Below are 57,671 nucleotides of genomic sequence, written 5' to 3'. Positions count from 1 at the left end.
CCAGAAAAGGCCAGTCAGTATCGCCCTGCTGATGCTCCAGATAAAAAGGGGCACGCCATACCTTCCATACTACGCCCCGCAATGCAATTACCCACTCCCATTGTATTGCAAGAACAAGTTTCTTTGGTCCACGGACCTGAGCGAATAGTTTCTGGGTGGTGGGATGGTGATGAGATCATGCGTGATTACTACATTGCACACACCAAGCAAGGCCGCTGGTTATGGATATTTCGCGATCAGCACAAGCACTGGTTTCTTCATGGCTATTTTTGTTAAATCGACAGTTATTTTTGTTGGATCATTATGAGTTACGCGGAACTATTTTGTCAGTCTAACTTCTCTTTTTTGACTGGGGCTTCTCATGCAGAAGAGCTGGTACTCCAAGCTGCTTTCTATCGCTATCAAGCTCTAGCTATAACGGATGAATGCTCAGTCGCGGGCGTTGTCAAAGCCCATGCAACCATCGAACAACATAAACTCGATATCAAACAAATCGTTGGAAGTATGTTTTGGTTAAATGATGAATGCCAAATCGTACTGCTTTGCCCTTGTCGCAAGGCTTATGCCGAGTTGTGTCGTATCATCACAAACGCAAGGAGACGCAGTGAAAAAGGCAACTATCAACTGTTCGAATGGGATTTGATGTCGGTTCGACATTGTTTGGTATTGTGGCTGCCCACACATCAAGAGAGTGATCACTATTGGGGGCGCTGGCTCAATCAACACCACGCTAATCGTTTGTGGGTAGCGATTCAGCGCCATTTGAGTAACAACGATACTGAATACATTGCGCACTGCGAGCAGTTAGCACATGAATTTCAATTACCTATAACTGCCTGCGGAGGCGTTCTCATGCATGATGTTGAACGCTTGCCATTACAGCATGTACTTACTGCTATAAAGCATGGGTGTAGCGTCGATAAACTCGGTTTTGATCGTATTTCGAATACTGAGCGAGCACTTCGTCCTTTTAAAAAGTTGATTCGGATTTACAAACCAGAATGGCTGGAAGAAAGCACTTACATCGCCGATTTATGCGAGTTTAAGCTCTCCGATTTAAAATACGAATATCCTACCGAGCTGATCCCAGATGGTTACACACCCGACTCTTACTTACGTATGTTGGTCGAACGCGGTAAAAAGCTGCGTTTTCCTGAAGGCGTGCCAGCAGAAGTCAATCAAACCATCGAGAATGAACTGGCGCTTATTCAAGAGCTAAAATACCACTACTACTTCCTTACTATTCACGACATTGTAATGTTCGCGAAACAGCAAGGCATTCTTTACCAAGGGCGAGGTTCCGCTGCAAACTCTGTGGTGTGTTATTGCCTGGAAATTACCGCCGTCGATCCTCGACAAATCGCTGTCTTATTCGAACGATTTATCAGTAAAGAACGTAAGGAACCGCCGGATATTGATGTGGACTTTGAACACGAGCGCCGTGAAGAAGTTATCCAGTATATTTACAAAAAATATGGCCGTGAGCGTGCAGCACTTGCTGCAACAGTGATCAGCTATCGCTTTAAAAGTGCCGTGCGTGAAGTCGGTAAAGCACTAGGGATTGAAGAGACCCAATTGGATTTTTTCATTAAGAACGTTAATCGCCGAGATCGCAGCCAAGGCTGGCAAGCTCAAATTATTGAACTGGGCTTACAACCAGAATCTCTCAAAGGGCAGCAGTTCATCCAATTGGTCAACGAGATCATTGGCTTCCCACGCCATTTATCTCAGCACGTAGGTGGCTTTGTAATTTCATCTGGACCTTTATATGAGTTGGTACCTGTTGAAAATGCCTCGATGGAAGATCGCACTATCATTCAATGGGATAAAGACGATTTAGAAAGCTTGAAGCTACTAAAAGTCGATGTGCTCGCACTCGGCATGTTAAACGCCATCAAAAAGTGCTTTCAACTGGTCGAGAAACATCACCAGCGATCCCTCTCTATTTCCGAGATCACTCGCCGACAAGATGATCCACACGTGTACCGCATGATCCAAAAAGCCGACACGATAGGCGTATTCCAAATTGAATCTCGTGCACAAATGAGCATGCTTCCTCGCCTAAAGCCTGCTTGTTATTACGACTTAGTGATTCAAATTGCAATTGTTCGTCCAGGCCCTATTCAGGGTGATATGGTGCATCCTTTTTTAAAACGACGAGATCACAAAGAGCCAGTCAGTTATCCATCGGAAGAAGTAAAAAGCGTTCTGGAGCGGACTATGGGCGTCCCTATTTTCCAAGAGCAAGTCATCAAGCTAGCCATGGTAGCCGCAGGGTTTAGCGGCGGCGAGGCCGATCAACTCCGTCGAGCGATGGCATCATGGAAAAAGAATGGCGATCTCGCTAAATTCAGACCAAAACTGATCAATGGTATGCAAGAGAGAGGCTATGACTTAGCGTTTGCTGAGCGCATTTTCGATCAGATTTGCGGCTTTGGTGAGTACGGCTTCCCTGAAAGTCATTCAGCGTCTTTCGCAGTGCTGGCATATTGTTCTGCATGGTTAAAATATTATTACCCAGCCGAATTTTACACTGCATTGTTGAACAGCCAACCAATGGGATTTTATAGCCCATCGCAATTAGTACAAGATGCTCGCCGACATGGCATCGAAGTATTGCCGGTGTGCGTCAATCATTCAAAATATCAGCATCATCTCGTCTCACGTCCGAATGGCAGGCTCGGCGTGCAACTTGGTTTTCGCTTGGTGAAAGGCTTTAACGCAGAAAGCGCACAAAGGCTTATTGAGCGCAAACCACTTAATGGTTACCGAACGATTCAAGAAGTAAAGCAGATATTAAGAAGCCGAAGTGACATTGAATTATTGGCTTCAGCCAATGCATTTCAGGCCTTATCGGGGAATCGTTATAACGCTCGCTGGGCAGCAATGGATTCCTTATCTGACCTACCATTGTTTCACAAGGTCGAAGAACCCAATGTTAGCTACCAGACTCAACCCTCTGAATATGAAAATTTAATTGAGGATTACGCAAGCACGGGACTATCTCTTAGCCGCCATCCAATTAAATTATTAGAAGAAACGGGCAAACTCCCTCACTTTACTCGCATGATGCAACTGGCAGAGAAGCCGCATAAGTCACTGGTCACAGTGGTAGGCGTGGTAACAGGAAGACAATCTCCAGGCACCGCCGCTGGCGTGACATTTTTTACGTTAGAAGATGACACGGGCAACATTAATGTGGTCGTTTGGCAAGCGACAGCACGAGCCCAAAAGCAAGCGTATTTAGGCGCTAAAGTATTAATGGTGAAAGGCATTCTTGAAAGAGAGGGAGAAGTCACGCACGTTATTGCTGGCAAGTTGATTGATTGCACGCACTACTTGAACAATCTACAAAGTAAATCTCGGGATTTCCATTAGTACAGAGGAATTAAGGAGAGAGATGTTAAAAATCAGAGAGAGGTGCGCTCCCTCTGATTTCACTAGATCTAATCATGCACTTTTAGAAAGCATCTGGCGTAATCGGTCTTGAGCAACTTCAACCAGCAGATCCGGTTGGAATTTAGATATAAAGCGATCACAGCCTACTTTTTGTACCATGGCTTCATTAAAACTACCGCTCAGAGAAGTGTTCAATGTGATAAACAACTTAGACATACGTGGATCTTGGCGCACTTCATGGGTCAGTTTATAACCATCCATTTCAGGCATTTCAGCATCCGTAATCATCATCAACAGCTCTTTTTCTACATCTTTACCTTCATCACACCAACGTTTTAAAACCGTTAACGCTTCCAGCCCGTCACGACACTCGATGATATTCATACCTAATTGAGAAAGCGTATCGCGAACTTGATTACGAGCTGTAGAGGAATCATCCACAATCAGAACATTACGCCCGACCATTGCTTGGGCCAGTTCTTGATCGAGAATGTCCTCCGAAATAGTCACGTCGTAATGCACGATCTCTGCTAAAACTTTTTCAACGTCAATAATTTCGACAATTTGAGAGGCATCCCCCTCTTTGATTTGCGTGATAGCCGTGAGGTAATTCGAGCGACCAGACGTGGAAGGAGGCGGCTGAATTTCAGTCCATGCCGTATTAATAATGTTTTTAACCGGACCGACTAAGAAGCCCTGCACCGTGCGGTTGTACTCTGTCACGATCAAATTTTCTTCTTCCGCTTCACCACGTAAAGCAGGAAAACCAATTGCGCCTCGTAAATCAATCACTGGTACCGCTTCACCTCGTAGAGAAGCAACCCCACGAATATTGTAGTGCGACCCAGGGAGCTTGGTTAACGGTGGAAGCTTGATGACCTCTTTCACTTTGAACACATTAATCGCAAATAATTGGCGACTATTTAAAGTGAACAGCAGAAGCTCTAGTCGATTTTCACCAACCAAGTTTGTACGCTGGTCAACCGTATTTAACACTCCGGACATACTACTACCTAAATTATGGATAATTCTTATTTTACTCGAAATCAGTACAGACACAGCAAGGTTATATAACCAAATAACCTTAAAATATTTGGCTTTTCGAGCACAGCTTTAAAGTACAACAGTTTTAGCGTATTACTTCTCTTTGCATCAGACGCAAAGTCACGCAGCACATTGAAAGCCATTTTGTTTATTTACTTGAGCTTTTTAGGAAATTACATGAATGGCGCAGATATAGCAATGCAACATAACTCAAATTCCCTTTCTAGTAATAGGCGATCAAAAAGGGTGAGCCGTTAAGTCTCACCCTAAATCACCTACAAATGCAGTCTCAACAGCCAGGCACATCATCATGTTAAAAAGTACTTAACCTTCCACAACCTTCATCAATAGTTGACCATCGTACAACGCTTGCTTAATCAACGCGGCACCAGGCATTGTGGCTTGCTTATAGAAACGAGACTCCACCAGCTCAAGATCTTGGTGATAAACAGGTAAACTCTGCTCTTCGATACAGCGACGAACCGCAGGATAAAGCACATCTTTTGCTTGGTTAATCACACCACCGATCAAGATTTTCTCAGGGTTAAATAAGTTGATCACAATAGCAATTGCAGAGCCTAAGTAGCGTCCAAGTTTTTCAATCACATCGACGGCCAAAGGATCACCGTTTGCAGCGGCTTCACAAATGCTCTCAATACTCATTTCTTCTTGTTTAGCAAGAATAGAGTCTTCGCCATCAGCGATTCGTCTTACGACTTCTTCACGAATTGCTTGAGAACTGGCAACGGTTTCCAAACAGCCAATATTGCCGCAATGACAACGTTTTCCATTTGGGTCAATTTGAATATGCCCGAGTTCACCAATGTTACCGTGACGGCCTTGCAAAACGCGCCCATCCAGAATGATGCCCGCACCTAAACCGTGGTGGATAGAGATAAGAACGGAGTTGTCATTATCTTGAGAATGACCAAAAAGCTTTTCTGCTAATGCCCAAGCTCGCGTGTCATTGGCAATGAAAACTGGCAAGCCTGTTGCTTTGTATATCTCTGGTCCAAGAGCAAGATTTTCGACATTGTAATGAGGCATCTGCAAAACGACACCTTGCTCTGAGTTCACGAGACCAGGCAGCGTAAGGGCAATACTGGTAACCCGATCAAGTTGATCCGCGTAAGTCTGAAAGAATTCATCAATTTCGTAAAGCAGGCGCTCAAGCACATCGTCTTGATCAAGCTCGTGTATCTCGATTTTAGTATCGATCAGTACATCACCGCCTAACTCATGCAAAGCAATGGTTAAATAACCTCGCCCCAAACGCATTGACAAAAATTGCCAGCCTTCATTATTGACCTGCAAACCGACAGCAGGTCGACCACGACTCGTCGCTTCTTGTACTGTCGTTTCATGAATCAAGTGCGCTTCAATTAATTCTCGAGTGATTTTGGTGATACTAGCAGGAGCAAGCTCACTCTGCTTGGACAAATCAATTCGAGAAATAGGACCTTTTAGGTCAATTAGTTTATATACACGACCAGCATTGACCTGTTTGATATGATCAATATGGCCCGGTTGAGCCATGTACATCTTGCACTCCGAAATTCTATAACGGGACAATTTTTTTACTTTGCGAACTAATTGTGAAGTGAATTAATAAATCCCCGTGACAAGCATCACGTATAAACCTGTTTGTTTGTGTATTCAATCAAATAACGAAGAATCTACTCCTGTTAAATTGTTTGAAAAATAACTTATTTTTATTCACTAAATTATGAAGTAGTGCCTTTAAAGCAGCGCATTTTTATCAATAAGGCCATTGCCTGTCGAATATCTGTCTGTTTTACCGGGGTTACTCTTAATATAAACATTCTGTGCATATACTTATATTCAAGTAGCTTTAAGGTGTGGGCTCAGCAACGAGGCTAACCTTGAGAGCGATTGCGTAAAGTAAGGATAGAGTTCAAGTTACCTTTACACACACATTCATCGGAGAATCTATGACTTCCAAATTAAGACGAACAAAAATTGTCACTACGCTGGGTCCTTCAACGGATAAGGACAATATACTTGAGGAGATCATCAAAGCCGGTGCAAACGTTGTCCGTATGAATTTTTCACATGGAACCAGTGAAGACCACATTCAACGTGCGAACAAAGTCCGTACCATTGCAGCAAGACTTGGGCGTCAGGTTGCAATTCTTGGTGACTTACAAGGCCCTAAAATCCGTGTATCAACGTTTAAAGACGGCCAAGTCATTTTGAATGTGGGCGATAAATTCACATTAGATAGTGATTTACCAAAAGGTGAAGGCAATCAAGAATCTGTAGGGTTAGATTATAAAGAACTGCCGCAAGATGTTTCACCAAATGACATTTTATTACTCGATGATGGACGCGTTCAGCTGCAAGTTACTACAGTAGAGGGTAATAAAGTTCATACCCGTGTGATTGTCGGTGGTCCACTGTCCAACAATAAAGGGATCAACAAAAAAGGCGGCGGATTGTCAGCGGATGCGCTCACAGAGAAAGATAAAGCCGACATTCTTACCGCCGCAGCAATTCAAGTAGACTACCTTGCTATTTCATTCCCGCGTAACGGCGAAGACATGCATTACGCTCGACGCTTAGCCAGAGATGCAGGCCTTGAAGCCATGTTAGTGGCTAAAGTCGAACGAGCAGAAACCGTCGCGACCAATGAGTCTATTGACGACATTATTCTCGCATCCGATGTAGTGATGGTTGCACGTGGTGACCTTGGTGTAGAAATCGGTGACCCTGAGCTCATAGGTGTCCAGAAAAAACTGATTCGCCGCGCACGCAGTTTAAACCGTATCGTGATTACTGCGACACAAATGATGGAGTCCATGATTACTAGCCCAATGCCAACGCGTGCTGAAGTGATGGATGTGGCCAATGCGGTTCTAGACGGCACTGACGCGGTGATGCTGTCTGGAGAGACTGCTGCAGGTAAATATCCTGTAGAAACGGTCAAATCCATGGCCGAAGTATGTGTGGGGGCAGAAAAAATGTCGGAGGCAAGTCTATCTACTTATCGCTTAGATAGAACCTTCGAAACCGCTGAAGAAACCATCGCAATGGCAACCATGTACTCTGCGAATCACATGGAAGGAATTAAAGCGATGATCTCATTAACTGAGTCCGGCAGGACTGCGTTGATGATGTCTCGCTTAAGCTCTGGCTTGCCAATATTTGCCTTATCACGGAATGAATCGACACTAAATCGAGCAGCATTATACCGAGGCGTGACACCTGTATATTTCGAGTCAAAAAGTGATGCGGGTTTACCAACGGCTCAAGCAGCTATTACTAGCCTTAAAGAGCAAGGGTTCTTGCACAAAGGTGATTTAGTCATTATTACTCAAGGCGATGTAATGGATGTTGTTGGCTCAACCAACTGCATGCGCATTCTACAAGCGTAGTCGTTATACCTAACTGGAGTTAACCACAAGAACCCGCAAATAAGGCTCCGAAAATGGAGCCTTATTTATATGCTTTGTATATTGCGCACATCGTGAACGTAAGAAGGTTTATGCACTCTCTCTACCATCAATTTCAACATCCAGCTGGTCATAGAGTTGAACTAGGTTAAACCCAGCTTGAAGCCCAAGTTGATAGTCATGCTCTAGTGACTCTTGGTCACTTAACAAAGAAGAAGAACGAAGTCCCTCTTTAGGCGCAACTTGTAAAATAAAAGTGTCGTCAGGTGGAGCAGATATAAAGGCCTGAGTGAGCTCAAATGTTTGATAATGAATCATCAGCATGTCGGCTAAACCTGAATCAAAATTCTCACCAATCAGATGACTTAAACGATACAAGTTATCGGCACCGAACAACCAACGACCTCCATTTAACAGCATTTTCCCTGCAAGCTTCGATTGATGTGCTGCATTAATTTTTTGTTGGAAGAACGACGCCCAATCCAGCTTCCACTGATTCACTTTTTGCTGCCATGATTGCTGTACTGAGTTGATAGACTCTCGATACCATTCGACAGGCACATCCCCCACTTCACTTTGGGCTCTCGCTTCAATCTCTGAAAACGGCTCTGTGCGAATGACAATAATGTTGCGAGCATTCTGACGCCACGCTTCTTGAACAGGGATAGAGGCAGACACGCCGCCATCAACAAACTTATTGCCATTTACGTCGACAGGTCCGTGGTACAACTTGGGAATCGCACATGTCGCTAGCATAGTGTTAAACCACGAGTCATCCAAGATTGGTAGATATTGATCTGATAGCGTCTCTATATTCGTTACCGCAGCAAACGCTCCTCGTTTTCCCAATGCACTACGACCTAAATCAAGGTCAAGCTTGTATGGGAAATCTTGAATCCGTTCTAATGCCCACTCTAAACCTAAGTACTGCTGCTTTCGGATATAGCGAAACAGATTAAAAAATTCAGGAGACGTTGTCAGCTCGGTAATAAAAGCTTTGCCCATGCCATGTTGACGACACAAGTAAGAACATAAGTTAAGTGCTCCGGCAGAGGTGCCATAGAACTCATCGAAAGGATCGAAGTTGGAAAGTAAAAAGGCGTCTAAAACGCCAGCGGTAAAAATCCCTCTCTGCCCTCCACCTTGCGTGACTAAAGCAGTTTTACCATGCCTAAAGTGCTCATAAACTTTTACATCAAGCTCTGCATGGCTTTCTGTGATTATACCGCTGTTACGTATCATAGGCTCACGCCATTTTGTTAAATCGTTTGGTAAAAGTGGTTATCTTAAGCTGTTGTAATAGCAATGATGCCAAATGACAAAAGCACTGCAAAAACAGTCACCACAATGATTAATGCGGATTTTAGATCGTGTTCCATAAACACCTCCTTAATATGTAACAAATTAATAACACCGGTGTGAAATATGTTCAAGACTTGCTTAATTTAGTCGCGCAATTTTGACTAACCCATCACAATTAGCTTAGTCATAATAAGGAGATAGGGCATGAACCAAAAACTCAGCTGGCTAGTAGGAATCATGATGATGAGTACTGCTATCAATGCACAAGCGAATATCATCGTTACGCCATACATAGGCTATACAGGAGGCGGCCAAGTAGAGGATGAAAGTGGTAATACATACGATCTCGACCCCGCAGTGAATTACGCTCTTTCAGTCGAGACTCCCTTAGAAAAAGGAAGGATCGGATTGTTTTACTCCAATCAATCGACGGAACTTGAAAAGCTGTCCAACTCGGCAGATATCCATTATCTGCACTTCCAAAGCAGCATGTACTATCCTGTCGCAGAAAATTGGCAAACCTATATCGGTGTAGGTTTGGGCGCTTCTTACGCCGATGTGGATTGGGTAGACAAAAAATACGGATTTTCGGCTAGCGCTTTTGCAGGGCTGGAATATGAATTTTCAAAGAACTTTGCATTAACAGCCCAACTGAGGTGGTTAGGAACGGTCGTTGATAACGATACATCTGGCGCCTGTACTCTACCTAATGACGGCTCAAACTGTATCATTAAGTTCGATACTGATTGGATGAACCAATTCCAATCAAATGTCGGTTTTAGTTTCCGCTTCTAATTTTTATGCATGTTCCTTTGTAGGACTCGTCACAAAGAACGCTGAACGAGTCCTGCACAGAGCCGATAAAGGATATCGTCTAAACACCATTGTTTGGCAAAGTAACGAAGCATCATCTAAATAGGTGCACAAAAGATAGCCGTACGCCCTAATTCATCAAAATAGTCTTAAACACCAAAGCAATTATTAGATTCCAGTCATTTATTCCAGACAAACAACCAACCACCCACACAAAACCACAATCAAACCCAAATTTAACAAGATTAAAACCAGACAACGCATATGAATTAACATTTAGATTCTATTGCGCTAAGTATTATTAGAAGTTAGTCTGATCAGTGAAAACAGATAAATATTTCAGTTTTATCAAACACACATCAAAATTTTAAGATTAATAATCTACTTTCTCTTACAGTATCCAGAATATAGCTCTATAAAATTATAAGAAGTTAGAATTAAGGATAGAAAAGCTGATGGATAACAGCGGTCCTTTCTTCCAACTGTTTGCGCAATTATTACTGTGTTACGTAGAGAGCTTCATTCCTCAGGGAGTCTTATAGGAGTCAAATATGAAGCGAGAACAATGGGGATCCCGGGCGGGATTCATCTTAGCAGCAGTTGGGTCTGCTATCGGTTTGGGAAACATTTGGCGTTTCCCATACATGGCCTATGAAAACGGTGGCGGCGCATTTTTTATTCCTTACATTTTTGCCATGATCACTGCCGGTATTCCATTTATGATCCTTGAGTTCAGTATGGGACAAAAATACCGAGGCTCAGCACCAAAAACACTTGCGAAAATTCATTCTAAGTTTGAATGGCTTGGCTGGTTCCAAGTTGGTGTGGCTGCAGTTATTGCCGTTTACTATGTGGCTGTTATCGGTTGGTCGATTTCTTACTTTGGGTTGTCGTTCACTCAAGGTTGGGGAACCGATACCAACGCATTTTTCTTTAGTGAATACCTAAAGCTAGGTGACAACTCACCAACAGACTTAGGTAGTATTCAATGGAAGATTGCTTTATCCATGGTAATTGCTTGGGCAATTACTTACACCGCCATTGCCAAAGGCGTGAAATCAGGAATTGAACGAGCATCTAAAATTATGATGCCAATCCTATTCTTGATGGTGATTTTCTTAATCGGACGTATGATTTTCTTGCCAGGAGCTCTAGATGGCGTGAACTACATGTTCGAACCCGATTTCAGCAAAATTTGGGATGTGAAAGTATGGGCAGCGGCATATGGTCAGATCTTCTTTACGCTAAGTATCGGCTTCGCCATCATGCTAGCTTACTCTAGCTACCTACCAGAAAAGTCGGACATAACGAATAACGCGTTTATGACCGTGTTGATCAACTGTGGCTTCTCGATCCTAGCCGGCATCATGATCTTCTCAGTATTGGGTTACATGGCTCAAGAGCAAGGTAAGCCGTTAACAGAGGTGGTATCTGCAGGCGTTGGCTTGGCTTTTGTTACTTTACCTGCGGCAATTAACCTACTACCTGCCCCATATATTCTTGGTCCACTTTTCTTCTTTGCACTGGTGGTTGCTGGTCTAAGTTCGCATATTTCAATTATGGAAGCCGTAACTTCAGCCATTATCGACAAGCTGAAGTGGAGCCGTAAAAAAGCTGCAAATGTTGTGATTGGTATTGGCTTCGTTGTCTCTATGGCGTTTGCTACCAATGGCGGTCTGCTGCTACTCGATCTAGTAGACCACTTTGCGAACAACGTTGGCATCATGGTTGGTGGTCTGGTTGAGATTGTCTTGATGGCGTGGCTATTGAAGCGCGTGCCAGAAGTACGTAATTACGTTAACGAGCGCTCTGATTTCTCTGTTGGTCAATGGTTCGAGATCTGCTTACGCTTCGTTACACCAATCATGCTCGCCATTATCTTAGCGACCAAGCTATACGCCCTAATTACTGAAGGCTACGGTGGCTATGATCTAACTTTAGGCTGGGCACTTATCGCCGCACTCTTTATCTTTGGTCTAGTGATCAACGCAGTGAACCGCAAGGAGACAGCAAAATGACAATCAGCGCAATTATTATGATGGTTATTGGTTTAGGTATCACTTGGGGCGGCGCTGCCGTTTGCATCAAGCGAGCCATGGATAAACAATAGAACGTTAAGTTCCATATAAAAAAACGCCGGTAGTTACCGGCGTTTTTTTATACATACATTAGTTCAATTCTAGAAACTGTACTTGATGCCAACGGCGCCGCCAAGTTGCAAGTCAGCACCTTTGTAAAGATCTAGCTCTGGGTGTATTTGGCCATAAAGGTCCCAGCCGCGTGATAAATCCCAGTTCACACCAAGTGGTACTCTCACACCAAACTCGTCATCCCATTCATACCAGCCACCAACGCCGACATACCAAGTCACAGGCATGTTTTGATCGAATGTTCCACGCTTAGCGATGTAATCAAACGCCATACCATCGTTTCCGATAATGCCACGATATTTGTTATCTAACTCTACAACAACACTTAATTGTTGATCGACAGCCATACCAACTGATAGATCCGTTGGTTCGCTTGCCGCCATTGCCGTACTAGAAACTAGTCCCAAAACTAAAATGAATTTGTTCTTCATACACGTTATCAATTATTCAAAAAAACATTATTCGCTATTCAAACATAATGGCATATCAATATGTCAACGATGGGTAAGCTCGATGTATGAAAAAGCTGACAAAAGTAAAGATGAGTTTAGGATCACACTAAAAAAGGAACTGTCAGTTAATAAAATAGGAACTAAAAAAGGAGGCCGAAGCCTCCTTTTATGCATTACTATGAATGACTGCGATTAACCGTGGTTACGAATCCACTCATCCATTTCAGTTTTTAGGTTATCAGACTTAGTACCGAAGATAGCCTGTACACCACCAGCTACAACTACAACACCAGCAGCGCCTAGTTGTTTTAGCTTGTCTTGGTCAACAGCTGCTGTATCTGCAACTGCTACACGTAGACGTGTGATACATGCATCTAGACCAGTAATGTTAGCTTTACCGCCAAACGCTGCAACCAGTTCACCGCCCATATCAGAGCCAGAAGTTACAGCTGCACTTTCCGTTTCATCTTCACGGCCAGGTGTTTTTAGGTCAAGCGCTGTGATTACACCACGGAACACTACGTAGTAAATTACTGCGTAAACTAGACCAACGGCAATCATTAGCACCATCTTCTGAGCGTTACCAGATAGAACTAGGAAGTCGATCAGACCGTGAGAGAAAGAAGTACCGTGTACAAAGCCTAGAGTGTTCGAAACGATGTATGCAGAACCAGCTAGTAGAGCGTGGATACCGTATAGTAGTGGAGCAACGAATAGGAATGAGAATTCGATTGGCTCAGTAATACCAGTTAGGAATGAAGTCAGTGCAGCTGACGCCATGATACCCATTACTTTTGCACGGTTTTCTGGTTTAGCACAATGAGCAATTGCGATTGCTGCAGCTGGTAGACCGAACATCTTGAACATGTAACCACCCGCTAGCTGACCGAAGCCATTACCAGCAGCACGAGATGCTTCATCAGCAACTAGGTAACAAGTTAGTACACCATTTTGAGCTTCACCGGCAGCGTTAACACAAGAACCTGCTTCGAAGAAGAACGGTACGTTCCATACGTGGTGTAGACCGAATGGGATTAGAGAACGCTCAACAACACCGTAGATACCGAATGCTAGCTGTGGGTTTTGGTGTGCAGCCCAATCAGAGAATGCAGAAATTGCACCGCCAATTGGTGGCCAGATAACAGAAAGGATAACACCTAGGATGATCGCAGCAAAACCAGTGATGATTGGCACTGCGCGCTTACCAGCGAAGAAGCCAAGGTACTCTGGAAGTTGGATTTTGAAGAAACGGTTGAATGCCCAAGCAGCCACACCACCGACAAGGATACCACCTAGTACACCTGTATCGATTTTCTCAACACCCATAACGCCCGCCATTACACCTAGCGTTGCCGTCATGATGCCGTAACCAACGATAGCTGCAAGACCTGCAACACCGTCGTTGTTAGTGAAGCCTAGAGCTACACCTACTGCAAATAGAAGTGCCATTTGGCCGAATACTGAACCACCAGCTTGTTCCATAAGATTAGAAACAATCTCTGGAATAAAGCTTAGATGGGCAGCACCCACACCTAATAAAATACCTGCAACTGGTAAAACTGATACTGGAAGCATCAGAGCCTTACCAACTTTTTGCAGGTTAGCAAAAAGGTTCTTAAACATGTTTATGCTCCTGATAAATTTATAAGTATTATTTGGGCACTAACGGCACACCCCCGTAGCCTAAAGGTTAGCACCCAATGAAAATGTAACCACAACTGCATTATATTTTCCGGCTCTAAATATATATTGATGACCCTCAAACTTTCCACACAGTTACGAAATTTAGTTTCAAAACAAGTCTTGGATCACACCCAAAAACAGCCGATGAAAAGGTTTGCATTGTACTTATATTACTGTTTTATAAAGAATTAATTATTTATATAATTAATTTTAAGGCGTAAATAAAATACGCCTCAATGTTATTTTTAGTAACAAAATTACATTTGTGATTTTTGAATGTTATTAAATCAACATTTTTAGTAAACATTAAACTCGTGAGCGTATCTGTTGTTTTTATCAACAAAAAAGGAGCCTAAGCTCCTTTTTTATGCTCTTATTATTTTTTTATCGCAAAAAAAGATTTCGGAAGTTTTCGGTGGTTTTTTGTGCCACTTCAGAAAGAGAGCACGATTTGAGTTGCGCAATATAAGAAGCGACTTCGACAACGTAAGCGGGTTGATTCTCTTTGCCACGATGAGGGACAGGAGCCAAGTAAGGAGAATCTGTCTCAATAAGAAGCTTCTCTAAAGGTAGAGTCTTCACCACTTCTTTTAACTCTGTAGCTTGACGGAAAGTAACAATCCCCGAGATAGAAATATAAAACCCCAGCTCCAGTGCAGCTTCAGCAAATGGAAGATCTTCTGTAAAACAGTGGATAACACCACCACATTTCTCTGCCCCACCCTTACGCAAAATATCTAGAGTATCCGCACGTGCGTTTCTGGTATGGATAATTAAAGGTTTGTTGAGCTCCACTGCAAGATCAACGTGTTGCTCAAAGCGCTCTTTCTGTAACGCGGCCGTTTCGGGCTTGTAATGATAATCTAAACCCGTTTCGCCAATAGCGACGACTTTTGCATTCGACGCATGGTGGCGCAATACGTCCATCGAAAAGTCGCTTTCAACATCAAGTGGGTGCACACCGCACGAAGCATAAACATTGTCATAAGGCTCGATCATTTCCATCATTTTCGGGAAAGAATCCAGCGTTACTCCAACAGAAAGTAGCTCAGTTACGTTTGCTTGTTTAGCTTTGTTAATAACGTCTTCCACATTGATGTGGAGATCGTCGTAATTCAATTTGTCTAAATGACAATGAGAATCTACGAACATAATGCCTCTCGTGATTCAATTAACCAATTCATTGATAGTAGCTCAAGGTTCAGGCCAGGAAAGGCTTGCACCTGAGCTTTCAGGTTCATCAGCGCCTTCGCTGATGAGTACAAACCGTTATAGTTGTCCGGTTGAAACTTTGTCGCGCCCGGAAGCATTTGAGCTTCTGATACACCAAACTGCGCTTTCTGAGCATCTGTCAGTAAATACCATGCCCAGTCTAGTGATTGCTCTGAGTGTTTAGCGATTAAAGAAGCACACTCAGAAACGTCTGAAACAGGCGAAGACATTGCCTTAATAAAACTGCGTTCAAAAGCCAAGTAAGCTTCGAGCTCACCATTATTTAACGCATCCAATGTTTTTATTGGAGAGCCCATATTCAGTTTTAAGGCATAAGCAGGAACTTGCTTCGCCCCTTGTTCGTGCATCCATTGCATCGCTTGTTCCGCTGACGGAGGCGCAACAACCCAGTGTTGGCAACGGCTACGAATCGTTGGGAGCAGACGCTCCTGATTGTGGGTAACGAGCAAAAACAAGCACTTTGCCCCAGGCTCTTCTAGCGTCTTTAACAGCGCATTCGATGCCGACTCGTTCATAGAGTCCGCCGGTTCTATTACAAATAGGCGGTAACCATTAAGCTGAGATGATTCCTGAGCAAGACGGTTACAAGCGCGAATTTGGTCCACCGTTATCGCCTTTCCTTCTTTCTCTGGCTTGATCCAGTGTAAATCAGGGTGGTTTTGAGATTGATTTAGCTTGCAGCTATGACAAAAACCGCATGCTTCACTCGCGTAATTTTGGCAAAGAAGTGCTTGGCTAAAAAACTCGATAAGTTTTTCGATGCCCAAGCCCTGCTCGCTTTGTAATAAAAGCGCACCTGGTATTCTGTCCGACTCTAACCCTACTTTGAGGTTATCCCATATTGGCTGTAGCCATGGATAATCATTTAACATGAGTCACCTAAATTTACGTTTCACTTATTGACGAGCTAGCCACTCGTTTAGAGCGTCCCGAATATCACGCGACACGCCTTCAATCGTCTGTTCTGCGTTAATGATAACGATGGAAGGATCGGCATGAGCAATCTCCAAATAACGCTCGCGTGTACGCTCGAAGAAACTAATATCCATCTTCTCTATACGATCTAACTCACCACGCCCACGTGCACGCTCAAGCCCAACACGAGGGTCAATATCCATATAGAGAGTGAGAGCAGGTTTAAAATCACCAAGCGTTGTATCCCGGAGATTTTTCATTAACGATGCGTCAATCTGACGGCCACCACCTTGATAAGCTTGCGACGACATATCGTGTCGGTCACCAACCACCCACTGACCGTTTTCCAAAGCTGGTTTGATCACGTTCTCAACCAACTGAACACGTGCAGCGTACAGAAGAAGCAACTCCGTCATGTCCTTAAGTTCTTCGCCTTCGTGCTCTTCTTTCACCAGAGCGCGCATTTTTTCTGCTAGCGGTGTGCCTCCTGGCTCACGGGTATTTACGATATCCTCAATACCGGCCGCTTTTAGCGTATCTAAAACGGTTTTAATCGCAGTGCTTTTACCCGCGCCTTCTAGGCCTTCAACGACAATAAAGTTTGCTTTCATCATTTGTTCTTTCTTAGTTCTCTTAAATAGGCACGAACAGCACGGTTGTGCTCAGCAAGGGATTTCGAGAATACATGTCCGCCCTTTCCACTTGCTACAAAATATAAATAGTTGCTGCTTTCTGGATTCAAAGCCGCTTCAATGGAAGCTTCACCAGCCATCGCAATCGGTGTTGGTGGCAAACCATTGATGGTATAGGTGTTATATGGTGTCGGCGTACGCAAATCTTTCTTACGAATGTTGCCATCGTAGGCGTCACCCATACCATAAATAACTGTCGGATCAGTTTGTAACCGCATACGTTTGTTCAATCGGTTGATAAACACAGAAGCGACGCGCTCACGCTCAGAATCAATAGCCGTCTCTTTCTCGATGATAGACGCGAGAATCAAGGCTTCATATTTATCCTGTAATGGCAGCTTTTCTTGACGAGCTTCCCAGCTAGCGTCCAGTATTTTATTGAGTTTTCGATGCGCTCGTTTTAATAACTGGCTTTCACTCGCACCCGCTGTGTAATGGTAGGTTTCTGCTAAAAACAACCCTTCTAGCTTTTCTCTCTCAATTCCGAGCTTCGCAGCCATTTCTTTTTCTGAAAGATCGGTTAAATCATGCTTTAAATAAGGAGCACTTTTTAGTTGATCTACCCATTCAGAAAAGCGGCTGCCTTCAACAAAAGTGATCGCAAACTGGTATTCTTTTCCAGTATTCAGATGCTCCAATGTTTGCGAAAGCGACATACCAGGCTCTAGTTGGTAAGTACCCGCTCGCACTTGCAACAATTCTGGGTATAAGTGAGGAATTAAACGGATGTACTCCGATGTTTCAATCACCTCATCTTCAACTAAAGCGCGCATGACATGATGAAAGCTTGTACCACTTTCTACAGTAAACAGCTGAGGTTGTTCCAATAGAATAGGCTTTTCAACGTATTGTTTAGCCTGTGAAATTATATAAAAAACAGCTGCTGCGCCTATCACTGCGATCAGCACAACAAAAGCCAACAGTTTTTTAATCACGTAGTTAAATTCCCTTGCAGTCGTTGAGTCAATTTTCCTATCGGAAATATAGTCTTAGAGTTCGATGTCACTATGCTGCGAATAGGTGCGACACCTAATATTGAGTTACACATGAAAGCCTCGTCTGCACTCAGCAAATCTGGAAGTATAAAACGCCCCTCGATGACTTCAATATGACTTACTTTAAGTAACTCAAGCACCTTACGACGCATTACGCCCGTAACGCCTGATAAGGTCAGCTCCGGCGTAAATACTTTATTACCTTTAACCCAAAAAAGGTTGGCCATTGTAGTTTCAATGACATGGTTTTGCACATTTAACGTTATTGCATCTGCAAACTCTGTATTGTCGATTTCAGCCTTGGCGAGAATCTGCTCTAAACGGTTGTTGTGCTTATGTCCAGCAAGTAAAGGTTGAATCCCTAGACGAGTATTACAAACGCCCAAGTCCACACCTTGTTCTTGCCAAGATGAATAATGAGAAGGAAACGCAAAATTGGAAATTGTCACGATAGGGCCTTCAATCCCATTAGGGCTATACCCTCGCCCGCCAATACCGCGGCTAACGTGAATCTTCACCCCCGCTCGTGCGTCAGATAATACCGCTTTGCTTGCCCAATCATGCACAACTTTCCAGTCAGGTGAAGAGATCTTCAAAGCGTCAAGGCAAGCACTCATGCGCTCAGTATGTTCTTGCCAGTAAACCAACTCTCCATTTTGGGTCAGGATGGTGGTAAAGCCTCCATCACCGTATTGGAATGAGCGATCACCTAGCTCTACATGCGTTTGCGGAACTCCATTTACCCAAAACATTCACGTACCTTCAAATTAGCAGACAACAAATAAAACAAAACGGCTCAATGCTAAGCATCGAGCCGTTAGAATACAAGTTTCGCTTATCTAAATTAGGTTAGATAGCGTTACTCAGCGAACTTCTTAAAGATCAAAGAACCGTTTGTACCACCAAAGCCAAACGAGTTACAGATAGCGTACTCCATACCTTCAACTTTGCGCGCTGTATGCGGCACAAGGTCGATGTCTAGACCTTCTTCTGGATCATCAAGGTTAATGGTTGGCGGAACAATTTGGTCAACCAAAGACATAACCGTGATAATTGCTTCAACAGAGCCAGCAGCACCTAATAGGTGACCCGTCATCGACTTAGTTGAAGACACAAGAACTTGCTTCGCACCTTCTTCACCAAGAGCACGTTTCACGCCTTTGATTTCTGCAACATCACCAGCTGGAGTAGAAGTACCGTGAGCATTCACATAACCTACTTGAGTACCTGTGATGTTAGCATCACGCATCGCCGCTTCCATCGCAAGTGCACCACCAGAGCCGTCTTCGCTTGGAGATGTCATGTGGTAAGCATCACCAGACATACCAAAACCAACCAGTTCTGCGTAAATCTTCGCGCCACGTGCTTTCGCGTGTTCGTACTCTTCAAGCACCATCATGCCAGCACCATCACCTAGAACAAAACCATCACGGCCTTTATCCCATGGGCGAGACGCTTTTTGAGGCTCGTCATTACGAGTAGATAGCGCTTTAGCTGCACCGAAGCCAGCCATGCCAAGAGGCGTAGAAGCTTTTTCTGCACCACCAGCAACCATCGCATCTGCATCGCCGTAGGCAATCATACGTGCTGCATGGCCGATATTATGCAGGCCAGTAGTACATGCGGTAGAAATCGCGATATTTGGACCACGAAGACCACGCATGATAGATAGGTTACCTGCAACCATGTTTACAATGGTCGAAGGAACAAAAAATGGGCTAACTTTGCGAGGGCCTTTGTCTACTAATGCAGTATGGCCAGTTTCGATAAGGTCAAGACCGCCAATGCCTGAGCCGATAGCAACACCAACTCGAGCCGCATTTTCTTCGGTAATTTGTAAGCCAGAGTTATCAAGAGCTTGAATACCCGCTGCAATGCCGTACTGGATGAAAAGGTCCATCTTACGAGCATCTTTTTTAGACATGTACTCTGTGCAATCGAAATCTTTAACAAGACCTGCAAAACGAGTTGAGAAGTTCGTAGTATCAAAGTGCTCGATATTTACGATACCACTTTGACCTTCTAGCAGGGCTTTCCAAGATGATTCTACTGTGTTGCCTACCGGTGACAACATACCCATGCCAGTGACAACTACACGACGCTTGGACACGATATAATTCTCCGGGAATTGAATATTTCTATGAGAGGATAGAAGAAGTTAGAAAGAACACAGGCGGTCTAGGAGACCGCCTGGGAGAGCTAATTACTGAGCGCTGTTTACGTAGTCGATTGCAGCTTGAACAGTAGTGATCTTCTCAGCTTCTTCGTCAGGAATCTCAGTGTCGAATTCCTCTTCTAGAGCCATAACTAGTTCTACAGTGTCTAGAGAATCAGCACCTAGATCATCAACGAAAGAAGCTTCGTTTTTAACTTCTGCTTCGTCTACACCTAGCTGTTCAATAATGATTTTCTTTACGCGTTCTTCGATGTTGCTCATTTTTCTTTTCCTTTACAGATTTCGCCTAATGCGATGATTCCGTAGTTTATTCGAACTATTGAAAGTTGCAAGGGGGTCCTTGCTGGTCAAACCACAAAATTAGCGAATTTAACCGAATTTCAATACATTTTTGACTTAAATCATGCACAAATCTTGCGCATAAGCATGACAAGTTCATGACAGTTAACTGCAACTATAGGCTATTTTTCACAATGTAAAATAGCTTATTTTGCATAAACTGTCGCATTAAACCATGTACATACCACCATTTACATGCAAAGTTTCACCAGTAATGTACGCTGCTTCAGGAGAAGCAAGGAAAACTACTGCTGATGCAATTTCACGTGGGTCACCTAAACGACCTGCTGGCACGTTCGACAAAGTTGCCGCACGTTGGTCATCATTTAGTGCCTTAGTCATGTCAGTTTCGATGAAACCAGGAGCAACAGTATTCACTGTTACACCACGAGACGCAACTTCACGAGCCATTGATTTAGTAAAACCAATCACGCCCGCTTTCGCTGCTGCGTAGTTAGTTTGACCTGCGTTACCCATGGTACCAACAACAGAGCCTACGTTGATGATACGACCCGCACGTTTTTTCATCATGCCGCGTAAAACCGCTTTAGACATGCGGTAGATAGGCGTTAGGTTGGTATCGATGATGTCGTTCCACTCATCATCTTTCATACGCATCAATAGGTTGTCACGAGTAATACCAGCGTTATTCACCAGAATATCGATCACACCAAATTCTTCGTTGATCGTTTTTAGTGTCGCTTCGATAGACTCGACATCGGTCACGTTAAGAGCTAGACCTTTACCGTTATCACCAAGATACTCGCTGATAGCAGCCGCACCACTTTCAGAAGTAGCAGTACCGATAACCGTAGCACCTCGCTCGACAAGAAGTTCCGCGATCGCGCGGCCAATACCACGGCTTGCGCCGGTAACTAGCGCGATCTTACCTTCTAGATTCATCATGTTGTGTTTCCTTTTCTTATCGCAAATTTATCGCTTGATGGATTACTTCGCAGCGTCTAGCGATGCGATATCATTCACTGCTGCTGCAGTTAGCGTTTTCACGATACGTTTTGTTAGACCTGTTAAAACTTTACCAGGGCCAAGCTCAAGAAGATTTTCTACGCCTTGTTCGTGCATCAGTTCAACTGTTTCAGTCCAACGAACTGGGCTATGTAGCTGACGAACAAGCGCATCTTTGATTTTTGCAGGATCTGTCTCAGCAACCACATCAACGTTGTTGATAACTGGCAGCTGTGGTGAGTTAAATTCGATAGACTCAAGAGCTACAGCAAGTTTTTCCGCTGCTGGCTTCATAAGTGCACAGTGTGAAGGTACTGAAACAGGAAGAGGAAGCGCACGCTTCGCACCGGCTTCTTTACATAGCGCACCAGCTCGCTCTACTGCGTCTTTGCTACCAGCGATAACGACTTGACCAGGCGAGTTAAAGTTTACTGGAGAGACCACTTCGCCTTGCGCTGCGTCTTCACACGCTTTTGCAATCGCATCATCAGCCAAACCGATAATCGCGTACATTGCGCCAGTACCAGCTGGTACTGCTTCTTGCATAAGTTGACCACGTAATTCAACCAGCTTGATGGCTTCTTTAAAGTCAATAACACCCGCACATACAAGTGCTGAATACTCACCTAGGCTGTGACCGGCTAGGTTTGCTGGTTGCTCTAAGCCAAGTTCCTGCCATACACGCCAGATTGCAACAGATGAAGCTAGCAAAGCTGGTTGAGTACGGAAAGTCTCGTTTAAATCTTCTGCAGGTCCATTTTGAACAAGCGCCCATAGATCGTAACCTAGTGCGTCAGATGCTTCTGCAAATGTTTGTTTTACTACGTCATATTGTTCGCCTAGTTCTGCAAGCATACCTACAGCTTGAGAACCTTGACCTGGAAATACGATAGCAAACTTGCTCATGTTGTTTTCCTTTAAGCAAAGTAAAAAGAAATAAGATGCACCAAGTGCACCTTAAATTTTGAATTCTTGTGAAACTTAGAACTTCACAAGGGCCGAGCCCCAAGTGAATCCGCCGCCAAACGCTTCAAGAAGCAGAGTTTGACCGCGTTTAATACGACCATCACGTACCGCTTCATCTAGTGCTGTTGGCACCGTCGCAGCTGATGTGTTGCCGTGTTTATCAAGTGTAATCACGACTTGGTCTAGTGACATCGAAAGTTTCTTCGCTGTCGCTGAAATAATGCGGTAGTTCGCTTGGTGCGGCACTAGCCAGTCTAGTTCAGACTTATGCATGTTGTTGGCTTCAAGCGTATCTTTTACTAGTTTCGATAGCTGAGTGACAGCGACTTTGAATACTTCGTTCCCAGCCATATGAAGCCATTTATCCGCATCTTGCCCCCGCACAGGTACAGGTAGGCTTAGAAGCTCTCCGAATTGACCATCCGAGTATATGTGGGTAGAGATAATGCCAGGCTCTTGGCTAGCGCCTACGACAACGGCTCCGGCACCATCACCAAATAGAATAATGGTTGAACGGTCTGTCGGATCACACGTTTTAGACAAAGCATCTGAACCAATCACAAGTACGTTTTTGCACATACCAGATTTGATATGTTGGTCTGCAACAGATAATGCGTACACAAAACCAGAACAAGCAGCGGCTAAGTCAAAAGCTGGACAACCTTTAATGCCAAGCTTTGCCTGCACCTGACACGCAGATGAAGGGAAAGTATGGCTACTGCTCGTTGTGGCTACGATAATCAGGTCGATATCGTTTTTATCAATACCCGCCATATCGATAGCGTTTTCAGCTGCGTAGAATGCCATGTCTGCTACAGTTTCGTTTTCTGCAGCAATTCGACGCTCTTTAATACCCGTGCGAGCAACGATCCACTCATCACTTGTATCTACCATTTTCTCTAGATCTGCGTTTGTACGCACCTGAGATGGCAGGTAGCTGCCAGTACCTAAAATTTTGCTATACATGAAGACTAATAATGCCTCTCGAGTAAAACCGCTTCCAAACGATCGCTAATACGGCTTGGTACTTGTCGTTTGACCTCGTGTACTGCCTCGCCAAGTGCATTGACAATCGCAGATACATCCGCACTTCCATGGCTTTTTATGACAATGCCGCGCAATCCTAGCAAACTTGCGCCGTTATACTGGTCGGGGTTCAGTGTTTTTAGTTCATTAAACAGCCTAGAAAACAACTTTCTAGCTATCCAACCCTTTATCGTTGATGCCATTATGCTGGTTTTAATTTTTTCGATAAAAAGTTGAGCTGTTCCCTCACTGGCTTTTAAGCATACGTTGCCGACAAATCCATCACAAACAATGACGTCAGCAACATCATGCAAAATTTGATTACCTTCAATATAACCGACAAAGTTAATCGCATCGGTCTGAGAAAGCATTTCTGCGCAACGTTTGACTAAATCGTTACCTTTAATCTCTTCTGCGCCAATATTGAGTACAGCAACGCGAGGAGGACGACCCAAGTGTTCTTCAGCTAATGCACTGCCCATTACAGCAAATTGGAACAAGCTATCAGCATCGCACGATACATTCGCCCCCAGATCTAGCATCCAAGTGCGCTTTCCGGTAATCGTCGGTAAAGCGGAAACTAAAGCAGGACGTTCAATGCCAGGAAGTAACTTAAGAATGAAACGCGATAGTGCCATTAATGCACCGGTGTTGCCACCACTAACACAAGCATCCGCTTTCTGCTCAGAAACCAAATCGATAGCCATACGCATAGAACTATTTTGGCTATTACGTAACGCCAATGAAGGTTTTTCTGAGTTCGAGATAACTTTCTCGCTGTGAAGAATAGTCAAGCGGGAACTGGTCGAGGTACCGAGTTGAGATAATTGAGACGTGATCAGAGATTGATCACCAATAAGAATCACTTTTAGCTCTGGGAAATGAGACAGTGCCTGCACGGCGGCAGGCACTGTTACGCGTGGACCGAAATCCCCGCCCATTGCATCAAGTGCAACGGTAATACTTTGCAAAGGTTCAACCTTACTTGTTGATAACCTTTTGACCACGGTAGTAACCTTCAGCAGTTACATTGTGGCGTAGGTGAGTTTCACCAGAAGTCGCGTCTACAGATAGAGCAGCTGTAGTTAGCGCATCGTGTGAACGACGCATACCGCGCTTAGAACGAGTTTTACGGTTTTTCTGTACGGCCATTGACCCTACTCCTATACTATTGGGTTAAAAACCTGAAGAAGAATCGGCTACCACACCTATTACTTTTTCAGACTTTTCAAAACGTCGAATGGATTCGGTTTTTCTTCCTCAATTTCTTCAGGAATCTCACCAAAAACCATGTTATTTGAATCAACGCTACAATCCGCTTCATCGTGCATCGCAATTTGAGGTAATGCTAAGATGAACTCGTCTTCAACAAGTTGTATGAGGTCTAATTCACCATATTCATTTAGATCTACCAAATCATAAATTTCTGGTGCTTCCTGTTCTGTTTTCTCACCGTAGTAAGGAGTAGAAAGGAATTCAACTTCGCACTCATGTGCGAATACCTCATTACAACGCTGACACTCTAAATCGACTTCGATGTTAGCTTTACCAGAGATAACAACGAGTCGCTGTTCATCCATCCCAAATGACAATGAGACTTCTGCGTCGCGTTTTACGCCTTCAGTTGTTTCCACTAAGCGCTTGAAAAGACTAGCTTGGATGATGCCATCGTAATCCAATCGTTTCTGTGCAGCTTTAGCTGGGTCAACCGTTCGCGGTATTTTTACCTTTTGCATAGGGCGCGAATATTATCTTCCAAATCAAAATTAGTCAAAGAAAAAGGCAAAAAAGTTGTACTTTTTTACGCTTAACATACAGAGCATTAGCCAGAATCATTTTTGATCGATTATCCTATTGGAAATGCTCCCACGAATTGTAATTCAAAATGAAAAATTACCAACTGGTTTTAGCCTCAACTTCCCCTTTTCGTAAACAACTGCTTGAAAAGCTCTCACTACCATTCGTTTGTTTACCACCTGATTGCGATGAAACACCTTTTGACCAAGAAACGCCAACTGAACTTGTGCAGAGACTGGCCCAAGAAAAAGCAATATCTTGCCAGACGGATAAAGCAAGTTTAGTTATCGGCAGTGACCAAGTTTGTGTCATTAATGGTGAAATCGTTGGCAAGCCTTTAAATAGAGATAACGCGATAAATCAACTTTTGGCTCAAAGTGGAAAAGTCATCACTTTCTATACTGGTCTTGCGGTACATAACACCGTCACAAACCATACAGAAGTCGGCTTTGATTCTTTCGAGGTGCACTTTAGAGATTTAACGCTTGAACAAATCGAACGCTACGTCGACAGGGAAGAACCTTTTTACTGCGCAGGCAGCTTTAAAAGCGAAGGCATGGGAATTTGTTTGTTTACGAAATTAGTTGGTAAAGACCCGAACACACTTGTCGGACTACCATTGATTGATTTGATTGATATGTTGCATGTTCAAGGACTCGATGTCCTTTAACCCAAATACGATAAAAGGGAGCCACAGGCTCCCTTTTGCATCCGCGAGGAAAACATGGTTACGCGTTTCTTAAACCCGCCAACACTTTTTCTAGTTTCGGTTCCATCGGTGCGTTGATTTCCATCCACTCATCATTTGATGGGTGTTGGAACTTGATGTTTGCCGCGTGTAGGAACAAACGATCTAAACCAACTTGACCTGTATAAGCATCAAAGCGACGATCACCGTAGCGATCATCCCAAGCGATTGGGTGACCAGTGTATTGCGTATGAACTCGGATTTGGTGAGTTCGACCAGTAATCGGACTCGCCTGAATCAATGTAGCTTGTTCGAACTTTTCCAAAATCTTAAAACGCGTTTCTGACGGCTTACCATTAGGGTTAACACGAACAATACTGTTCACTTCGTTTTTGAGCAGTGGCGCGTTCACAACCTTACAACTGCTTTTCCATTGCCCCATGACAAGAGCTAAGTAAAACTTCTTTACTGTCTTTTCACGAAACTGGGCTTGCAAGTGACGAAGTGCAGAACGCTTCTTAGCAACCAGCAAAATCCCTGAAGTATCACGGTCAATACGATGCACAAGTTCAAGAAAGCGAGCTTGAGGTCGCAGAGCCCTAAGCGCTTCAATCGCACCAAACTTTAAACCACTGCCACCATGCACAGCGGTGCCAGATGGTTTGTTTAGAATCAACATATGATCATCTTCGAAGATAATCATATTTTCCAACTCAGCGACTTTGTTAAGTTTCGTACTTGGTGCGACATCGTCATCTTTTTTCTCGACGGTAACCGGTGGAATACGAACGAGATCGCCTGCTTTTAACTTGTACTCTGCTTTTATACGCTTTTTATTTACGCGCACTTCGCCCTTACGCACAATTCTGTAAATCATGCTTTTAGGAATGTCTTTTAATTGGTTGCGCAAAAAATTATCAATGCGCTGACCCGCCATATCTTCGTCAATGTCGACGAACTGGACTTTTGTTCTTATTTCGTTCATGAGCCGTATTGTAAACTCAATTTCGTGCGACTTCACATTATTCTTGTCGTAAAAGAAACACTCGGTGGCACATACTGGTCTAAATTTCGCCAAGCTTTTGTTTAAATTATTAAAACTCTCAATCAAGTTCTCAATTTGTTTTCTGTCTTGAACAGTTTGCACATCTCAATTGCTTATGAAACAGCCAGTTATAAAATAGAAATTTTGAGTTTAGCGGCAAATTTTCTATCGTTTGCGTGAAAGCAGATTGCTGATAGCCACGCGCACTGCTATAGTTCACAGCTGCTAAGGAAGGTTTGGTTACATTTTATTCATTACCAATCATTTATCCTCAAGCAATGTGAGTAGATCGTTGAAGGTCGAGTGCAGCATTGGCGTGAGACACATCGAATTCAACACTCTTGCCACCCTACTCCTCGCATATTCACGTTGAGTACCTACCGCCCAAATAGCGGGTCACAAGTCTACGTTTCCAACAGAAACCACAAGAGGCTTGTGATGACTGAAGTGCCCGAGAGCATCCCCTTCCAGCCGGGAGGCTGCAAAATACAAGCCATGGGATCAGGCACCGTGAAAGAGCGAAAAAACAGTGGCAAGTCGACAAGAAAGATATAAAAGAAAAGACAACGAGAATTTTCAATGAAAAGAATGTTAATTAACGCAACTCAAAAAGAAGAGTTGCGTGTCGCTCTGGTTGATGGCCAGCGACTTTTCGATCTTGATATCGAGAGTCCAGGTCATGAATCTAAAAAAGCGAATATCTACAAAGGACGTATCACACGTATCGAACCAAGCTTAGAAGCCGCATTTGTTGATTACGGCGCCGAGCGTCACGGTTTCCTCCCTCTCAAAGAAATTGCCCGCGAATATTTCCCTGAAGGTTACACCTACCAAGGTCGTCCAAGCATCAAAGAAGTGCTAACGGAAGGCCAAGAAGTTATCGTTCAAGTGGAAAAAGAAGAACGTGGAAGCAAGGGCGCAGCTCTTACTACTTTCATTTCTCTTGCTGGTAGTTACCTTGTTCTGATGCCTAACAACCCTCGTGCTGGCGGTATTTCTCGTCGAATCGAAGGTGACGAGCGTACTCAACTAAAAGCCGCATTAAGTACTTTGGAACTGCCTCAGGGCATGGGCCTAATCGTACGTACTGCTGGCGTTGGCAAGAGTGCTGAAGAGCTTGAGTGGGATTTGAATGTACTACTTAACCACTGGGGTGCAATCAAAGGTGCAGCGGACTCTAACCCTGCTCCATTCTTAATCCACCAAGAAAGTAACGTTATCGTTCGTGCAATCCGTGACTATTTGCGTCGTGATATTGGCGAAATCTTAATTGATAGCAACACCATCTACGAACGTGCAAAAGAGCACATTCAATTGGTGCGCCCTGATTTCCTTAACCGCGTTAAGAAATATGAAGGCGAAGTTCCACTATTCAGCCACTACCAAATCGAAAGCCAAATTGAATCGGCTTTCCAACGTGAAGTGCGTCTGCCATCTGGCGGTTCTATTGTTATTGACCCGACTGAAGCACTAACGTCTATCGATATCAACTCTGCTCGTGCAACCAAGGGCGGTGATATTGAAGAAACAGCCCTAAACACGAACCTAGAAGCAGCCGACGAAATTGCTCGCCAGTTACGTCTACGTGACTTGGGTGGCTTAGTGGTTATCGACTTTATCGATATGACACCTGTTCGCCACCAACGAGAAGTAGAAAACCGTCTACGTGAAGCCGTTCGTCTTGATCGCGCTCGTGTACAAATCGGTCGTATTTCTCGCTTTGGTTTGTTGGAGATGTCACGTCAACGTTTAAGCCCTTCTCTAGCAGAAGCAAGCCACCACATCTGTCCTCGCTGTAGCGGTACTGGAGTCGTTCGCGACAACGAATCTCTAGCACTTTCTGTACTTCGTTTAATCGAAGAGGAAGCACTGAAAGACAATACAGCGCAAGTTCTCGCAGTTGTACCTGTGCCAATCGCTTCTTACTTGTTGAACGAAAAACGTCGTTCAGTTAACCATATCGAACGCATTCAAGAAGTGAAGATTACGGTTGTTCCAAACTCTGACATGGAAACGCCGCACTTCGAAGTTATCCGTGTTCGTGAAGGTGAAGAGTTCGATTCTGATTTCTTACCTACTTCCTAAAAAACTGGAAGCAATGAAAGAAGCGGAAGGTAAAGAGCCAGCGGAAGTTGACGTAAAACCAAAACGAATTGAAGAGCCAGTTCTTAAAGGCTTTGCGGCTCCGTCTCAAACCGCACCTGCACCAGCAGCTAAACCAGCTCCTGAGGCGAAGAAGAAAGAACAAAACGTTGAACAAGAAGAGAAACCTGGATTGTTCAGCCGTCTGTTTAAAGCACTTGGTAGCTTCCTATTCGGTGGTTCTGAAGAAACAAAAGAAGAACAGAAACCTCAGGAAGAGAAAAAACCAAATCGCGATAATCGACGTAACAAACGTGATCGTAACGATCGTCGTCGCAATAACAACCAGCGCGATAATCGTGATAACCGCGACAATCGCGATAACCGACGTCGTCGTAAGCCTCGTGATGAGCAGGCTAATGAGCAAAACGAAGCTCAACAACAAACAAATAAACCGCAAAACCGTAACCAAAAGCGTAAACCTAAAGCTCAACAGGCAGATAAAGCCCAAGAGCAGAAAGCAAACGCAAAAGTAGCGGAAAAAGGTCTGCAGCTAGCAGCGGAAGCTCGTACTGAAACAAAACCAGAAGAGAGCAAACCGAAGCAGCAAAATGCGAAAGCAGAAAAAGTGAAAGAGCGCCGCCAACGTCGCAAATTGAACAAGTCTGTACGCGTTAAGGACCAAGAAGCTATTGAGAAGAAAGCCGAAGAAACAGCGGTTAAGACTCAAGAAACGGTTGAAGCTAAAGTTGAAAAGCCAACAGAAGCAGCGGTAGAGGCACAGCAAGACAACAAGCAAGCAGAGTCTAAGCAACGTCGTAATCGTCGTTCGCCACGTCACCTGCGTGCAAGCGGCCAGCGTCGTCGCCGTGGCCGTGATCGCCGCCCTAACCCGTTCCGCCTACGTAAGGGAGGTGTCGCTTCTCCTGAAATGGCTATGGGTAAAGTAATGCCACGTTACATTCCGAAACCAGCACCTAAGAAGGAAGAGCGAGTTAAGGAAGAAGCTGTAGCAGCAGTACCTACAATCCAAGGTGGCTTTGCGTGTCCAGAAATGGCAATGGGTAAAGTGATTATTCGTCGCGAGCAGCCTGTCGTAACAGATGCGCCAGTTGTTGAACACAAGGTTCAAGAAACCGTTGAAGCGAAAGTGGAAGCTCCAGTAGTAGAAGCACCCGTTGTGGAAGCACCTGCTGTGGAAACAGTAATCACAGAAAAAGCTGAATCAGCAGTAATAGAAACAGCCTCGGTAGAGCCTATCGTTGAAACTCCTGTAACTGAACATGCTGAACCGGTTGATGCCATTGTAGAAACGGCACCTGCTGAAGAGCCTATCGTTGAAGCAGAAAAAGAGATTGCGGCCGAAGCGCCAGTAGATAAACCAGAGCCTAAAGTCGAAGCCATTAAAGTTGCGGCTAAGCTAAACGCTAGCGCACCGATGACAAAAGCACCTGGCCCTCAAGAGCTACGCGAAATCACGGTTGCAGCAGCACCGTTCAAAACCGAACGTTACCAAGCTAAAGGTGCTGGTAGCCAAGTGGCTAAAAACCGTGCATCGGCAGAGATGACAAAGCCTAACTTTAACTAGGCTAAATCATTACGTTCAACTGCTTAACGGCATAAATAAATTAAAGGCTACCATCTGGTAGCCTTTTTTATCTTCATATTTGCCCAAAAAATTGTTCATATAAATACCAATTCGTGATCACATTTGTACGCCATTATTCGTATCATTCTTGAACTTAATCACACTTTTCGGTAGCATGCGCCGACTCAAGTTTTCGACACCATTCTGATGCTGCTCTTTTAATACTACGGTTTACACTGCAATGTTTGATTAAAATTCAACCTTCCAGTGGCTTGTGCAAATACGAATATGTGTCGGGTTTAACTCATTGCAAAGAGAACTTAAAAACAAACATGTTCGAATTTCCCCAATTTTCTAAGCACTCCGTAAAAAATGATGTGCTATCAGGCTTAACCGTTGCGCTAGCATTGGTTCCTGAAGCTGTCGCATTTGCGTTCGTCGCAGGCGTAGATCCGATGGTCGGTCTTTACGCTGCATTCATCGTTGGTCTTATTACTTCCATTTTCGGTGGTCGTCCTGGCATGATCTCTGGTGCAACAGGTGCCATGGCAGTCGTAATGGTTTCGCTTGTCGCGACTCACGGTGTCCAGTACCTATTCGCAGCCATCATGCTCGCTGGTATTCTTCAAATTGCCGCTGGTATGTTTAAATTGGGTAAGTTCATCCGTATCGTACCTCACCCTGTGATGATCGGTTTTGTGAACGGTCTGGCTATTGTTATCTTCCTAGCTCAGTTGGGTCAGTTTAAAGCGCCAGACATCAACGGCATGCTTACTTGGCTACCACAAGACCAGATGCTGCTAATGCTTGGTTTGGTTGCGCTGACTATGGCAATCATTCACTTTCTACCAAAAATCACAACAGCTGTACCCTCTTCACTTGTTGCGATCGTAACGGTGACGGCTTTAGTGGTTGGCTTGGATCTGGAAACTCGCACTGTTGTTGACTTCCTGCGTACAATGTCTGGTGATGAAGCTGCAACACTCGCAGGTTCACTACCAACCTTCTCTATTCCTGCGGTACCATTTACACTAGAGACACTACAAATCATTCTTCCATACGCGATCATTCTCGCGGCCATTGGTCTAATTGAATCTCTACTAACACTGACAGTTTTAGATGAGATGACGAATACTCGTGGTCAATCTAACCGCGAATGTATCGGTCAAGGTATGGCAAACATGACGTGTTCTGTGTTTGGCGCAATGGGTGGTTGTGCGATGATTGGTCAGTCGATGATCAACGTAAACTCAGGTGGTCGCGGCCGTCTATCTGGTATCGTTGCGGCTATCGCTCTATTGATGTTTATCTTATTCGCTTCTTCGCTAATTGAAATGATCCCACTCGCTGCTCTGGTTGGTGTGATGTTCATGGTTGTCATTGGTACATTCGAATGGGCAACATTTAAGCTAGCACGCCGCGTACCGAAGCAAGACTTCTTCGTTATTGTTCTTGTGACCGTTGTTACTGTTCTTACTGACCTTGCTGTTGCCGTAGCGGTTGGTGTTATCGTTTCTGCATTAATGTTTGCATGGCAACACGCTAAGCACATCTATGCCGACACGTGCTTAAACGAGGAAGGTTCAAAAGAGTACAAGATTCACGGCCCTATTTTCTTTGGCTCTGCGGCTAACTTCCTGGAGTTGTTTAACGCGCCTGAAGATCCAAAAGATGTGATTGTCGATTTTGCAGACTCTCGCGTGACAGATCACTCTGCAATTGAAGCCATTGAAACACTGGCTGAGCGTTACAATGCTCAAGGTAAAACGCTACACCTTCGTCACCTAAGCCCAGATTGTCGTAAACTTTTGGACAAAGCTGGCAGCTTGGTTGAAATTAACGTGAAGGAAGACCCAAGCTACAAAGTCGCAACCGACATACTAGCGGGTTAACACGAATAAAAAGGGATGAGCTGAGCTCATCCCTTTTTCTATTGTCTTCAAGCACGGCGATTATAGCTTCTTCAAAATTGCGTCTGATGCCTCTTCGATTAAATCAAGCACCAGTTCAAAGCCATCTTCCCCACCATAATATGGGTCCGGGACTTCGTCGTAAACTGACTCAGAATGACTTAAAAATAACGATACTTTGTGTCGATACTTCAACGGACAAATATCCAATAAATCGGCCAAATTTGCTTTATCTGCGGCTAATATAAGGTCAAACTTTTCAAAGTCATCAATGGTGACTTGGCGCGCTTGCATTCCTTTAAAAGAATAGCCTCGCTGCTTTCCTGCTGCCATCGCTCTTGAATCCGGTCGGTTTCCTGCGTGGTAGCCAATTGTACCTGCCGACTCAACCTCTACTTCAACGCCTAGCTTTTGAGCTTTCACTCTTAACACTGCCTCTCCAGTTGGTGACCGACAAATGTTTCCCATACAAACAACAAGTATTTTCTTCATTTTATTCCCTGAATTATCGGTGGTTTTTCTTCACGATATGTTGGTCTATCATAGCGAGATAAATCAATGAACCCAAATTAGCTTGGGCACAGCACGAAAAGGAATTGAGGAAGTATTATGTCTATCGAAGAAAATAAAGAAGCACGCCATAAAGCTCGCCAACAAAAAGTCAAAGAACAGGTAGACGCAAAAATCGCTGCTGCTCAAGAGGAAAAAGGTCTGCTACTGATCATTACCGGAAATGGTAAAGGTAAATCGACATCAGGATTCGGTACGATCGCACGCGCAGTGGGTCATGGTTTGAATTGTGCTGTCGCGCAGTTTATTAAAGGTACTTGGGACAACGGTGAGCGCAACCTACTTGAGAAACTCGGCGTTGAATTCCAAGTAATGGCAACCGGCTTTACGTGGGAAACTCAAAACAAAGCCGCTGATACCGAAGCAGCGCAAGGCGTATGGCAAGAATGTAAGCGCATGCTGCAAGACGACTCTATCGATGTCATCTTGTTTGACGAGCTAACTTATATGGTGAGCTACGGCTACATCGACTTAGACGAAGTGGTCGAAGCACTGAGCAACAGACCTAAAATGCAGTCGGTTATTATTACTGGGCGTGGCGCACATCGAACCCTGATTGAAATGGCCGATACCGTTTCTGAAGTGAAAAATGTAAAGCACGCATTTGAATCTGGCGTAAAAGCCCTCAAAGGCGTCGATTGGTAACACTCGCAGAGTAATTTAAAAAGGGTTGGCAAAATGCCAACCCTTTTGATTTTCACGCACGGTTAGTTGAAAAGATTCTTCAATAAACCATCGACCGCATCTTTGGTTTTCTCGTCTTTGATTTTGTCCGTTAGCTTCTCTACGCCACGATCGATTTCTTTTTGAGCTTTCTGCTTCAGAACATCATCGAATACGAGCTTGAATTTAGGATCTGCCCACTTACCAGACACATTGATTGGAATCGTGATGTCTTTCAGCTCATCTATATCTTTACCGCCCTGGCCTTCTAGGCTGCCTACAACTGACGTGCTGATAGTAAAGTCGACTGTTTCATTGATGTAGTTTGCGGTACCTTTACCACGAACACGTAACAATGGAGACTGAGCTTGCATATTATCCGTTGATACTACACCTTTGTTGAGTTTCAATGTCGCCGTCATCGCACTGAAGTCTGTTTTCTTAGCTTCATTGGTGCCTTCAACTTTTTGCCCTTTAAATTTCGCATAGTTTTCACGAATCAACTGAGCAACGTTGATGCCATTCACCGCACCGTCAGCAAAATTGATAACAACCGTACCAGATAGATTCTTCTTGATACCGGTAGGCGTGAGACTCTTACCTGTAACATTCACATCAATGTTACCTGTCCCTTCAAGTTTGTCGTTTTCAGCAACGTCTATAAGTAGCGGTTGAACTTTCACGCCTTTGATTGACTTTTTAACGCTGTAAGTCGCTGGTGATTGGCGTGCATCTAACTTCGCTGTCGCTGAGATTGAGCCTTGGTACAACTTCGAACTAAATGATGTAAGCTCAAACACGCCACGATTTACAGTGAAGCTCGTTTTTACCGCTTCCATCTTCGCATTTGCCGCTTTGAATTTGTCGATGGTAATGTCACCCTTTACATCTAACGCTTTCAACGCAGACAAATCAGGCTCAACCTCAGGTCCGGCAGGAGCACTCTCGCCACCAGAAGCAGGCTTATTACCTTCGGCAGCTTGCTTATCTAACCCTAAGAACTCATCAAGATCGATATTGGGGCTATGGAGAGCAAAGCGTACTTTAGGAATATCACCGAGTGTCACATCTGCCTTACCATCTAGGGCGATAGCATTCGCTGTTAACTTCTCTAGAACAAAACTCAGATGGTTTTTCGTTAGGTCGAAAGACAGATCAGACACCATGTCGACTTTCATCTGGGACTGAGGTAAGGCATCACCCTCAAAAGTCGATTTAAGAGTTAACTTATCCAACTGTACTTTGCTGATAGCCTTGTCCACGCTAAGTTGACCAGCACCCTGCATATCTAACTTCATACCACCAGTGTCACCCTTAATGGCATAAGTCAGGTTATTTACTTTATCGAATTCAAACGTGTCTAAACCGATCGTTGCCGATTCAATTTTATTGGCAGGGTCAGAGTATGTCGCATCAAAGTTGATGTTCTTTAGCGCGTAGTTTGCCAAACCTTTTTCTAGCTTAAAGTCTGCCTGACCTTTCGCGGTGAACTTTTGGTCGTTCATTTCGCCCTTCACGCCAAAATCAGCCGTTGTCCAGTTGTCAAAAGCGAATTCGGAAAGGTTTAATGAAATATCATAAAGTTTGGTGTAACTACCGGCTTGCTTATCCTGCATTTCTAATGAACCGTTAGAAACCGTAACGCCAGCAAGATTAATACTCCAATCAGAACCAGAAGTTTGCGTTTCACCATTTTGCGTAGGCGCAGCATTGCTCTCTTGTTCTGCTTGTTGTGTTTGGGCTTTCGTCAATGCATCAATATTCTTGCTGCCATCTTTCTTGGTTTCAATGTAGAACTCAGCACCATCAAGCGTGACGTTTCCAATTTCAAGCTGCTGACTAAAAAGTGGCATAACAGAGATGTCTACACCAACGGTATCAACTTTGAATAAATTGGGTTTACTAAAGCCTTGTGGGTTTCGCAATTCTGTATGTCCCAACTCAAAGCCAATCGATGGGAAAAATTGCCAACTGATATCCCCTTCAATCACCAACTCTAATCCCGTTTGCTTTTGCGCTTGCTCAACAATAAGGGGTTTAAACTGATTCGGATTGACGAAGATGGTTAACGTTAAAATTGCGACCAAAATGACCACAATCGGTATTGCTAGAATTAAGAGCAGTTTCTTCATTTGTTTTTCCTTGCTCGAGTGTTTTTACAATTATAAGCGCAGACTCCATTTACCGCTGACAGTTCCACAAAAGCGTGAAAAGTGTCTGGTTTTAACCTGCAACTGACTAATTTAAAAACAAAAAAAGAAGTGGCACTTAAGGTGCCACTTCTTCTCTTAAAAATAAAGCGATATAGCCGTCTATAGGCTTAAGCTTTCAAAAGTCTTGCAATGTGAGCTTTTAATACATCAATTGCGATACGGTTTTTACCACCGCGAGGAACAATAATGTCCGCATATTGCTTAGAAGGTTCGATAAACTGCATGAACATCGGACGTACTGTTTGTTGGTATTGCTTAAGAACAGACTCCATAGTTCGGCCTCGTTCTTCCACATCACGCTTAACACGGCGAAGCAAGCAAATATCTAACGGTGTGTCCATAAATACTGTCGCATGCATCAAATCACGAAGACGAGGGTCTGTAAGAAGAAGGATACCTTCTAGAATGATCACCTTTTTAGGTGTCATTGTGGTGGTGTTAATTGTTCTTGTGTGCTCAGTGTAGCTGTACTCAGGCACTTCTACTGCTTCACCACGTACCAATTTTTCTAGGTGCTCACACAGTAGGTCGTGGTCCAACGCACTCGGGTGATCGTAGTTCGTCTTTACTCGCTCTTCCATGCTTAGGTGGCTTTGGTCGTTGTAGTAGCAATCTTCCGTGATGACACCGATTTGATGATCGCCTACTTTCGCGCGAAGCTCATTATAAATAGTGCTCGCGATCAGACTTTTTCCAGAAGCAGAAGCGCCAGCAATACCTACGATGACGCATTGATTATTATCAGACATTAGTTTGCACCCGATGATGATTTCTAGTCACATAAAAAGATAAACTGCCTGATTATAGGGAGTTCACCCCATAGTTACTAGTTGGAATTAGGGTTTAGTCATAAGTTTCTGCCTGCTCAGAGGATTAACCTCCGAGCAAACGTTAAAATGTGCAATTATCAACCAACAGGCATAGTAAACTTAGTTCACCATTGTAAAGCTAATCGCATCTGGTTTTGCTTTGCCTTGCCAAAACATCGTGCTACATACGCGATCGGCAAGTTGCTTATAATACCCTGCATGCTCACTTTCTGGGCGTCTTGCTACTGTTGGCACGCCAGCGTCAATATCTTCTCGCATAGAGATATGAAGCGGAACTTGTCCTAACAATGCTAAGCCAAATTCTTGCGACATTTTTTCAGCTCCGCCCATACCAAAAATATGCTCTTTCGCGCCACATTGACTACAAATGTGATAACTCATGTTTTCCACAACACCAATAACCGGGACATGGACTTTGTTAAACATTGCCGCTCCCTTCCTTGCATCGGCAAGGGCTAAATCTTGCGGCGTTGTGACTAGCACGCTACCTGTTACCGGAATTTGTTGTGACAGAGTCAATTGAATATCCCCCGTACCTGGCGGCATATCAATCACCAAATAATCCAAATCTGGCCAATCTGTTTCAGTTAATAACTGCGACAACGCTTTTGAAGCCATTGGACCACGCCATATCGCCGCTTCTGATTTATCCACCAAATAACCGATAGAATGAGTATAGATGCCGTGAGCAAAAATGGGTTCCATCCACTTGCCATCACGAACTTCTGGTTTAGCATCTTCTTGCCCCAACATCATAGGTACAGACGGACCATAGATATCTGCATCCAACAATCCCACTTTCGCCCCAGATTGAGCAATTGCCAACGCTAAATTAACTGCGGTAGTAGATTTACCAACGCCACCTTTCGCAGAACTGACGGCAATGATGTTCTTAACACCCTTAACCGAGTTAGCCACTTGAGTTTCTAAAGCTTTAACTCCAAGGCGAATATTAAATGGGAATTCAGCCACTTTACCCGAGGCTTGCTGCTGTTTGATCCAGTCATGCAGTACGGTTTGAAGCTCATTACTTGCGAATGGCAACGTTATATCAATAGAACCCTGTGTCGTAATCGAAATTACGCCATGAATATCTGCCCAGTTTTCCACCAACTGTGGATGTTGGAATTGGTTAAACCAGTGACAAAAATCTTGTTTTGAAGTGAACTGATGCATAAGCCCTCCTTTTAGATGTCATGCTACCACCGTCCAGGCTCAACCAGAACCCCAAAAAAACTAAGGCATTCCGCAGTTTGACACCTTGGAGTTAGTCAGTTCATGGGGTAGTATTATCCATCAAAATTTATTTATACCTATCAAGAAAAGCGAATATTAAGTATGGCAAACGATCCAAAAAACTTTCCGTCAAGGAAAATGCTGGTAACTTGTGCCCTTCCGTACGCTAACGGTTCGATCCACCTTGGTCATATGCTTGAGCATATCCAAGCGGACATTTGGGTTCGTTACCAACGCCTACGCGGCAACACTGTAAACTTCATCTGTGCTGACGATGCTCACGGCACGCCAATCATGCTTAAAGCGCAACAGATGGGTATTACTCCTGAAGAAATGATTGCCGCAGTTAGCGAAGAGCACCAAAAAGACTTCGCTGGATTTGATATCAGCTTTGATAACTACCACAGCACACACTCAGATGAGAACCGTGAGCTAGCGTCACACATTTATCTTGAGTTGAAGAAAAATGGCTTTATCTCTAGCCGCACTATCTCTCAGCTGTTCGATCCAGAAAAAGAGATGTTCTTACCGGACCGTTTCGTAAAAGGTACCTGTCCAAAATGTAAGTCTGAAGACCAGTACGGTGACAACTGTGACAACTGTGGTGAGACTTACAGCCCAACAGAACTGATCAATCCTAAATCTGCGGTTTCTGGTGCGACGCCAGTAATGAAAGATTCAGAGCACTTCTTCTTCGACCTACCTCAGTTTGAAAGCATGCTAAAAGAGTGGACTCGCTCTGGCTCGCTACAAGCTGAAACAGCGAACAAAATGCAAGAATGGTTCGAATCTGGTTTGCAGCAATGGGATATCTCACGTGACGCACCATACTTTGGCTTCGAGATCCCTGGTGAGAAAAACAAATTCTTCTACGTGTGGCTAGACGCGCCTATCGGCTACATGGGCTCTTTCAAAAATCTATGTGACAAGCGCGACGACCTAGATTTCGACGAGTATTGGAAAAAAGACAGCTCAGCAGAGCTGTACCACTTCATCGGTAAAGACATCGTTTACTTCCACAGCCTATTTTGGCCAGCAATGCTAGAAGGTTCTGGCTTCCGCAAACCTAACAACGTATTCGTCCACGGTTACGTAACGGTGAATGGCGCGAAGATGTCGAAGTCTAAAGGTACCTTCGTTAAAGCGAGCACGTACCTAGAGCACCTAGACCCGGAATGCCTACGTTACTACTACGCTGCGAAACTAAACAGCCGTATCGACGACCTAGACCTTAACCTTGAAGACTTCACTCAGCGTGTAAACGCTGACGTAGTAAACAAGATTGTTAACCTAGCTTCGCGTAACGCTGGCTTCATAGCAAAACGCTTTGACGGCAAACTGTCTGACAACTTTGCAGAGCCTGAACTTTACAACGAATTTGTTGCTGCGGCTGACCGTATCGCTGAGCTTTACGAAACGCGTGAGTTTGGTCGTGCAATCCGTGAAATCACGGCATTGGCAGACAAAGCTAACCAATACGTTGATGAAAAAGCACCGTGGGTTGTAGCAAAAGAAGAAGGCAAAGATCAGGAACTACAAGACATCTGTTCTGTCGGTATCAACCTGTTCCGCGTACTGATGACTTACCTGAAACCAGTAATGCCATCGCTAGCTGCGCGTACTGAAGCGTTCCTAAACCAAGAGCTAACTTGGGAAAACATCGCTGCTCCACTAACAGGCCACGAGATCACTAAGTTCAAAGCACTGTTCAACCGTATCGATCCGAAGAATGTTGAAGCGATGATCGAAGCGTCTAAAGAAGATGCGGCGGCAGAAATGGCGGCGAAAGAGAAAGCTGAAGCGGAAAAGAACAAGGCTAGCCAAACCGAGCTAGACAAAGAACCAATCGCTGAAGAGATTGAGTTCGATGCTTTTGCTGCAGTAGATATGCGTATCGCTCGTATCATCTCTTGTGAAGAAGTACCAAAAGCCAACAAACTGCTTAAGTTCCAATTGGACATCGGTGGTGAAACTCGTCAGGTATTCTCTGGCATCAAGTCAGCTTACAAACCTGAAGAGCTAGAAGGCAAGCTAACGGTAATGGTAGCAAACCTAAAACCTCGTAAGATGAAGTTTGGTATGTCTGAAGGTATGATCCTTGCGGCAGGCCCTGGTGGTAGCGACCTGTGGATCCTTGAGCCACACGAAGGCGCTCAACCTGGCATGCGCGTAATGTAAGTTGTAGCTTTACAATCAAATTTAAAAAGTCCTCGCCAGTTCAGCGGGGACTTTTTTTGACTGAATTCACACTTTTGGGGAATTTGTGCACCAAACTTGTACAGCACCTCTCCCATCACAATCCTAAATTACTGTTTTAATAGAATTTAATTAGTGGCATCAAAACTGCAATCTTCCTTGTTAGGTCCAAACACTAACAAGGAGTTGGTTATGTTTGTTTTGATTTCCACACTATTGTCCATCGCTATTTTAGCTGGAATATATCACTTATCTTCTAAACGAGAGCAGCAACATGCGCGCAAATATCAGCTGTTAACATTGTTGCGAGATGTTGTTCACCTTCTGAGATACCACCGAGCTGCTACTCACTACTCGCTTCAATTCCAACAAAACGATCAACAAAAATTGGACGCTCTTAATGATGCTCTGACTAACAAGCTTCATCTTTTAGTCGAAACCTCACGGTTTGAAAACAAACCCATGTATCGCGTATTACAGATTAAAGTAGGGAAACTACTTGAACAATGGGATGACCATAGTGTTGCAAGAAACCAGATGGAGCATGGTAAGTTGATTCGTCATTGCTTGTTTTTGATGGATGAAGTAACCATCGCATGGCTAGCGGTTGAGCAAAGAGATGACTTGCATAATGAGTATCACATGAACTGGCAAAACATTATGGATAGCTTGGAGACCCTGACTCAGTTACGAATCAGCATTCAAGATTTAGGAGAGCAAGGCGGAAATGAGCGTTTCAAAAATTATGCATCGGTCATGATGCGTAAGCTAAACCAACTAGCGGTTATCGCTCCACTTAGCATTACCTCTCCTGCTTCCACGCGCTCAATACAGACGCTAAATGAATACGTGACAGGGAGTCATGTCGACTTAACAGAAGCAGAGCTTTATGGCGTCACATCTGACTTGTCATTGACCATCTTCAATACTTACGACCATGTCCTTTCAGATGTCGTAGAGTCATTATATCTACCGTTACCCAGACTCTCGCTAGCAGGATAAACGTTCCATGCCTTATTATTGGTGCTAGGTCCGTCGCCGACTTATAAATAAAAACAAAAAAACCGCAGGCCTAAGGCACTGCGGTTTTCGTTTATTCAACTTGTCAGCGCTTAGCTGTCGTCTTCCGTGAAGTTCGTTGGTAATTGCTTTTTCATTTCGTTCCAGATCAACGCACTTTCCATACCATAATGACGAATCACTACTGGTAGTTGCTCACGCTGGCCACTTTCACAAGTTTCGAGCAATTGATGGTAAAACTTCAGAGCTAGCTCACGAGAAGCTGGATTTGAGAAGTAGTAGCTACCGACACGATCGTAGAGCTTCTTCAAACCATTAAAGATCAAACCGTAAATTTGATTTCCTGAATGGAATGCTAGGCGCTGGAAAAGCATATAATCGTAAAAGTTGAACGTTTTAGCAATCAAGATTTCTTGACGCTTCGCTTCATCTTTCTCGTTATCTTCTTTCACATTCTGCAGAACTTTTTCAGCATACGGCGAAGAAGCGATGAATTCGTCCCAGGAAGCCGCATTCATTAAAGCTTCACAAGATTCGATTACGTTCTTAATTGTACGCTCAGAGCTCTCTTTGTTCGCTTTAAATGCATAGCGCATAAAGATAGGACTGATGTTGGTACGTGCCGCAAGCAGATCTTCTACAATGTTTGTCGCATTATCAACGTCTAGCGTCATTAAAGTATCCAAAATATGCAGACCAGAGGTCTCCATAAATTGGTTAACTTTCGTAGGTTTGCCGTGCTGGATAGTCAGCCATCCATCACGGGCTAGTCGTTGAAGAACCTCTCTTAAAGTCGTTCGAGTAACACCAATCAGTTCGGACAGCTCGCGCTCAGCAGGTAAAATTGAGCCTGGAGGAAAACGGCCGTTCCAAATGCTCTCGATAATATATTTTTCTGCGAATCCCGCAGGGCTTTTCGCCTTTATGACCATTCTACTTTTTATCCAATATTGATTTCTGAGGGTCGATACTACTCATCATACCACTACTTAGCGGTTTGAGAAAATTTACGATCAATAGTGGAAACGACTACATAACATAGAGTTAATACTCTATATGTTGTGTCAATTTAAGAGGCTCTAACATGCGAGCGAAAGCAGTAAAATATGAATTTTCATTTAATTAAACAGCTCACAAATCTCGGAGAAATAAAGACAACCGTGTCACATTTTTATATTCAAAATATGAAAAATTACTTTGTATATCACAGTTAATATTCTTTCTTAATTTGCCTTTTCTCGTCACTGACCGTCATTTAAAATCCAAGAGGATTTTTTTAAGACTTTCATGGTATAGTAACGCTGTTTTGATCGCGTTATTACATTTAAAAAGTCATTTTAGTCGGTAGCATCACGTTTTGTTATTGACTAATAAATGCCTGAGTGTAGAGTTTGCGGTCGAAAGTGAGCGGTGCTTGAGTTCAGGGGAAGTAACTTGGCAAGACTACAATAAACAAAGGATTGTTGTTTTACTAAGTTATTGTTTTTAAAGACTAGTTAATAAGTCTAACAAACAGATACTTAAGCACTATTGTAGTGTCTATTCATAATTTTGTTATAAAGAGAATTATCATGCCGATATCGCTCGGAAACGCTTTTATCAAGAACTTCCTTGGTAAAGCGCCTGATTGGTACAAAGTTGCCATTATAGCCTTCTTAATAATTAACCCGATTGTATTCTTCCTAATAAACCCATTTGTAGCTGGATGGTTGTTGGTCGCTGAATTTATTTTCACGCTAGCAATGGCATTAAAATGCTACCCATTACAACCTGGCGGTTTACTTGCTATTGAAGCCATTGCTATCGGCATGACTAGCCCTGCGCAAGTTAAGCACGAATTAGTAGCAAATATCGAAGTACTGCTACTTCTGGTATTTATGGTTGCGGGCATCTACTTCATGAAGCAGCTATTGCTGTTCATTTTTACCAAAATTTTACTTGGCATTCGCTCTAAAACCCTACTATCACTCGCGTTCTGCTTTGCTGCGGCATTTTTGTCTGCGTTTTTGGATGCCTTGACGGTTATCGCCGTTGTTATCAGCGTGGCGATCGGCTTTTACTCTATCTATCACAAAGTGGCGTCTGGTAACCCTATCGGTGACCATGACCATACACAAGATGACACGATCACTGAACTAACGCGTGATGACCTAGAAAACTATCGTGCCTTTTTGCGCTCTTTGTTGATGCATGCTGGTGTAGGTACTGCCTTAGGTGGCGTAACCACGATGGTTGGTGAACCTCAAAACTTAATTATTGCAGACCAAGCGGGTTGGTTATTTGGTGAATTCCTAATCCGTATGTCTCCAGTGACACTACCTGTATTTTTCTGTGGTCTCATCACTTGTGCTTTAGTTGAAAAGCTTAAAGTGTTTGGCTACGGCGCGAAGCTTCCTAACAACGTTCGTCAGATCCTCGTCGATTTTGACCGTGAAGAGCGTAAAACGCGAACAAATCAAGATGTCGCAAAACTCTGGGTTCAAGGTCTTATTGCGGTTTGGTTGATCGTTGCACTCGCTTTGCACTTAGCGGCTGTCGGCTTAATTGGCCTTTCTGTGATCATTTTAGCGACCGCATTTACTGGTGTCATTGAAGAGCACTCCATGGGGAAAGCGTTTGAAGAGGCCCTGCCCTTCACTGCACTGCTTGCAGTATTTTTCTCGATCGTTGCTGTAATCATTGACCAAGAGCTGTTTAAACCAGTCATCGATGCGGTGCTTGCCGTTGAAGATAAAGGTACTCAGCTAGCTCTGTTCTATGTGGCGAATGGCTTATTATCTATGGTGTCGGATAACGTGTTCGTTGGTACGGTTTACATCAATGAAGTAAAAACTGCACTCATTGAGGGTCTCATTACTCGTGATCAGTTCGACTTACTGGCGGTGGCAATCAATACTGGTACTAACCTGCCTTCTGTTGCAACGCCAAACGGTCAAGCGGCATTCCTATTCTTACTCACATCGGCTCTCGCTCCATTAATTCGTCTGTCTTACGGTCGAATGGTTATCATGGCGCTGCCTTACACCGTCGTTCTTGCGATTGTCGGTCTGATGGGAATCATGTTCTTCCTAGAGCCTGCAACCGCTTCTTTCTACGAAGCTGGTTGGATTTTACCTCATAGTGGTGATCTGACTCCCGTAGTATCCGGTGGTCACTAAAATTTGAGTTGATTAGGAAACTTATCCACGATAAAAAGCTCTGAGTATTCAGAGCTTTTTCTATTTCAGACAGGAACAAAAACGTGACTATTTTAAATTCACTTAACCAGTTTTCAAAGGGACGTTTATCGTGGCTACTGCTTCTGCTATTCGTCGTTTTCTTTGAAGCATGTGCCCTCTATTTTCAGCACGTCATGATGCTTGCACCATGTGTCATGTGTATTTATGAAAGAGTCGCGATGATTGGAGTGGGCGTCGCTGCAATGGTTGGTATATTGGCACCCAAGAACCCAATTTTCCGCTGGCTAGGTTTGATAGGCTGGGGATTAAGTGCTTACAAGGGTTTGTTACTTGCGATGCAGCACGTTGACTACCAGTTTAATCCATCACCATTCGCGACTTGCGATTTATTCGTCACATTCCCTAGCTGGGCTCCGCTCAATCAGTGGGTTCCTTGGATGTTTGAAGCATATGGTGATTGCTCTAAGGTTGTGTGGCAGTTCCTTGATTTATCAATGCCACAATGGTTAGTCGTAATTTTTGCAGGCAATTTAATCGCTTTGGCATTAATTGTAATTGCACAATTCTTCCCTGCAAAACGCGTTAATCCAATTCGTTAATCCTACTGACGCGTAAAAATTAACAAAAAGCCGACCATCTGGTCGGCTTTTTGTTAAGTGGATAGCGCGGCGATTCGATTTAGCCGCGTGATTGACCACAGCACTGCTTGAATTTTTTTCCGCTCTCACAAGGACAGGGATCATTGCGCCCGATACCTTTGAATGGGTTTAGGCTTTGAGCTTTATTGCCTACCATCAACTCATCCGCGCCCAGCGCGACTTCACCGACCATTAAATCAAGCTGGTCGACTAAATCTGTCAGGGCCGGTGGCGTTTCAATACCTGCGTCGCGCATCTGTTGCTGCGTTGCTGGCTCATCGATAGCCAGCATCAAAGTGGTCAGTAATGCTTGCAGCATACGCTGTAATCCATCATTGAGCTCAACGTCTTGCCACTGTTCTTCAATCATTGGCCAAACAGACATAAAGCCTTCGGCAAAATCAGCAAGTTGTTCAGGTTCTTTGCCTGTTAGCTCTAGCACAGAATATTCGTTTCGTTGAATTCGGTTATGCTGCTTGTGAATTTGCTCTTCCACAGCTGGTTGAATCGCTTTGAATCCCTCACCTAATAGCGGCTCTAACCACTTTTCAGGAGCGAGTGGTTTTGTCGTCAGATTCGCAGCTAACACTGCGCCTTCGATAAATAGGCAAGATTCATCGACGTGAACTTCACCTTTTTCAATCAATGTGTATTGCATGACATCTGGTTTCCCATAAATTTGGCGGCATTATACCTCAGAGCTCAAAAGCACGTAACCTAACGTTGTGTGTTTGACTGCATTGGGCGCTTCGAGTCTTTTAATGACAAACTTAACTTACATCGCTACAATCGCCCTCCTTTTTACCACCAAACTGTATTAGGCAAGCTATGCGAGTTGTACTAGGCCCAATGGAAGGCGTTTTAGATCATTTGATGCGCCAAATCCTGACCGAGATAAACGACTATGACCTGTGTGTTACGGAGTTTGTTCGCGTAATCGACCAGCTATTACCCGATCATGTGTTTCACCGTTTATGCCCAGAGCTGTTGCAAGGTTCTCAGACTGCATCTGGTGTGCCAGTACATGTGCAATTGTTGGGACAAGAACCGAACTGGATGGCTGAGAACGCAATTAAAGCGGCAAACCTTGGCGCCAGAGGTATTGATATAAACTTTGGTTGCCCAGCCAAAATGGTCAACAAAAGTAAAGGTGGAGCAGCGCTACTCCAACATCCAGAGCTCATTCACCGTGTGGTTAAAGCTTGTCGAGAAGCCGTTCCAGAAGCCATTCCCGTAACTGCAAAAATTCGTCTTGGCTGGGAGAACCCTGAAGATTGCTTTGAAATTGTCGATGCCATTCAGTCTGCTGGCGCAAATGAACTGACCGTACACGCACGTACTAAACAAGGTGGTTATAAAGCTTCTGAGATAAAATGGGATTACATCAACCAAATTCGTGAACGTTTTGATATCCCACTGATTGCGAATGGCGAAATTTGGAATTATGAAGACGGTCAACGTTGCATTGAAACGACTGGCGTTAACTCTTTGATGGTGTGCCGAGGCGCTTTCAATATCCCTAACTTAGGCAATATGGTAAAACATAACCACCAGCCAATGTCATGGCCCGAGGTGGTTGAGTTGCTCATCTATTATTCCAAGTTTGAGATGAAAGGCGATAAAGGCTTGTATTACCCAAACCGCGTAAAACAATGGTTCTCTTACTTACGTCAGGCTTATCCTGAAGCAAAAGACCTATTTAGAGAAATCAGAACGTTCAACAAAGCCGCACCAATTGTTGAGCATATTCAACGCTACCGCGATGACTTAAACTCTCAGGTTGCATAACTCCCGAACACAAAAAAGGACGAATATCTCGTCCTTTTTTGTATCTAAATCCTAGTAACAGATCTTATTTTTGCCGGTACTTTTGGCTTGATATAACTTTTCATCCGCCGCTTTAAACAATTCATCAAAGTTTTCTACTCGGCTCTCTTTACTAAACACCACACCGCCAGAGATCGTAAAGCCTTCTTTCGTTACGCGTGTCGAGCGCTCATCTATGGCCTTTTTTACTCTGTCTAAAATGAGTTTAATGCCCTCTGAATCTTCGTCATAAATCGCTAAAACGAACTCTTCGCCACCAAACCTTGAGGCAACATCGGTATGGCGAATATTTTCACGTATACATTTTGCAACAAGCTGAATTGCAGAATCACCGACATCATGACCATAGGTGTCGTTGATCTTCTTGAAGTTATCAATATCGAACACTGCTAAAGCAACCTGTTTTTTTGTCATCTTATTACGCCACACGGTTTGCATACCTCGACGATTCAATAAGCTGGTCATTGGGTCTCTTGCTGCCAGTTCTTTAAAGTAGCGTCGCTCGCTATGCATATTCACATAGAACAAGACGACGGTACTCAACACGTAAATAAATAGTGCGACAATAAGGCTGTATTTTTCAAAAACCGCTAGGTTCTTAGCTTCATCCCAAAGGTTGTACTCGTAGTACATGCTGTGATTCGCACTCAATCGCTCTAATTCGACTGGTTTGATTCGTGTACTGTTTGAAGGAATGGATTGTAAATTGGAAACCAAATGAAACTGACCTACAAGACCTAGCGACGAAGCCATAAGCGTATTGATGTCAAAATCAATAGATAAAACACCTTGATGTTCTCCTTTCTCATAGACGGGTACCGTCATACTAATGACTTGACCTTCCATCGAGTCCAACACAGGCCCTGGTCCAGCCAAGGTAATGTTCACTTTATCTTGCGCGGTTTTTTGCCAAAAAGGTCGGGCTTTTAGCGTTGACAAAAGCTCTTTTGTGAAATTTTTTGCGTAGGTATCGGGTGAGGAGATAACGTAACCGCGCTTGTCAATGTAATGGATTCCAACAATGTGCGATTCAATATCGTGCAGAAATGACAATGACGGCGCAAAACCCGCCTTTTGTTCAGCTAACTGGTTAATCGTTGAACCTTGCTGACATAAGCTTTCGTCCCCTACGATCATATAATCCAGGTCAACCGCAGGTAACCCTTCACTATAAACACTTTCGAGTAATAACACATCTATAGGCCAAAGATAACAAAGCCCTTCTTTGACTAAAGAATTATGTTCTTCAAACAGTGGGTTAGCGTAATTGGTATAGTTGGTGAAGCTGTAATCTAAAGCCGTGAGTACTTTAATACCGCGAGACATTGCACGCTCGATACGCGAATACTCAGAATCGATATAGCGGTTAACCGCATCATAGTAATTTTTCGTTGTCACGAGTAAAACCACTACAAATAACGCCAGAGGAAAAAAGATGACAAATGAGAGGCTAAATCGCCTTTGGTTTACCATTGAGTACCATGCATATGAAAGGTCAATAGTCTCTTATGACTGCTATTAAATTGATACTCGTTATCTGGTGACGCATGCAATGCAGCACCAGATAACAAGAGACCAAACAAATGTGTGCGCGCTGTTTGAGACCGTTTATATATTAAAGGAGTTTAATCAATATAGAGTGTGGTGTCACTTTAGTCGCCATAATTTGCAGCTCTGTGCCGACATATTGACAGAGATATGACCTTTATAATCAACCTGTTCTGTGTCATCTAACAACGATATAACTTGGCTAACCTCCAAGCCCAGTTGCCACATAGGTAAATCGATTGAACATTCATTACCACTGAGATTAATCATAACAACGACTGCTTCGCGACCCAGTACACGTGCGTACGCCAACTGGTTGTTAGTGCAATGAAGCCATTGAATACAGCCCGACTGTAAAGGCTTACATTGTTTACGTATCTTGATCCATTGTTGGTAAAGCGATAGCCATTGTGAACTTTCAATTTCATTCCAAGGAAAACAACGACGATTATCCGGGTCTAGCCCTCCTTCTAGACCGACTTCACTCCCGTAGTAAATACAAGGCGTGCCAACGTAAGTCATAAGCATTGCTAGCGCGATGTTCATTTTACGCTTATCACCATCAACCAGTGTGATAAACCGAGCAGTATCGTGACTATCGAGTTGATTTAGCTGCGATAGCTGATTAGAAAATGGGATTTTTGCTCTGGCTTCGTCCAACCATGCTTTAAACTCCAAACCATCAATGTTGATTGGATCGTACATAATGTCTTGTCGTGCGATAAAAGCTCGAACTGGATGAGCAAAACCGTAGTAGTTCATCGCCCCATCCTCTTGATCACCTTGCAACCACTGCGTTGCTTCAAAAAAGTGCTCACCTAACACATAAGCATTCGGGTTTACTGACTTAGTCGCATTACGAAACGCTGCCACATAATGAGCATTGTTTTTCGCGCCGTCCCCTTCGCCAAGCATATGAATTACATCAAACCGCCAGCCATCAACCAAGTACGGTGGCTTCAGCCAATACTTGATGACAGACTCTTCACTTTGGTAGATGTAGTCGCGCACCTGTTCATTTTCGAAGTTTAGAACCGGTAAGTTACCAATGCCTTTCCAACCAATGTAGTGATTGGTTTCGCCTTCGAAAAAGTAGTAATCACGGAACTTTGACTGCGGATTGCCATACGCTCCTTCTCCTTTTTGATGGATATCAAACCAAGGATGATGCACTGACGTGTGGTTAAACACCGCGTCTAAGACAATCTTCATATTCTTACCACGGATTTTCTCACACAGTTCAGCAAACTGATCATTGGTGCCGAACATAGGGTCAACAGTGAAGTAATCGGTGGTGTCGTATTTATGATTACTTGGTGAAGAAAAGATCGGATTAAAATAAAGCGCAGTAACGCCGAGCTGTTCAAGATAGTCCAACTTTTGCTCCACACCTTTGAGGTCGCCGCCAAAGAATTCACGCGCCCCGGTATTTTGGTGAGAGCCTACCGCGTCTCCCCACGCCTTGACGATCGATGCAGAATCATACTGAGCATAAGCGTGGCGAATATCAGACTCACTTTTACTAGCAGAAAAACGGTCAGGAAAGATTTGATAGAAAACTTGCTCTTGGACCCAGCTTGGTGGTTGATGGTTTACATTCAACTTAAAGTGGAACTCTTTGGGTGGAATACGCTTTTGCACACCCCGTGCATCGAGCCAGTATTGTTGTCCGTCTTTGAGGATCTTAAACACATAATGTGTGACATCTCGATCTCGATTTGGTCGAAACGATGCCTCCCATAGTAACAATTCCCCAGCTGTTCCAATTTGAGCCATGTCGACCAGATATTCTTCATTGTCCGGCTCAATACGCACATAGACGGAATCAAAATCCAATGTCTCGGTTTTCAGTCTGACTGTAATTTGCTCGTCATTAAAAGCTAAACCATCAATAGTTTGACTATGAAAAATAAATGGCAGGTTCATTATGGGCACTCCTCGTCATCGGATATGCCACTATGTTATTGAAGAATTAGAGACAAGAAATCCTCCTTGCGAGTTGACATATCAGCCAATTTTCTCAAGGAGGATCACACTTAGTAGGCGTAGTGACTTGTCGGATACCGCTTAGTTCAACAAGAGACTGTCATCTGCCAGCTCTTCACCACGCACTTTGGAGAACATATCCAACAAGTCTGGTACTTGCATGTTAGCGCGCTGCTCTCCAGCCACATCAAGCACAATTTCACCTTGGTGAAGCATTACGGTCCTATCGCCACATGCTAATGCGTCTTTCATCGAATGCGTCACCATCATCACGGTTAAATCGAACTCATCGACAATACGTTTAGTTAAGTCGATAACAAACGCCGCCATACGAGGATCAAGCGCAGCCGTGTGTTCATCAAGCAATAACAGCTTACTCTCCGATAACGTCGCCATCACAAGGCTAACGGCTTGTCGTTGTCCACCAGACAGCAACCCAATGCTATCACCCAAGCGGTCTTCTAAACCAAGACCGAGGATGCTAATTCGCTCTTGGAACAGCTTGCGACGTTTAGTAGAGAGCGCCAATCCCCAGCTGCGTTTTTTACCACGCATGTGCGCTAGAGCCATGTTCTCTTCTATCGTCAGTTCACCACAAGTCCCGGCCAATGGATCTTGAAACACTCGGGCACATTGCGTCGCACGTTGGGCTACCGTCTGCTTGGTGACGTCTTTGCCATCAATGATCACCTGACCACCTATCATCGGCGTCTCACCTGTCACCGCACCAAGCAACGTGGATTTTCCCGCGCCATTAGAACCAATCACGGTAAGAAATTGATGCTCTGGAACCTCTAAAGAGACGCCTTTCAATGCACGATTTTCCAAAATCGTCCCAGGGTTGAACGTGACCTGAATATTATTTAGTTCGATCATAATGCCTCCCCAGAACCATTTTTTGATGCCGCTTGTTTAGCATCAGTAACGCGTTGTTTCGCTCTCATGCTCTGTTTTAGCTTTGGAGCAATAAGCGCCACAGCCACCAATACTGCGGTAACAAGGTTGAGGTCTGAAGCTTGTAAACCAAACATGCCAGAGCTCAAAGCGAAAGCCACTGCAAGGCGATAAAGTACCGAACCGATGATGACCGCAAATACCGCAACCCAAATCTTGCGCCCGGGAATAAGGGTCTGCCCCAAAATCACAGCTGCCAAACCAACGACAATGGTGCCCACGCCAGAGGTCACATCCGCAAAGCTGTTCGTTTGTGCAAACAACGCGCCTGCGAATCCCACAAACCCGTTGGATAAAGCCAAGCCAAAGTAGGTATAAAAGCCAGTGCTCGCCCCTTGCGCAGAAACCATACGCGCATTCACACCCGTGGCTCGTAAACCAAGACCAAAGTCGCTGTTCAGCAGGCGAATGACAAAGAAAGCGGAAAGAAGAACTAAGACCCCAACAACCAGAGGGCGAATAAACATCGCATCGCCCAATGCTTCAAACGGAGTGAGAATAGTATCCTCTCCAAGCAACGCCATATTAGGTTTGCCCATAATACGAATATTAATTGAAAATGCAGCGATCATGGTAAGAATGGAAGCTAACAGGTGTAAAATACCACACCGAACAGCCAGAAAAGCGGTTACCCACCCCGTCATACTACCAGCTATCATCGCCATTATTGTCGCAAGCCAAGGATTAATACCTGCGACAATCGCCGTTGCAGCCACCGCAGCTCCCATTGGAAAGCTGCCATCCACACTCAAATCGGGGAAATCGAGAACACGGAACGTAAGATACACACCCAGAGCGACTAGGCCATAAATCAAGCCAATTTCGAGTGCGCCAAAAAAAGCAAATGCAGACATAACTGCTCCTTTCTGCATGCTCAGGCTGGCTAATACCAACCTGAACGTAAGACTTCTAACGTATACTCCCCTTCTTCTCTAGCAGAATGCTCTACACGAGAAATCCGGCGAGTATCAATTTTGGGGCAAGCGTCTACCAACCAACGTGACGGTCTTTACCCCAAAAAGCGTTACTTATTGCATGCTTGTCGCACGTTCAACCACAGAACTTGGCAGCTTGATACCGAGCTTAGATGCTGCGCTTTCATTAATTACAAGGTCAGAGCCCGTCGCGACTTTTACATCCAGCTTGCCTGGTTCTTGACCATCAAGAATCGCCGCCACGTAATCCGCGGTTTGTACACCAACCTGGTAGTAGTCAAAACCTAAGCCTGCAATAGCACCCTTTTCGACATACGACGTCGCGCCACCAAATACAGGTTTCTTCGCTTGATTCGCTGCCACAATCATCCCTTCAATCGCACTTGCAACTGTATTGTCTGTTGGGGCGTAAAGAATGTCTGATTTCGCTGCAATCGCTTGAGTCGCAGACTGAACATCAGCACTTTTTAGTGCGGTCGCTTCAACCACTTGTATGCCTTTTGCTTTTGCGCTTTCTTTTAGTAATTCAACTAAAGTCACGGCATTAGCTTCACCGGGATTAAATACAACCCCGATGCTTTTCACCTGAGGAAGAATTTCTTGGATGAGATCGACATGCTGAGCAACGGGTGAAAGATCAGACAGGCCAGTTACGTTTTTGCCTGGTTGTTCCATCGACTTAACCAATTTCGCACCAACCGGATCTGTTACCGCAGTAAAGACAACAGGAATAGAGCGAGTAGCCGACACCAAAGCTTGTGCCGAAGGTGTCGCGATGCCAACTAACACATCAGGATTTTCGCCGACGTACTGACGGGCAATTTGCACCGCAATCGCTGGATTACCCTGTGCGGTCTTATAATCAAATTCTAGATTTTTGCCTTCTTCGTAGCCTTTCGCTTTCAAACCATCAAGTAACCCTTGGCGCGTCGCGTCTAACGCCGGGTGTTCGACAATCTGTGAAACTGCGACAGTTGCAGTGGCGGCCAGTACATTGGTAGAAGAGAAAATAGCAGTAGCTGATAGAACGGCAGTGGCTAATAAACGTTTCGTTTTCATCATAACTCCTTGATGTGACTTCGTCCTTGTTTCACGAGCTTTCAATATGTGTATCGACTCGTGAATTCAAATGTTTGAAGGCGGTATTGTTGTGTTCATATAACTGTGCACTTCTTGCGCATCTTGTTTTTATTATTACTACTAAGTCTTAGTAAAGAAAAGAAAGATTTAACACTAAAGCAACATTTGTGATCGGGGGGACTTCTTCATCCGGAAAGAATCTTTGGTAAACAAAGCTTCGCTCGCTTCATCAACGACCGTCAAAGTAGGTAATAGAGGCAGGATCAAAAATGGAGCGGCCAGTGCACACTCCATTTCAAACAATTTAAATTAGAACCAACGCTCTAATGACGATTTATCGAGCTGGCGAAACGCTCGGTTCAGTATTATCGCAAGCTCTTTGTAACGAGGGCGAGCTTTGACAGGCTCTAATGCAAAACCTGTTTCCACAATTTTTTGATGCAACTCCCGATACCAAGAGGCCAAAGAAGGCGGCAATTTCGTGTTGGATCGAGCACCAAGCCACCAAATGCCTTGAAGTGGCAAGCTAATCGCAAACAAGGCGACAACAATGGATTGAGGTAACGCGTGGTAATTGTTGAATGCCATTTGAGTGAGTACGCTGATCGCAGCAACGGCCGGCATGACTTTAATGCCAAAGCGAGTCGCCTTAATGATACGCTGTTCCGGAAATATGGCGCTTAGCTCTTTACGAACCGGCCAGATCTCCATGTAATTCTGGCCATCTTTCAGGCTATGGATCAATCCGACTTTATTACTCATACCGCTCTCTCACTAAAAAATAGTTGAACATTTCAACTGAAGGTACAAAAAATTGATGAAAGTTAATATTCTTTCAAATTTTTTTTGTTATCATTGCTTATTATCGCTATCCTTTGCAGACCCTCAATCTCATTGTTGCTGTTATTTACAATTTAAGCAACTCCGAGATATCTATCTGCACGGATCGCATCATAGTGATGGAAGGGTTCATCACTATTTCTTTATATGGAATTAGAACAATTTTTGACCAGGATTAGTACGCAGCCTTCTGGGTATCGGCTATTCTTGTGATTAATTTTTCATTCTTTAACTGATTTTTTTATCAGACGAATAACAGGTAGTCATACATGTCTAAGCTAGTTTTAGTTTTAAACTGCGGTAGTTCTTCTCTTAAATTTGCCGTTGTTGATGCCGAAAACGGCGACGAGCACTTGTCAGGTCTTGCTGAGTGTCTTCACCTTCCTGAAGCTCGCATCAAGTGGAAACTTGATGGCAAGCACGAAGCTCAACTAGGCAATGGTGCAGCTCACGAAGAAGCACTAGCGTTTATGGTAGAAACTATTCTTGCTTCTAAGCCAGAGCTTAAAGCTAACCTAGGCGCAATCGGTCACCGTATCGTTCACGGCGGCGAGCAGTTCACTCAATCTGCACTAATTACTGATGAAGTTCTAAAAGGTATTCAAGACGCTGCAACATTTGCACCTCTTCATAACCCTGCTCACATCATCGGTATCGAAGCGGCTAAGAAAAACTTCCCAGAGCTGAAAAACGTTGCTGTATTTGACACTGCGTTCCACCAAACTATGCCTGAAGAGTCTTACCTATACGCTCTTCCATACAACCTATACAAAGAACACGGTATCCGTCGTTACGGCATGCACGGTACTTCTCACTTGTTCATCACTCGTGAAGTTGCAGGCCTACTAAACAAACCAGTTGAAGAAGTAAACATCATCAACTGTCACCTAGGTAACGGCGCATCTGTATGTGCGATCAAGAACGGTCAATCTGTAGACACTTCTATGGGTCTTACTCCACTTGAAGGTCTGGTAATGGGTACTCGCTGTGGCGACATCGACCCTGCTATCGTCTTCCACCTACACGACGCTCTAGGTTACTCTGTTGATCAAATCAACACGATGCTAACTAAAAAGTCTGGTCTTCAAGGTCTAACTGAAGTGACTTCTGACTGTCGTTTCGTTGAAGACAACTACGGTCAAAAAGAAGAAGCAACACGCGCAATGGACGTGTTCTGCCACCGTCTAGCTAAATACGTTGCTGGCTACACTGCTTCAATGGAAGGCCGTCTAGACGCAATCACTTTCACTGGCGGTATCGGCGAGAACTCTGGCCCTATCCGTGAAATGGTTCTAAACCGTCTTGGCATCTTCGGTATCGAAGTAGATAGCGAAGCTAACCTTAAAGCTCGCTTCGGCGGCGAAGGCGTTATCACGACTGAAAACAGCCGTATCCCTGCAATGGTTATCTCTACTAACGAAGAGCTAGTCATCGCTGAAGACACTGCTCGCCTGACAGGTCTTTAATTGAATTCCTGGCTAGCCACTCGGCTAGCCAGTTTTCATTCAAACGAATTTCTTAGGGGCTCAACTCCTATTCTTCGAGCTTCATGGAATAAGAGTTGAGCTTTTATCCCCCAAATAGCTAAAGGTACTCTACGAATGTCTCGTACTATTATGCTTATCCCTACTAGCGCAGGCGTTGGCCTAACAAGCGTTAGCATGGGTGTTCTTCGCGCTATGGAGCGTAAAGGCGTTAAAGTTTCTTTCTACAAGCCAATCTGTCAGCCACGTTCAGGTGGTGATCAGCCAGATCTGACTTCAACTATCGTTGGTCGTAACAGCGATATGAAGATCGGTGAACCAATGGCGATGTCTGTTGCTGAAAGCCTAATCGGTAACGACAACATGGACGAGCTGCTAGAAACCGTTGTTGAACGTTACAACCAAATCAACAAAGACGCAGACGTTACGCTAATCGAAGGTCTTGTACCTACTCGTAAGCACCCATTTGCAAACCAAGTAAACGCGGAAATCGCGGCAACACTTGGTGCAGAAATCGTGCTAGTTGCGACTCCAGGTACTGATAACCCTGCGCAACTGAAAGAGCGTATCGAAGTAGCATGTTCTAACTTCGGCGGCACTAAAAACAAAAACATCTCTGGTGTTATCATCAACAAGCTAAACGCTCCTGTTGACGAAGCTGGCCGTACTCGCCCTGACCTATCTGAAATCTTTGACGATGCAGACAGCGCGAAACAAAACGAATTGAAAGTGATGGAAATTTTCAACACTTCTCCAATTCGTGTACTAGGTTGTGTGCCATGGAGCATTGATCTGATTGCGACTCGTGCAATCGACATGGCTAAACACCTGAACGCAGATATCATCAACGAAGGTGACATCAACACTCGTCGCATCAAGAGCATCACTTTCTGTGCACGTTCTCTGCCAAACATGATTGAGCACTTCAAACCGGGCTCTCTACTTGTTACTTCTGCAGACCGTCCTGATGTTATCGTTGCTGCTTCTCTTGCTGCAATGAACGGTGTGGATATTGGTGCTGTACTGCTAACTGGCGGTTACGATATCCCTAGCGAAATCGAAGGCCTATGTAAACCAGCATTCGACACTGGTCTACCTATCTTCAAAGCACAAGGTAACACTTGGCAAACGTCTCTAAACCTACAGAGCTTCAGCATCGAAGTACCTGCAGACGATAAAGAGCGTATCGAGTTCATCAACGAACACGTTGCTGGCCACATCGACGGTAACTGGATCGAGTCTATGACTGAAGGCACTCAGAAGTCTCGTCGTCTAAGCCCACCAGCGTTCCGTTACCAGCTAACTGAACTTGCTCGTAAAGCAGGTAAGCGTATCGTTCTTCCAGAAGGTGACGAACCACGCACAGTTAAAGCAGCGGCAATCTGTGCTGAACGCGGCATTGCAGACTGTGTACTTCTAGGTAACCCAGATGAAATCCGTCGCGTAGCAGCTCAACAAGGCGTTGAGCTAGGTACTGGTGTAACCATCATCGATGCAGATGCTGTTCGTGAAAACTACGTTGCTCGCCTAGTTGAGTTGCGCGGTGCGAAAGGCATGACTGAAGTTGTGGCTCGTGAGAAGCTACAAGATTCAGTATTCCTAGGCACAATGATGCTTGAGAACAACGAAGTTGACGGCCTAGTTTCTGGTGCTGTTCACACTACGGCGAACACTATCGTTCCTCCGTTCCAAATCATCAAGACGGCACCAAATGCGTCTATCGTATCTTCAGTATTCTTCATGCTTCTGCCTGATCAGGTACTGGTTTACGGTGACTGTGCAATCAACCCAGATCCAA

General features: G+C 44.2%; 48 protein-coding genes and 1 pseudogene (2 of these 49 cut by a window edge). 17 read left to right on the top strand and 32 right to left on the bottom strand.

Annotation, left to right across the window (positions count from 1 at the left end; translation table 11 throughout):
- Together UQW94_RS12810 and UQW94_RS12805 are read left to right on the top strand one after the other, a co-directional pair.
- Positions 1–276, top strand: the final stretch of a protein-coding gene (locus UQW94_RS12810) for a DNA polymerase Y family protein (protein WP_322142260.1). The gene continues 1,128 nt to the left of window position 1, outside the view; 276 of the gene's 1,404 nt are visible here — the last part of the coding sequence; the start codon falls outside the window, past its left edge; its stop codon occupies positions 274–276.
- Between the two features lie 27 nt (positions 277–303).
- The gene (locus UQW94_RS12805) at positions 304–3,378 is read left to right on the top strand and encodes an error-prone DNA polymerase (protein WP_064354175.1); all 3,075 of its coding nucleotides are present in this window, start codon (positions 304–306) and stop codon (positions 3,376–3,378) included.
- Positions 3,379–3,450: 72 nt separating this feature from the next.
- On the opposite strand, the gene UQW94_RS12800 is transcribed toward UQW94_RS12805, so the two are convergent.
- A complete protein-coding gene (locus UQW94_RS12800) occupies positions 3,451–4,404 on the bottom strand; it encodes a chemotaxis protein CheV (protein ID WP_005372976.1) in 954 nt (317 codons plus the stop codon).
- Positions 4,405–4,767: 363 nt separating this feature from the next.
- The gene (locus tag UQW94_RS12795; RefSeq protein ID WP_005385828.1) at positions 4,768–5,985 is read right to left on the bottom strand and encodes an ROK family protein; all 1,218 of its coding nucleotides are present in this window, start codon (positions 5,983–5,985) and stop codon (positions 4,768–4,770) included.
- A 410-nt stretch (positions 5,986–6,395) separates the two neighbouring features.
- Here UQW94_RS12795 and pyk point away from each other — a divergent pair, with 410 nt between their 5' ends.
- The gene (gene pyk, locus UQW94_RS12790) at positions 6,396–7,838 is read left to right on the top strand and encodes a pyruvate kinase (protein ID WP_025767228.1); all 1,443 of its coding nucleotides are present in this window, start codon (positions 6,396–6,398) and stop codon (positions 7,836–7,838) included.
- Positions 7,839–7,946: 108 nt separating this feature from the next.
- Here pyk and UQW94_RS12785 read toward each other — a convergent pair whose 3' ends face one another.
- Complete coding sequence (locus tag UQW94_RS12785) at positions 7,947–9,098, bottom strand: patatin-like phospholipase family protein (RefSeq protein ID WP_005372971.1); 1,152 nt, start codon at positions 9,096–9,098, stop codon at positions 7,947–7,949.
- A 44-nt stretch (positions 9,099–9,142) separates the two neighbouring features.
- On the bottom strand, positions 9,143–9,235 hold the full coding sequence (locus UQW94_RS12780) for a YnhF family membrane protein (RefSeq protein ID WP_005372970.1): 93 nt from the start codon (positions 9,233–9,235) through the stop codon (positions 9,143–9,145).
- A gap of 127 nt (positions 9,236–9,362) precedes the next feature.
- Here UQW94_RS12780 and UQW94_RS12775 point away from each other — a divergent pair, with 127 nt between their 5' ends.
- The 3 genes from UQW94_RS12775 to UQW94_RS12765 all read left to right on the top strand — a co-directional run bounded on the left by UQW94_RS12775 (position 9,363) and on the right by UQW94_RS12765 (position 12,081).
- Entirely contained in the window at positions 9,363–9,953 is a 591-nt protein-coding gene (locus tag UQW94_RS12775) for an outer membrane protein (RefSeq protein WP_137282262.1), read from the top strand.
- A 569-nt stretch (positions 9,954–10,522) separates the two neighbouring features.
- Positions 10,523–11,989, top strand: a complete 1,467-nt coding sequence (locus UQW94_RS12770; RefSeq protein ID WP_005372966.1) for a sodium-dependent transporter — start codon at positions 10,523–10,525, stop codon at positions 11,987–11,989.
- Positions 11,986–12,081 (top strand): MetS family NSS transporter small subunit, encoded by a 96-nt coding sequence (locus tag UQW94_RS12765; protein WP_005372963.1) that lies wholly within the window; start codon positions 11,986–11,988, stop codon positions 12,079–12,081. Before UQW94_RS12770 ends, UQW94_RS12765 begins: the two co-directional genes overlap by 4 nt.
- A gap of 69 nt (positions 12,082–12,150) precedes the next feature.
- Here the strand turns inward: UQW94_RS12765 and UQW94_RS12760 are convergent, their stop codons facing one another.
- The 15 genes from UQW94_RS12760 to yceD all read right to left on the bottom strand — a co-directional run bounded on the left by UQW94_RS12760 (position 12,151) and on the right by yceD (position 25,300).
- The gene (locus UQW94_RS12760; RefSeq protein WP_005372960.1) at positions 12,151–12,552 is read right to left on the bottom strand and encodes a hypothetical protein; all 402 of its coding nucleotides are present in this window, start codon (positions 12,550–12,552) and stop codon (positions 12,151–12,153) included.
- A gap of 213 nt (positions 12,553–12,765) precedes the next feature.
- A complete protein-coding gene (ptsG, locus tag UQW94_RS12755) occupies positions 12,766–14,196 on the bottom strand; it encodes a PTS glucose transporter subunit IIBC (protein WP_005372959.1) in 1,431 nt (476 codons plus the stop codon).
- Positions 14,197–14,640: 444 nt separating this feature from the next.
- A complete protein-coding gene (locus UQW94_RS12750; RefSeq protein ID WP_005372957.1) occupies positions 14,641–15,408 on the bottom strand; it encodes a TatD family hydrolase in 768 nt (255 codons plus the stop codon).
- Positions 15,399–16,361 carry a DNA polymerase III subunit delta' gene (locus UQW94_RS12745; protein ID WP_262634233.1) on the bottom strand — a complete coding sequence of 321 codons (963 nt, stop codon included), beginning with the start codon at positions 16,359–16,361 and terminating at the stop codon, positions 15,399–15,401. Before UQW94_RS12745 ends, UQW94_RS12750 begins: the two co-directional genes overlap by 10 nt.
- A 24-nt stretch (positions 16,362–16,385) precedes the next feature.
- Positions 16,386–17,018, bottom strand: a complete 633-nt coding sequence (tmk, locus tag UQW94_RS12740; RefSeq protein WP_005387350.1) for a dTMP kinase — start codon at positions 17,016–17,018, stop codon at positions 16,386–16,388.
- Positions 17,015–18,031 carry an endolytic transglycosylase MltG gene (mltG, locus tag UQW94_RS12735; RefSeq protein ID WP_005372950.1) on the bottom strand — a complete coding sequence of 339 codons (1,017 nt, stop codon included), beginning with the start codon at positions 18,029–18,031 and terminating at the stop codon, positions 17,015–17,017. Before mltG ends, tmk begins: the two co-directional genes overlap by 4 nt.
- Positions 18,028–18,843 carry an aminodeoxychorismate lyase gene (gene pabC, locus UQW94_RS12730; RefSeq protein ID WP_104975488.1) on the bottom strand — a complete coding sequence of 272 codons (816 nt, stop codon included), beginning with the start codon at positions 18,841–18,843 and terminating at the stop codon, positions 18,028–18,030. The genes mltG and pabC overlap by 4 nt, the downstream gene beginning before the upstream one ends.
- A gap of 107 nt (positions 18,844–18,950) precedes the next feature.
- Positions 18,951–20,201 carry a beta-ketoacyl-ACP synthase II gene (gene fabF, locus UQW94_RS12725; protein WP_033905745.1) on the bottom strand — a complete coding sequence of 417 codons (1,251 nt, stop codon included), beginning with the start codon at positions 20,199–20,201 and terminating at the stop codon, positions 18,951–18,953.
- A 93-nt stretch (positions 20,202–20,294) separates the two neighbouring features.
- Positions 20,295–20,528, bottom strand: a complete 234-nt coding sequence (gene acpP / locus UQW94_RS12720) for an acyl carrier protein (RefSeq protein ID WP_225473360.1) — start codon at positions 20,526–20,528, stop codon at positions 20,295–20,297.
- A gap of 246 nt (positions 20,529–20,774) precedes the next feature.
- Positions 20,775–21,509 carry a 3-oxoacyl-ACP reductase FabG gene (gene fabG, locus UQW94_RS12715; RefSeq protein WP_031781117.1) on the bottom strand — a complete coding sequence of 245 codons (735 nt, stop codon included), beginning with the start codon at positions 21,507–21,509 and terminating at the stop codon, positions 20,775–20,777.
- A 45-nt stretch (positions 21,510–21,554) separates the two neighbouring features.
- Positions 21,555–22,478 (bottom strand): ACP S-malonyltransferase, encoded by a 924-nt coding sequence (gene fabD / locus UQW94_RS12710; RefSeq protein ID WP_005387313.1) that lies wholly within the window; start codon positions 22,476–22,478, stop codon positions 21,555–21,557.
- 75 nt (positions 22,479–22,553) lie between these two features.
- A complete protein-coding gene (locus UQW94_RS12705; protein ID WP_017821385.1) occupies positions 22,554–23,504 on the bottom strand; it encodes a beta-ketoacyl-ACP synthase III in 951 nt (316 codons plus the stop codon).
- Positions 23,505–23,509: 5 nt separating this feature from the next.
- Positions 23,510–24,535 carry a phosphate acyltransferase PlsX gene (gene plsX / locus UQW94_RS12700; protein ID WP_017633846.1) on the bottom strand — a complete coding sequence of 342 codons (1,026 nt, stop codon included), beginning with the start codon at positions 24,533–24,535 and terminating at the stop codon, positions 23,510–23,512.
- Positions 24,536–24,545: 10 nt separating this feature from the next.
- The gene (gene rpmF / locus UQW94_RS12695; RefSeq protein ID WP_005396978.1) at positions 24,546–24,716 is read right to left on the bottom strand and encodes a 50S ribosomal protein L32; all 171 of its coding nucleotides are present in this window, start codon (positions 24,714–24,716) and stop codon (positions 24,546–24,548) included.
- Positions 24,717–24,775: 59 nt separating this feature from the next.
- Positions 24,776–25,300: a 23S rRNA accumulation protein YceD gene (gene yceD / locus UQW94_RS12690; RefSeq protein ID WP_005387307.1), complete on the bottom strand. Its 525-nt coding sequence runs from the start codon at positions 25,298–25,300 to the stop codon at positions 24,776–24,778.
- A gap of 149 nt (positions 25,301–25,449) precedes the next feature.
- Between yceD and UQW94_RS12685 the strand changes: the two genes are divergently transcribed.
- On the top strand, positions 25,450–26,031 hold the full coding sequence (locus tag UQW94_RS12685; protein ID WP_054729223.1) for a Maf family protein: 582 nt from the start codon (positions 25,450–25,452) through the stop codon (positions 26,029–26,031).
- Positions 26,032–26,089: 58 nt separating this feature from the next.
- On the opposite strand, the gene rluC is transcribed toward UQW94_RS12685, so the two are convergent.
- The gene (rluC, locus tag UQW94_RS12680; protein WP_021033985.1) at positions 26,090–27,034 is read right to left on the bottom strand and encodes a 23S rRNA pseudouridine(955/2504/2580) synthase RluC; all 945 of its coding nucleotides are present in this window, start codon (positions 27,032–27,034) and stop codon (positions 26,090–26,092) included.
- A gap of 639 nt (positions 27,035–27,673) precedes the next feature.
- Between rluC and rne the strand changes: the two are divergent.
- Together rne and UQW94_RS12670 are read left to right on the top strand one after the other, a co-directional pair.
- A pseudogene (gene rne / locus UQW94_RS12675) lies at positions 27,674–30,764 on the top strand (ribonuclease E).
- A gap of 332 nt (positions 30,765–31,096) precedes the next feature.
- Positions 31,097–32,656 carry a SulP family inorganic anion transporter gene (locus tag UQW94_RS12670; protein ID WP_005380840.1) on the top strand — a complete coding sequence of 520 codons (1,560 nt, stop codon included), beginning with the start codon at positions 31,097–31,099 and terminating at the stop codon, positions 32,654–32,656.
- A gap of 60 nt (positions 32,657–32,716) precedes the next feature.
- Here UQW94_RS12670 and UQW94_RS12665 read toward each other — a convergent pair whose 3' ends face one another.
- A complete protein-coding gene (locus UQW94_RS12665) occupies positions 32,717–33,166 on the bottom strand; it encodes a low molecular weight protein-tyrosine-phosphatase (RefSeq protein ID WP_033905751.1) in 450 nt (149 codons plus the stop codon).
- Positions 33,167–33,283: 117 nt separating this feature from the next.
- Between UQW94_RS12665 and cobO the strand changes: the two genes are divergently transcribed.
- Complete coding sequence (cobO, locus tag UQW94_RS12660; protein WP_005380837.1) at positions 33,284–33,889, top strand: cob(I)yrinic acid a,c-diamide adenosyltransferase; 606 nt, start codon at positions 33,284–33,286, stop codon at positions 33,887–33,889.
- Between the two features lie 62 nt (positions 33,890–33,951).
- On the opposite strand, the gene UQW94_RS12655 is transcribed toward cobO, so the two are convergent.
- From UQW94_RS12655 to apbC, 3 genes are all read right to left on the bottom strand, one after another.
- Positions 33,952–36,039 (bottom strand): AsmA family protein, encoded by a 2,088-nt coding sequence (locus UQW94_RS12655; protein ID WP_322142259.1) that lies wholly within the window; start codon positions 36,037–36,039, stop codon positions 33,952–33,954.
- A gap of 188 nt (positions 36,040–36,227) precedes the next feature.
- On the bottom strand, positions 36,228–36,869 hold the full coding sequence (udk, locus tag UQW94_RS12650) for a uridine kinase (protein ID WP_005380833.1): 642 nt from the start codon (positions 36,867–36,869) through the stop codon (positions 36,228–36,230).
- A 180-nt stretch (positions 36,870–37,049) separates the two neighbouring features.
- Positions 37,050–38,126 (bottom strand): iron-sulfur cluster carrier protein ApbC, encoded by a 1,077-nt coding sequence (gene apbC / locus UQW94_RS12645; protein ID WP_138939567.1) that lies wholly within the window; start codon positions 38,124–38,126, stop codon positions 37,050–37,052.
- Between the two features lie 162 nt (positions 38,127–38,288).
- Here apbC and metG point away from each other — a divergent pair, with 162 nt between their 5' ends.
- Together metG and UQW94_RS12635 are read left to right on the top strand one after the other, a co-directional pair.
- Complete coding sequence (gene metG, locus UQW94_RS12640; RefSeq protein ID WP_170893533.1) at positions 38,289–40,364, top strand: methionine--tRNA ligase; 2,076 nt, start codon at positions 38,289–38,291, stop codon at positions 40,362–40,364.
- A 210-nt stretch (positions 40,365–40,574) separates the two neighbouring features.
- Complete coding sequence (locus tag UQW94_RS12635; RefSeq protein ID WP_130545878.1) at positions 40,575–41,384, top strand: hypothetical protein; 810 nt, start codon at positions 40,575–40,577, stop codon at positions 41,382–41,384.
- Positions 41,385–41,494: 110 nt separating this feature from the next.
- On the opposite strand, the gene fadR is transcribed toward UQW94_RS12635, so the two are convergent.
- The gene (gene fadR, locus UQW94_RS12630) at positions 41,495–42,334 is read right to left on the bottom strand and encodes a fatty acid metabolism transcriptional regulator FadR (protein WP_005380824.1); all 840 of its coding nucleotides are present in this window, start codon (positions 42,332–42,334) and stop codon (positions 41,495–41,497) included.
- A 639-nt stretch (positions 42,335–42,973) separates the two neighbouring features.
- Here fadR and nhaB point away from each other — a divergent pair.
- Together nhaB and dsbB are read left to right on the top strand one after the other, a co-directional pair.
- A complete protein-coding gene (nhaB, locus tag UQW94_RS12625) occupies positions 42,974–44,560 on the top strand; it encodes a Na(+)/H(+) antiporter NhaB (RefSeq protein ID WP_005380822.1) in 1,587 nt (528 codons plus the stop codon).
- Positions 44,561–44,643: 83 nt separating this feature from the next.
- Complete coding sequence (gene dsbB, locus UQW94_RS12620; protein ID WP_213885513.1) at positions 44,644–45,180, top strand: disulfide bond formation protein DsbB; 537 nt, start codon at positions 44,644–44,646, stop codon at positions 45,178–45,180.
- Positions 45,181–45,259: 79 nt separating this feature from the next.
- On the opposite strand, the gene UQW94_RS12615 is transcribed toward dsbB, so the two are convergent.
- Positions 45,260–45,877, bottom strand: a complete 618-nt coding sequence (locus UQW94_RS12615) for a YecA family protein (RefSeq protein ID WP_005380818.1) — start codon at positions 45,875–45,877, stop codon at positions 45,260–45,262.
- A gap of 170 nt (positions 45,878–46,047) precedes the next feature.
- Between UQW94_RS12615 and dusC the strand changes: the two genes are divergently transcribed.
- Positions 46,048–47,007 carry a tRNA dihydrouridine(16) synthase DusC gene (gene dusC / locus UQW94_RS12610; RefSeq protein WP_017633856.1) on the top strand — a complete coding sequence of 320 codons (960 nt, stop codon included), beginning with the start codon at positions 46,048–46,050 and terminating at the stop codon, positions 47,005–47,007.
- Positions 47,008–47,058: 51 nt separating this feature from the next.
- Here dusC and UQW94_RS12605 read toward each other — a convergent pair whose 3' ends face one another.
- The 6 genes from UQW94_RS12605 to yfbV all read right to left on the bottom strand — a co-directional run bounded on the left by UQW94_RS12605 (position 47,059) and on the right by yfbV (position 54,311).
- Positions 47,059–48,519 carry a sensor domain-containing diguanylate cyclase gene (locus tag UQW94_RS12605; RefSeq protein WP_213886608.1) on the bottom strand — a complete coding sequence of 487 codons (1,461 nt, stop codon included), beginning with the start codon at positions 48,517–48,519 and terminating at the stop codon, positions 47,059–47,061.
- 174 nt (positions 48,520–48,693) lie between these two features.
- Positions 48,694–50,520, bottom strand: a complete 1,827-nt coding sequence (gene malZ, locus UQW94_RS12600) for a maltodextrin glucosidase (RefSeq protein WP_213886607.1) — start codon at positions 50,518–50,520, stop codon at positions 48,694–48,696.
- Positions 50,521–50,661: 141 nt separating this feature from the next.
- On the bottom strand, positions 50,662–51,456 hold the full coding sequence (locus tag UQW94_RS12595; RefSeq protein WP_005387275.1) for an ABC transporter ATP-binding protein: 795 nt from the start codon (positions 51,454–51,456) through the stop codon (positions 50,662–50,664).
- Positions 51,453–52,388, bottom strand: a complete 936-nt coding sequence (locus tag UQW94_RS12590) for an ABC transporter permease (RefSeq protein WP_012841584.1) — start codon at positions 52,386–52,388, stop codon at positions 51,453–51,455. Before UQW94_RS12590 ends, UQW94_RS12595 begins: the two co-directional genes overlap by 4 nt.
- A gap of 174 nt (positions 52,389–52,562) precedes the next feature.
- Positions 52,563–53,528 carry an ABC transporter substrate-binding protein gene (locus tag UQW94_RS12585; RefSeq protein WP_017633858.1) on the bottom strand — a complete coding sequence of 322 codons (966 nt, stop codon included), beginning with the start codon at positions 53,526–53,528 and terminating at the stop codon, positions 52,563–52,565.
- A 330-nt stretch (positions 53,529–53,858) separates the two neighbouring features.
- Positions 53,859–54,311, bottom strand: a complete 453-nt coding sequence (gene yfbV / locus UQW94_RS12580) for a terminus macrodomain insulation protein YfbV (RefSeq protein ID WP_005380809.1) — start codon at positions 54,309–54,311, stop codon at positions 53,859–53,861.
- A gap of 347 nt (positions 54,312–54,658) precedes the next feature.
- On the opposite strand from yfbV, the gene UQW94_RS12575 reads away from it, so the two are divergent.
- Positions 54,659–55,855, top strand: a complete 1,197-nt coding sequence (locus UQW94_RS12575) for an acetate kinase (protein ID WP_322142258.1) — start codon at positions 54,659–54,661, stop codon at positions 55,853–55,855.
- 135 nt (positions 55,856–55,990) lie between these two features.
- Positions 55,991–57,671: the 5' portion of a phosphate acetyltransferase gene (gene pta, locus UQW94_RS12570; protein ID WP_136976692.1), read on the top strand. Its footprint extends 464 nt past the window's final position; only the first 1,681 of its 2,145 coding nucleotides appear in the window; the start codon lies at positions 55,991–55,993; its stop codon lies off the right edge, out of view.

Origin of the sequence: Vibrio sp. PBL-C16 (genome assembly GCF_034321865.1) — a bacterium.
Taxonomy (GTDB): domain Bacteria; phylum Pseudomonadota; class Gammaproteobacteria; order Enterobacterales; family Vibrionaceae; genus Vibrio; species Vibrio alginolyticus.
Note: the sequence above shows the minus strand (reverse complement) of the source record. Positions and strands in the feature narration are given on the sequence as shown.

Excerpts from the sequence above, each read along its gene's own strand:
- metG (WP_170893533.1), top strand. The coding sequence starts at position 38,289 with ATGGCAAACGATCCAAAAAACTTTCCGTCAAGGAAAATGCTGGTAACT.
- pabC (WP_104975488.1), bottom strand. The coding sequence starts at position 18,843 with ATGTTTTGGGTAAATGGAGTTCCGCAAACGCATGTAGAGCTAGGTGAT.
- UQW94_RS12770 (WP_005372966.1), top strand. The coding sequence starts at position 10,523 with ATGAAGCGAGAACAATGGGGATCCCGGGCGGGATTCATCTTAGCAGCA.
- UQW94_RS12775 (WP_137282262.1), top strand. The coding sequence starts at position 9,363 with ATGAACCAAAAACTCAGCTGGCTAGTAGGAATCATGATGATGAGTACT.
- UQW94_RS12805 (WP_064354175.1), top strand. The coding sequence starts at position 304 with ATGAGTTACGCGGAACTATTTTGTCAGTCTAACTTCTCTTTTTTGACT.
- UQW94_RS12765 (WP_005372963.1), top strand. The coding sequence starts at position 11,986 with ATGACAATCAGCGCAATTATTATGATGGTTATTGGTTTAGGTATCACT.
- udk (WP_005380833.1), bottom strand. The coding sequence starts at position 36,869 with ATGTCTGATAATAATCAATGCGTCATCGTAGGTATTGCTGGCGCTTCT.
- UQW94_RS12785 (WP_005372971.1), bottom strand. The coding sequence starts at position 9,098 with ATGATACGTAACAGCGGTATAATCACAGAAAGCCATGCAGAGCTTGAT.
- UQW94_RS12760 (WP_005372960.1), bottom strand. The coding sequence starts at position 12,552 with ATGAAGAACAAATTCATTTTAGTTTTGGGACTAGTTTCTAGTACGGCA.
- UQW94_RS12685 (WP_054729223.1), top strand. The coding sequence starts at position 25,450 with ATGAAAAATTACCAACTGGTTTTAGCCTCAACTTCCCCTTTTCGTAAA.
- cobO (WP_005380837.1), top strand. The coding sequence starts at position 33,284 with ATGTCTATCGAAGAAAATAAAGAAGCACGCCATAAAGCTCGCCAACAA.
- malZ (WP_213886607.1), bottom strand. The coding sequence starts at position 50,520 with ATGAACCTGCCATTTATTTTTCATAGTCAAACTATTGATGGTTTAGCT.
- UQW94_RS12575 (WP_322142258.1), top strand. The coding sequence starts at position 54,659 with ATGTCTAAGCTAGTTTTAGTTTTAAACTGCGGTAGTTCTTCTCTTAAA.
- acpP (WP_225473360.1), bottom strand. The coding sequence starts at position 20,528 with ATGAGCAACATCGAAGAACGCGTAAAGAAAATCATTATTGAACAGCTA.
- fabG (WP_031781117.1), bottom strand. The coding sequence starts at position 21,509 with ATGAATCTAGAAGGTAAGATCGCGCTAGTTACCGGCGCAAGCCGTGGT.
- nhaB (WP_005380822.1), top strand. The coding sequence starts at position 42,974 with ATGCCGATATCGCTCGGAAACGCTTTTATCAAGAACTTCCTTGGTAAA.
- UQW94_RS12635 (WP_130545878.1), top strand. The coding sequence starts at position 40,575 with ATGTTTGTTTTGATTTCCACACTATTGTCCATCGCTATTTTAGCTGGA.
- yceD (WP_005387307.1), bottom strand. The coding sequence starts at position 25,300 with ATGCAAAAGGTAAAAATACCGCGAACGGTTGACCCAGCTAAAGCTGCA.
- pyk (WP_025767228.1), top strand. The coding sequence starts at position 6,396 with ATGACTTCCAAATTAAGACGAACAAAAATTGTCACTACGCTGGGTCCT.
- rluC (WP_021033985.1), bottom strand. The coding sequence starts at position 27,034 with ATGAACGAAATAAGAACAAAAGTCCAGTTCGTCGACATTGACGAAGAT.
- UQW94_RS12705 (WP_017821385.1), bottom strand. The coding sequence starts at position 23,504 with ATGTATAGCAAAATTTTAGGTACTGGCAGCTACCTGCCATCTCAGGTG.
- dusC (WP_017633856.1), top strand. The coding sequence starts at position 46,048 with ATGCGAGTTGTACTAGGCCCAATGGAAGGCGTTTTAGATCATTTGATG.
- fadR (WP_005380824.1), bottom strand. The coding sequence starts at position 42,334 with ATGGTCATAAAGGCGAAAAGCCCTGCGGGATTCGCAGAAAAATATATT.
- yfbV (WP_005380809.1), bottom strand. The coding sequence starts at position 54,311 with ATGAGTAATAAAGTCGGATTGATCCATAGCCTGAAAGATGGCCAGAAT.
- UQW94_RS12590 (WP_012841584.1), bottom strand. The coding sequence starts at position 52,388 with ATGTCTGCATTTGCTTTTTTTGGCGCACTCGAAATTGGCTTGATTTAT.
- UQW94_RS12655 (WP_322142259.1), bottom strand. The coding sequence starts at position 36,039 with ATGAAGAAACTGCTCTTAATTCTAGCAATACCGATTGTGGTCATTTTG.
- UQW94_RS12780 (WP_005372970.1), bottom strand. The coding sequence starts at position 9,235 with ATGGAACACGATCTAAAATCCGCATTAATCATTGTGGTGACTGTTTTT.
- UQW94_RS12585 (WP_017633858.1), bottom strand. The coding sequence starts at position 53,528 with ATGAAAACGAAACGTTTATTAGCCACTGCCGTTCTATCAGCTACTGCT.
- UQW94_RS12605 (WP_213886608.1), bottom strand. The coding sequence starts at position 48,519 with ATGGTAAACCAAAGGCGATTTAGCCTCTCATTTGTCATCTTTTTTCCT.
- UQW94_RS12750 (WP_005372957.1), bottom strand. The coding sequence starts at position 15,408 with ATGTTCGTAGATTCTCATTGTCATTTAGACAAATTGAATTACGACGAT.
- UQW94_RS12595 (WP_005387275.1), bottom strand. The coding sequence starts at position 51,456 with ATGATCGAACTAAATAATATTCAGGTCACGTTCAACCCTGGGACGATT.
- UQW94_RS12670 (WP_005380840.1), top strand. The coding sequence starts at position 31,097 with ATGTTCGAATTTCCCCAATTTTCTAAGCACTCCGTAAAAAATGATGTG.
- fabD (WP_005387313.1), bottom strand. The coding sequence starts at position 22,478 with ATGAGCAAGTTTGCTATCGTATTTCCAGGTCAAGGTTCTCAAGCTGTA.
- apbC (WP_138939567.1), bottom strand. The coding sequence starts at position 38,126 with ATGCATCAGTTCACTTCAAAACAAGATTTTTGTCACTGGTTTAACCAA.
- UQW94_RS12745 (WP_262634233.1), bottom strand. The coding sequence starts at position 16,361 with ATGTTAAATGATTATCCATGGCTACAGCCAATATGGGATAACCTCAAA.
- ptsG (WP_005372959.1), bottom strand. The coding sequence starts at position 14,196 with ATGTTTAAGAACCTTTTTGCTAACCTGCAAAAAGTTGGTAAGGCTCTG.
- rpmF (WP_005396978.1), bottom strand. The coding sequence starts at position 24,716 with ATGGCCGTACAGAAAAACCGTAAAACTCGTTCTAAGCGCGGTATGCGT.
- tmk (WP_005387350.1), bottom strand. The coding sequence starts at position 17,018 with ATGATGAAAGCAAACTTTATTGTCGTTGAAGGCCTAGAAGGCGCGGGT.
- UQW94_RS12615 (WP_005380818.1), bottom strand. The coding sequence starts at position 45,877 with ATGCAATACACATTGATTGAAAAAGGTGAAGTTCACGTCGATGAATCT.
- UQW94_RS12795 (WP_005385828.1), bottom strand. The coding sequence starts at position 5,985 with ATGTACATGGCTCAACCGGGCCATATTGATCATATCAAACAGGTCAAT.
- UQW94_RS12665 (WP_033905751.1), bottom strand. The coding sequence starts at position 33,166 with ATGAAGAAAATACTTGTTGTTTGTATGGGAAACATTTGTCGGTCACCA.
- UQW94_RS12800 (WP_005372976.1), bottom strand. The coding sequence starts at position 4,404 with ATGTCCGGAGTGTTAAATACGGTTGACCAGCGTACAAACTTGGTTGGT.